Origin of the sequence: Mesorhizobium loti, from assembly GCF_013170705.1 — a bacterium.
Lineage (GTDB): Bacteria > Pseudomonadota > Alphaproteobacteria > Rhizobiales > Rhizobiaceae > Mesorhizobium > Mesorhizobium loti_D.
In genome coordinates this window covers 4,605,790-4,661,911 of sequence record NZ_CP033334.1, presented here as the reverse complement: position 1 = coordinate 4,661,911, position 56,122 = coordinate 4,605,790, and the positions used below count along the sequence as shown (strand labels likewise).

56 protein-coding genes and 2 tRNA genes (1 of these 58 cut by a window edge) are annotated in these 56,122 nt (G+C 62.1%); 29 read left to right on the top strand and 29 right to left on the bottom strand.

Annotated features, from left to right (window positions below; genetic code table 11):
- Positions 1-603 carry the 5' portion of an agmatinase gene (locus EB815_RS22700; RefSeq protein ID WP_065005133.1) on the bottom strand. Its footprint begins 303 nt before the window's first position, so only the first 603 of its 906 coding nucleotides appear in the window; its start codon is at positions 601-603; its stop codon lies beyond the left edge, outside the window.
- Positions 604-1,003: 400 nt separating this feature from the next.
- On the opposite strand from EB815_RS22700, the gene EB815_RS22695 reads away from it, so the two are divergent.
- Complete coding sequence (locus EB815_RS22695) at positions 1,004-1,285, top strand: hypothetical protein (protein ID WP_056577341.1); 282 nt, start codon at positions 1,004-1,006, stop codon at positions 1,283-1,285.
- Between the two features lie 116 nt (positions 1,286-1,401).
- Here EB815_RS22695 and EB815_RS22690 read toward each other — a convergent pair whose 3' ends face one another.
- From EB815_RS22690 to EB815_RS22680, 3 genes are read right to left on the bottom strand one after another with little or no spacing between them, the layout of a single operon-like run.
- The gene (locus EB815_RS22690) at positions 1,402-2,088 is read right to left on the bottom strand and encodes a Crp/Fnr family transcriptional regulator (protein ID WP_056577338.1); all 687 of its coding nucleotides are present in this window, start codon (positions 2,086-2,088) and stop codon (positions 1,402-1,404) included.
- A 24-nt stretch (positions 2,089-2,112) separates the two neighbouring features.
- Complete coding sequence (locus EB815_RS22685) at positions 2,113-2,802, bottom strand: iron-containing redox enzyme family protein (RefSeq protein ID WP_056577335.1); 690 nt, start codon at positions 2,800-2,802, stop codon at positions 2,113-2,115.
- Between the two features lie 47 nt (positions 2,803-2,849).
- A complete protein-coding gene (locus EB815_RS22680) occupies positions 2,850-3,035 on the bottom strand; it encodes a hypothetical protein (RefSeq protein ID WP_056577332.1) in 186 nt (61 codons plus the stop codon).
- 172 nt (positions 3,036-3,207) lie between these two features.
- Here EB815_RS22680 and EB815_RS22675 point away from each other — a divergent pair, with 172 nt between their 5' ends.
- Positions 3,208-6,360: an ATP-binding protein gene (locus tag EB815_RS22675; RefSeq protein ID WP_162258945.1), complete on the top strand. Its 3,153-nt coding sequence runs from the start codon at positions 3,208-3,210 to the stop codon at positions 6,358-6,360.
- A gap of 509 nt (positions 6,361-6,869) precedes the next feature.
- On the opposite strand, the gene EB815_RS22670 is transcribed toward EB815_RS22675, so the two are convergent.
- The 7 genes from EB815_RS22670 to EB815_RS22640 all read right to left on the bottom strand — a co-directional run bounded on the left by EB815_RS22670 (position 6,870) and on the right by EB815_RS22640 (position 14,538).
- Positions 6,870-7,691: an MBL fold metallo-hydrolase gene (locus EB815_RS22670; RefSeq protein ID WP_056577326.1), complete on the bottom strand. Its 822-nt coding sequence runs from the start codon at positions 7,689-7,691 to the stop codon at positions 6,870-6,872.
- Positions 7,692-7,694: 3 nt separating this feature from the next.
- Positions 7,695-8,489 carry a TatD family hydrolase gene (locus EB815_RS22665; protein WP_056577323.1) on the bottom strand — a complete coding sequence of 265 codons (795 nt, stop codon included), beginning with the start codon at positions 8,487-8,489 and terminating at the stop codon, positions 7,695-7,697.
- A complete protein-coding gene (gene metG, locus EB815_RS22660; RefSeq protein ID WP_056577320.1) occupies positions 8,489-10,042 on the bottom strand; it encodes a methionine--tRNA ligase in 1,554 nt (517 codons plus the stop codon). The genes EB815_RS22665 and metG overlap by 1 nt, the downstream gene beginning before the upstream one ends.
- A gap of 138 nt (positions 10,043-10,180) precedes the next feature.
- Positions 10,181-11,236: a DNA polymerase III subunit delta' gene (locus EB815_RS22655; protein ID WP_056577317.1), complete on the bottom strand. Its 1,056-nt coding sequence runs from the start codon at positions 11,234-11,236 to the stop codon at positions 10,181-10,183.
- Positions 11,233-11,907: a dTMP kinase gene (gene tmk, locus EB815_RS22650; RefSeq protein ID WP_056577315.1), complete on the bottom strand. Its 675-nt coding sequence runs from the start codon at positions 11,905-11,907 to the stop codon at positions 11,233-11,235. The genes EB815_RS22655 and tmk overlap by 4 nt, the downstream gene beginning before the upstream one ends.
- Positions 11,908-12,046: 139 nt before the next feature.
- Entirely contained in the window at positions 12,047-13,210 is a 1,164-nt protein-coding gene (locus tag EB815_RS22645; protein ID WP_056577312.1) for a D-alanyl-D-alanine carboxypeptidase family protein, read from the bottom strand.
- A 98-nt stretch (positions 13,211-13,308) separates the two neighbouring features.
- On the bottom strand, positions 13,309-14,538 hold the full coding sequence (locus tag EB815_RS22640; protein ID WP_056577309.1) for a septal ring lytic transglycosylase RlpA family protein: 1,230 nt from the start codon (positions 14,536-14,538) through the stop codon (positions 13,309-13,311).
- Between the two features lie 427 nt (positions 14,539-14,965).
- Between EB815_RS22640 and EB815_RS22635 the strand changes: the two genes are divergently transcribed.
- Positions 14,966-15,256 carry a hypothetical protein gene (locus EB815_RS22635; protein WP_056577306.1) on the top strand — a complete coding sequence of 97 codons (291 nt, stop codon included), beginning with the start codon at positions 14,966-14,968 and terminating at the stop codon, positions 15,254-15,256.
- Positions 15,257-15,513: 257 nt separating this feature from the next.
- Here EB815_RS22635 and EB815_RS22630 read toward each other — a convergent pair whose 3' ends face one another.
- Entirely contained in the window at positions 15,514-15,756 is a 243-nt protein-coding gene (locus EB815_RS22630) for a hypothetical protein (RefSeq protein ID WP_056577303.1), read from the bottom strand.
- Positions 15,757-16,132: 376 nt separating this feature from the next.
- On the opposite strand from EB815_RS22630, the gene EB815_RS22625 reads away from it, so the two are divergent.
- The 7 genes from EB815_RS22625 to rimO all read left to right on the top strand — a co-directional run bounded on the left by EB815_RS22625 (position 16,133) and on the right by rimO (position 22,142).
- Positions 16,133-16,222, top strand: a tRNA-Ser gene (locus tag EB815_RS22625).
- A 557-nt stretch (positions 16,223-16,779) separates the two neighbouring features.
- On the top strand, positions 16,780-17,613 hold the full coding sequence (locus tag EB815_RS22620) for a sterol desaturase family protein (RefSeq protein ID WP_244494143.1): 834 nt from the start codon (positions 16,780-16,782) through the stop codon (positions 17,611-17,613).
- Between the two features lie 140 nt (positions 17,614-17,753).
- Positions 17,754-18,560, top strand: a complete 807-nt coding sequence (locus EB815_RS22615) for an alpha/beta fold hydrolase (protein WP_056577297.1) — start codon at positions 17,754-17,756, stop codon at positions 18,558-18,560.
- A 67-nt stretch (positions 18,561-18,627) separates the two neighbouring features.
- Complete coding sequence (locus EB815_RS22610) at positions 18,628-19,326, top strand: DUF2161 domain-containing phosphodiesterase (protein WP_056577296.1); 699 nt, start codon at positions 18,628-18,630, stop codon at positions 19,324-19,326.
- 56 nt (positions 19,327-19,382) lie between these two features.
- Entirely contained in the window at positions 19,383-19,790 is a 408-nt protein-coding gene (locus EB815_RS22605; protein ID WP_056577293.1) for a DUF930 domain-containing protein, read from the top strand.
- 187 nt (positions 19,791-19,977) lie between these two features.
- On the top strand, positions 19,978-20,664 hold the full coding sequence (locus EB815_RS22600; RefSeq protein WP_056577290.1) for a TerC family protein: 687 nt from the start codon (positions 19,978-19,980) through the stop codon (positions 20,662-20,664).
- A gap of 164 nt (positions 20,665-20,828) precedes the next feature.
- Positions 20,829-22,142 (top strand): 30S ribosomal protein S12 methylthiotransferase RimO, encoded by a 1,314-nt coding sequence (rimO, locus tag EB815_RS22595; protein WP_056577286.1) that lies wholly within the window; start codon positions 20,829-20,831, stop codon positions 22,140-22,142.
- Between the two features lie 80 nt (positions 22,143-22,222).
- Here the strand turns inward: rimO and EB815_RS22590 are convergent, their stop codons facing one another.
- The 8 genes from EB815_RS22590 to EB815_RS22555 all read right to left on the bottom strand — a co-directional run bounded on the left by EB815_RS22590 (position 22,223) and on the right by EB815_RS22555 (position 30,472).
- Positions 22,223-23,290, bottom strand: coding sequence for a BMP family ABC transporter substrate-binding protein (locus EB815_RS22590; RefSeq protein ID WP_056577282.1), 1,068 nt, complete (start codon positions 23,288-23,290; stop codon positions 22,223-22,225).
- Positions 23,291-23,340: 50 nt separating this feature from the next.
- Positions 23,341-24,261: an ABC transporter permease gene (locus EB815_RS22585; protein WP_056577279.1), complete on the bottom strand. Its 921-nt coding sequence runs from the start codon at positions 24,259-24,261 to the stop codon at positions 23,341-23,343.
- Complete coding sequence (locus EB815_RS22580) at positions 24,261-25,391, bottom strand: ABC transporter permease (protein ID WP_056577276.1); 1,131 nt, start codon at positions 25,389-25,391, stop codon at positions 24,261-24,263. The genes EB815_RS22585 and EB815_RS22580 overlap by 1 nt, the downstream gene beginning before the upstream one ends.
- Positions 25,388-26,965: an ABC transporter ATP-binding protein gene (locus EB815_RS22575; RefSeq protein ID WP_056577274.1), complete on the bottom strand. Its 1,578-nt coding sequence runs from the start codon at positions 26,963-26,965 to the stop codon at positions 25,388-25,390. The genes EB815_RS22580 and EB815_RS22575 overlap by 4 nt, the downstream gene beginning before the upstream one ends.
- A 133-nt stretch (positions 26,966-27,098) precedes the next feature.
- Complete coding sequence (locus tag EB815_RS22570) at positions 27,099-28,076, bottom strand: quinone oxidoreductase family protein (RefSeq protein ID WP_056577271.1); 978 nt, start codon at positions 28,074-28,076, stop codon at positions 27,099-27,101.
- Positions 28,077-28,098: 22 nt separating this feature from the next.
- Positions 28,099-28,917 (bottom strand): phosphatidylcholine synthase, encoded by an 819-nt coding sequence (gene pcsA / locus EB815_RS22565; protein ID WP_056577267.1) that lies wholly within the window; start codon positions 28,915-28,917, stop codon positions 28,099-28,101.
- A complete protein-coding gene (locus EB815_RS22560) occupies positions 28,914-29,528 on the bottom strand; it encodes a DUF1326 domain-containing protein (RefSeq protein ID WP_056577265.1) in 615 nt (204 codons plus the stop codon). The genes pcsA and EB815_RS22560 overlap by 4 nt, the downstream gene beginning before the upstream one ends.
- Positions 29,525-30,472 carry a DUF2182 domain-containing protein gene (locus EB815_RS22555; protein ID WP_081294736.1) on the bottom strand — a complete coding sequence of 316 codons (948 nt, stop codon included), beginning with the start codon at positions 30,470-30,472 and terminating at the stop codon, positions 29,525-29,527. The genes EB815_RS22560 and EB815_RS22555 overlap by 4 nt, the downstream gene beginning before the upstream one ends.
- A 70-nt stretch (positions 30,473-30,542) precedes the next feature.
- Between EB815_RS22555 and EB815_RS22550 the strand changes: the two genes are divergently transcribed.
- Together EB815_RS22550 and hspQ are read left to right on the top strand one after the other, a co-directional pair.
- Complete coding sequence (locus EB815_RS22550; protein ID WP_056577262.1) at positions 30,543-31,757, top strand: UbiH/UbiF family hydroxylase; 1,215 nt, start codon at positions 30,543-30,545, stop codon at positions 31,755-31,757.
- A 148-nt stretch (positions 31,758-31,905) separates the two neighbouring features.
- Entirely contained in the window at positions 31,906-32,229 is a 324-nt protein-coding gene (gene hspQ, locus EB815_RS22545; RefSeq protein WP_056577259.1) for a heat shock protein HspQ, read from the top strand.
- 108 nt (positions 32,230-32,337) lie between these two features.
- Here the strand turns inward: hspQ and EB815_RS22540 are convergent, their stop codons facing one another.
- On the bottom strand, positions 32,338-32,967 hold the full coding sequence (locus EB815_RS22540) for an invasion associated locus B family protein (RefSeq protein ID WP_056577459.1): 630 nt from the start codon (positions 32,965-32,967) through the stop codon (positions 32,338-32,340).
- Positions 32,968-33,200: 233 nt separating this feature from the next.
- Between EB815_RS22540 and EB815_RS22535 the strand changes: the two genes are divergently transcribed.
- The 4 genes from EB815_RS22535 (at position 33,201) to mgtE (ending at position 39,737) form a co-directional block, all read left to right on the top strand.
- A complete protein-coding gene (locus EB815_RS22535; protein ID WP_056577256.1) occupies positions 33,201-35,018 on the top strand; it encodes an extracellular solute-binding protein in 1,818 nt (605 codons plus the stop codon).
- Between the two features lie 16 nt (positions 35,019-35,034).
- Complete coding sequence (locus EB815_RS22530) at positions 35,035-35,715, top strand: DsbA family oxidoreductase (protein WP_056577253.1); 681 nt, start codon at positions 35,035-35,037, stop codon at positions 35,713-35,715.
- Between the two features lie 493 nt (positions 35,716-36,208).
- The gene (locus tag EB815_RS22525) at positions 36,209-38,101 is read left to right on the top strand and encodes an ABC transporter ATP-binding protein/permease (RefSeq protein WP_056577250.1); all 1,893 of its coding nucleotides are present in this window, start codon (positions 36,209-36,211) and stop codon (positions 38,099-38,101) included.
- Positions 38,102-38,372: 271 nt separating this feature from the next.
- Complete coding sequence (mgtE, locus tag EB815_RS22520) at positions 38,373-39,737, top strand: magnesium transporter (protein ID WP_056577247.1); 1,365 nt, start codon at positions 38,373-38,375, stop codon at positions 39,735-39,737.
- Positions 39,738-39,853: 116 nt separating this feature from the next.
- On the opposite strand, the gene gor is transcribed toward mgtE, so the two are convergent.
- From gor to rpiA, 3 genes are all read right to left on the bottom strand, one after another.
- The gene (gene gor, locus EB815_RS22515; protein WP_056577244.1) at positions 39,854-41,242 is read right to left on the bottom strand and encodes a glutathione-disulfide reductase; all 1,389 of its coding nucleotides are present in this window, start codon (positions 41,240-41,242) and stop codon (positions 39,854-39,856) included.
- Positions 41,243-41,362: 120 nt separating this feature from the next.
- Positions 41,363-41,965: a DUF2059 domain-containing protein gene (locus EB815_RS22510; RefSeq protein WP_065005079.1), complete on the bottom strand. Its 603-nt coding sequence runs from the start codon at positions 41,963-41,965 to the stop codon at positions 41,363-41,365.
- Complete coding sequence (gene rpiA, locus EB815_RS22505) at positions 41,952-42,683, bottom strand: ribose-5-phosphate isomerase RpiA (protein ID WP_056577240.1); 732 nt, start codon at positions 42,681-42,683, stop codon at positions 41,952-41,954. The genes EB815_RS22510 and rpiA overlap by 14 nt, the downstream gene beginning before the upstream one ends.
- 210 nt (positions 42,684-42,893) lie before the next feature.
- Between rpiA and EB815_RS22500 the strand changes: the two genes are divergently transcribed.
- From EB815_RS22500 to EB815_RS22485, 4 genes are all read left to right on the top strand, one after another.
- Positions 42,894-43,577: a phosphoglycolate phosphatase gene (locus EB815_RS22500; RefSeq protein WP_056577237.1), complete on the top strand. Its 684-nt coding sequence runs from the start codon at positions 42,894-42,896 to the stop codon at positions 43,575-43,577.
- Between the two features lie 139 nt (positions 43,578-43,716).
- Positions 43,717-43,791 (top strand) — tRNA-Val (locus tag EB815_RS22495).
- 150 nt (positions 43,792-43,941) lie between these two features.
- Positions 43,942-44,199 carry a PepSY domain-containing protein gene (locus tag EB815_RS22490; protein WP_056577234.1) on the top strand — a complete coding sequence of 86 codons (258 nt, stop codon included), beginning with the start codon at positions 43,942-43,944 and terminating at the stop codon, positions 44,197-44,199.
- Positions 44,200-44,422: 223 nt separating this feature from the next.
- Positions 44,423-44,905 carry a hypothetical protein gene (locus EB815_RS22485; protein WP_056577231.1) on the top strand — a complete coding sequence of 161 codons (483 nt, stop codon included), beginning with the start codon at positions 44,423-44,425 and terminating at the stop codon, positions 44,903-44,905.
- Positions 44,906-44,909: 4 nt separating this feature from the next.
- On the opposite strand, the gene EB815_RS22480 is transcribed toward EB815_RS22485, so the two are convergent.
- Positions 44,910-46,790: a L,D-transpeptidase family protein gene (locus EB815_RS22480; protein ID WP_056577228.1), complete on the bottom strand. Its 1,881-nt coding sequence runs from the start codon at positions 46,788-46,790 to the stop codon at positions 44,910-44,912.
- A 210-nt stretch (positions 46,791-47,000) separates the two neighbouring features.
- A complete protein-coding gene (locus EB815_RS22475; RefSeq protein ID WP_056577456.1) occupies positions 47,001-47,747 on the bottom strand; it encodes a 3-oxoacyl-ACP reductase family protein in 747 nt (248 codons plus the stop codon).
- A 99-nt stretch (positions 47,748-47,846) separates the two neighbouring features.
- Between EB815_RS22475 and EB815_RS22470 the strand changes: the two genes are divergently transcribed.
- Positions 47,847-48,461 (top strand): TetR/AcrR family transcriptional regulator, encoded by a 615-nt coding sequence (locus tag EB815_RS22470; protein WP_056577225.1) that lies wholly within the window; start codon positions 47,847-47,849, stop codon positions 48,459-48,461.
- A gap of 61 nt (positions 48,462-48,522) precedes the next feature.
- Positions 48,523-48,918, top strand: coding sequence for a rhodanese-like domain-containing protein (locus EB815_RS22465; protein ID WP_056577222.1), 396 nt, complete (start codon positions 48,523-48,525; stop codon positions 48,916-48,918).
- A gap of 69 nt (positions 48,919-48,987) precedes the next feature.
- Here the strand turns inward: EB815_RS22465 and EB815_RS22460 are convergent, their stop codons facing one another.
- Positions 48,988-49,899: an alpha/beta hydrolase gene (locus EB815_RS22460; RefSeq protein WP_056577219.1), complete on the bottom strand. Its 912-nt coding sequence runs from the start codon at positions 49,897-49,899 to the stop codon at positions 48,988-48,990.
- Positions 49,900-49,946: 47 nt separating this feature from the next.
- Here EB815_RS22460 and EB815_RS22455 point away from each other — a divergent pair, with 47 nt between their 5' ends.
- Positions 49,947-50,399 carry a MarR family winged helix-turn-helix transcriptional regulator gene (locus tag EB815_RS22455; RefSeq protein ID WP_027028975.1) on the top strand — a complete coding sequence of 151 codons (453 nt, stop codon included), beginning with the start codon at positions 49,947-49,949 and terminating at the stop codon, positions 50,397-50,399.
- Between the two features lie 147 nt (positions 50,400-50,546).
- On the opposite strand, the gene EB815_RS22450 is transcribed toward EB815_RS22455, so the two are convergent.
- Positions 50,547-51,158 carry a pyridoxamine 5'-phosphate oxidase family protein gene (locus EB815_RS22450; protein ID WP_056577216.1) on the bottom strand — a complete coding sequence of 204 codons (612 nt, stop codon included), beginning with the start codon at positions 51,156-51,158 and terminating at the stop codon, positions 50,547-50,549.
- Positions 51,159-51,221: 63 nt separating this feature from the next.
- On the bottom strand, positions 51,222-51,575 hold the full coding sequence (locus tag EB815_RS22445; protein ID WP_056577214.1) for a gamma-butyrobetaine hydroxylase-like domain-containing protein: 354 nt from the start codon (positions 51,573-51,575) through the stop codon (positions 51,222-51,224).
- Between the two features lie 195 nt (positions 51,576-51,770).
- Here EB815_RS22445 and moaA point away from each other — a divergent pair, with 195 nt between their 5' ends.
- From moaA to mobB, 6 genes are all read left to right on the top strand, one after another.
- The gene (gene moaA / locus EB815_RS22440; protein WP_056577212.1) at positions 51,771-52,766 is read left to right on the top strand and encodes a GTP 3',8-cyclase MoaA; all 996 of its coding nucleotides are present in this window, start codon (positions 51,771-51,773) and stop codon (positions 52,764-52,766) included.
- A 55-nt stretch (positions 52,767-52,821) separates the two neighbouring features.
- Entirely contained in the window at positions 52,822-53,295 is a 474-nt protein-coding gene (locus tag EB815_RS22435; RefSeq protein ID WP_065005080.1) for a hypothetical protein, read from the top strand.
- A gap of 136 nt (positions 53,296-53,431) precedes the next feature.
- The gene (locus EB815_RS22430) at positions 53,432-53,791 is read left to right on the top strand and encodes a hypothetical protein (protein WP_056577206.1); all 360 of its coding nucleotides are present in this window, start codon (positions 53,432-53,434) and stop codon (positions 53,789-53,791) included.
- A gap of 181 nt (positions 53,792-53,972) precedes the next feature.
- Positions 53,973-54,893: a DMT family transporter gene (locus EB815_RS22425; protein WP_056577203.1), complete on the top strand. Its 921-nt coding sequence runs from the start codon at positions 53,973-53,975 to the stop codon at positions 54,891-54,893.
- A gap of 50 nt (positions 54,894-54,943) precedes the next feature.
- Positions 54,944-55,570 carry a molybdenum cofactor guanylyltransferase MobA gene (gene mobA, locus EB815_RS22420; protein WP_056577201.1) on the top strand — a complete coding sequence of 209 codons (627 nt, stop codon included), beginning with the start codon at positions 54,944-54,946 and terminating at the stop codon, positions 55,568-55,570.
- Complete coding sequence (gene mobB, locus EB815_RS22415; RefSeq protein ID WP_065005081.1) at positions 55,567-56,070, top strand: molybdopterin-guanine dinucleotide biosynthesis protein B; 504 nt, start codon at positions 55,567-55,569, stop codon at positions 56,068-56,070. The genes mobA and mobB overlap by 4 nt, the downstream gene beginning before the upstream one ends.
- Positions 56,071-56,122: the final 52 nt, after the last annotated feature.

Below are 56,122 nucleotides of genomic sequence, written 5' to 3'. Positions count from 1 at the left end.
GCGGGCGGTGACGAAACGGCTGCCATAGTGCCGCGCCGCTTCGATTTCAGCGAGGCGTGCACTGCCGACGCTGCGCAAGCCGACCTGCACCATGCCCGCGACATGTGCCATCTCGCTCGCCCGCCGCATCGGGCTCGAATAGCCGTAGCGTTCGCCATGCACCTCGTCGCGCCAGTCGATATGGGCATCGATCTGCAGGATCCAGACCGGTCCGTGATCGGCAAAGCCGGCAAGGAACGGCGTGACGACGGAATCGTCACCGCCAAGCAGGATTGGCGCAGCCGGCAAGGCCAGGACCTCACGCGTCTTGGCTTCGATCCGGACCCTGTTTTCGGCATTGTCGTGCAGGATGGTCGAGATGTCGCCGGCGTCGACGCAGCAGACCGGCTTGCCGTCGAACAACGGACCGCCGAGATCGAAATCCCAGTGCTCGACGAGCGGAGCATCACCCTGGCTGGCTGCGCGTATGGCGTCGGCGGCCAAGGCATGGCCGCTGCTGTCCTTGCCGGGATAGGTGCTGCCATGACCGGCTCCGAAGATCACCGCACGGGGCGTGCGGCCGTCGGCGAGGCGATCGGGAAGGCCGAGAAAGGATGGCGACATTTTCTTGATGGTCCTGATGGCACGGACTGTGAGGGTATCGCGGAACAGCGGTTGCGGCAAAGTAGGCCGTCTTTGTGGATCGGGAGGCTCGACGCCTTCGATCACCCCCATGAGATTTTGCGATTGCGGTCGATTGTCGTGTCGTCGATCTCGCGACGGATCTGCTCCAGACGCCTCTCGAAAGGCGACCTACGTCATATTGTCGGCCTGTTGTGAACTCCTTCACATACAAATTCGTGCGCGGCGTACAGGATATGCCAGAACAGAAATTTATCCGCCTTTGCAAATAGAACTCAGAACAAAAAGATTAGATCAAACGAGAGATATGGTCTTTTGCAAATAGGATGAGTTTTCGTTCTAGTAACAATAATTGTGGTGGAACCAAACAAAGGAGATCAAAATGTACAAGATCATTACAGCTGCATCAGCGTTGCTTATGCTCACGGCGCCTTCATTCGCGATCGACTCGACCTTCGTCCACAGCCTTCGTGCCGACAATGGCGACTTCGAGGCCCCGGGAGAGGTCAAGGGCCAACATCCATTGGCTTCGGAAGAGGCGGTGTATGGGTTCCAGACAGGATCGACCGGATCGATCGGGTTGGCTGGTGGCGTTTCGAACTCCAGTTGCATGGGGGTCAGCCCGCACCAGTATGACCCTGTCGGCCCCAATTGCCGCAACTGAGATACAAGTGGAGAGCGGTGGTCAGCGCCACCGCTCTCCCGCCTCAGGCGGCATTTCCACGGACTGTCAGGATCCGATTTGGCGGCACTCATTACAACCCTTGTGAACTGGCGGCTTCAGTTGTCGTTCTGTGTCTCGGCCAGATGACGAAGAGCGCCAAAATTGGTTACTCGCAGGCCACCACGCTTGATTGCGATGATCGAGCGGGCGCGCCAATTGTTGAGCGTCTTGTTGACGGACTCGCGCGTGGCGCCGAGGAATTCCGCCAGTTCGGACTGGGAAATCGGTATCCAGCCTGCCCCATCCGCCATTACGCCAGCCAGGAAGACCAATCGCTTTGCCAGCCTCGCCTCAATGCCGAAGAAGGCATGATCCCCAAGTTCGCTGCTGATCCAACGCAGCCGTGCGCACAACAGCTCAATCATGGCACGAGCCAGCGATGGGTTTCTTTCAATGCGATCGAAGAGTTGCGTCCGACCGAGCGAGGCCAGATCGCAAGCGGTGAGGCAGATGGCGGTTGCGGTGCGCGGGCGCCCGTCGAGCGCGCCAACCTCTCCGACCAAGCTGTGCGCAAGCTCGATATTGGCCACCAGCCTCTGGCCTCCCTGCGAATAGATCGAGATCTCCACCGTCCCGCTCATCACCCCGTAAATGCGATCGGATGGATCTTCCTGAACGAAGAGATGCTGGCCGGCCGCGTAGCGTTCGACTTTGCAGCCGCTGAAGAGAAGATCGAACAGGCGTGGGTCAATCCGTGCAAGGCGCGGCAGATCATTTCCATCGTTCGCGCTGCCGGAGGCCATGTTGATTTCCCGATTACCGCCTCGCTACCCCTGTTCGAGGATCTCCTCGATCGTGGGTGGAAGAAGCGTGGCGCCATGCATTGCGGAGATGCCCATGAGGGTTTCGTGCTCGGCTGTCAGGGGCAGGGCGTCGATCGTGCGGTAGAGCCGGTCGCGGTGTCCGGGATCAAGCTCGCCGTGCTCGGCGAGCGTCTGGAAAGCCGCATGCGGAAACCCCGTCGCGGAGATCAGCGTCTGGATCAACGTCGGTGTCGGCGGGTGTCCCTCCATCAACGCGACGAAACCAAGGAACGCGACAGGGTGATGGTGATGGATCCAGTAATACTGCGCTCCCACCAGGCTCGCGACCGAGGGAGATGGCATGCGGCTCAGCGCCGTCGCCCGCTTCACACCCAGCAGTTCAAGGTCGTCGAGCAGCAAGTCATCATGCCCCAACTCCTCCTTGATGTGCTCCTCCAGATATCGGGCCAGACCGGGCGCGATAGGGTCAACAGCCACCATTTTCTCGGCTCGCTCCGCTGCTGCTTCCGTCAAGGGCACCGTTGCACGGATGATTTGGTGCTGGGTGAGCAGGAACTGCGGCCAGAAGTCAGCAAGCCTCGGGTGCGTCACAAGGGTGCGACATGACTTTGCGTATGGTTGGACCACAAGATCGATCTTCCGCCGGAGACGAACGCTCGGCGTGGCAACGGCCCCAACCTCGATCCCGTTCATGCGGTATCCCGGTGGTTAAGAAGTAGCCCGGTGATTAAGAAGCTTGGCTAGTGAACCTTGATGACGATGCCGGTATCTGCTTTCTCCAGGTCCTTCCCCAGCTTCCTCAGAAGGGCTATCTCGCCCCCTGAGAGACTGGCAAACGTCTCCCACGCGTCCTCTGGGAGGGCATCCGCCGAGACCTCCATGTCGTCGAGATACTTTTTGACGTGTGCTGGCAATTCTACTGCCATAGCCCACCCTCCAGTTATCTTAGGCCACCCTAAACTATCTTAGACTAATATGGGCCTGTCAAGAGGGCGGACTTGCCCTCCGCAAGGCCTGGCCGTACAGTCCATGAGCACAATGAGATATGCTCCTGGGAGCTCGATCTGTTCGACATGCGGATCTGCCAATGCAGCCGAATTGCAGTTCTGTGCGTCCTGTGAATCGCCGCTGACCCAACGAGCTTCCGGTGCCGCCGATACGCGCAAGGTGGTCACGGTCCTCTTTGCTGATATTGTCGGCTCGACAGCGTTGGGAGATGAGCTCGATCCCGAGTCGCTTCGTAATCTCATGACCCAGTACTTTCGGGAGATGGCCGCAGTAATTCGTGGCCACGGGGGGACAACCGAGAAGTTCATCGGGGATGCGATCATGGCGGTGTTTGGCATCCCGCTCCTCCATGAGGACGACGCGGTGCGTGCGGTTCGAGCCGCGGTTGCAATGCTTCATGCGCTTCATCGGCTGAACGATGAGTTCGAGGCGCGTTGGGGCACCAGGATCGTGATCCGGATAGGTATAACCACGGGTGAGGTGCTCGCCGGGGATCCGGGCCAGGGCGAAACTTTCGCGGTCGGAGACGCGGTCAACATTGCTGCCCGGCTCGAACAGGCTGCCGAGCCAGGGCAGGTCCTGATTGGGGACGCGACGTATCGGCTGGTCCGCGATGTCGCGATGACGTCGCCGATAGAGCCGCTTCGCGTGAAGGGGAAGTCAGAGCTCGTCGCCGCGTGGAACCTCATGGATGTCGCACCCGCGTCCCCCGCTGCCCGTGGTCTTGAATCCCCTCTGATCGGTCGCGACAAGGAAGTCGCCGCAATCGGAGAGATGTTCGAAAGGACGGTCAAGTCTCGATCATGCGAGATCGTAACGGTGATGGGCCCGGCGGGAATCGGCAAGTCCCGGCTGACGCGTGAATTTCTTCCCCGACTTGAAAGGATAACGACGGTCTTGGCGGGGCGATGCCTGCCATACGGCGAGGGGATTACGTTTTGGCCCATCATCGAGGTGCTCAAGGCCGCGGCGGGCATAACGGACAGTCACTCGCCCGACGATGCTCGCGCAAAGATTGGCATGTTGCTGGAAGGCCCCGATGCCGCGCTGGTCGTCGAACGCCTGTCCGCACTCATGGGCCTCACCCGCGCGACACCCGGCGTTCAAGAGACGTTCTGGGCCGTGCGCAAGCTGTTCGGCAAGCTGGCAACGCATCAGCCATTGGTCGTCGTGTTCGACGACATCCACTGGGCCGAGCCGACGTTCCTCGATCTCCTCGAGTATCTCGTCGATTCGCTGGACGGCGTCCCGGCCTTGTTCCTCTGCCTGGCTCGCCCTGAGCTGCTCGAGGTCCGCGCCGGCTGGATGACGTCGAAGGCGAACGCGTCCGTCATCACCCTGCGCTCGCTGAGCGACGCTCATACAGATGGCTTGATCCGGAACTTGCTCGGAGGCGCGGAGCTCGCGAACGAGGCCCGCGCGCGGATCGCCGATGCCGCCGAGGGAAACCCTCTCTTCGTGGAGGAGACGCTGCGGATGCTGATCGACGACGGTTTGCTTATAGCCGTCGACGGCACGTGGACGGCGGCTGACCACCTGTCGAGGCTCACGATTCCACCCACGATCAACGCCCTTATCAACGCACGTCTGGATCGGCTCGGCGGTGAGGAGCGCTCTGTGATCGAGCGAGCATCCGTGATCGGGCGCATTTTCTGGTGGGGGGCCGTCGAGGAGATGTCGCCGGAAGAGCAGCGGCCCCGCGTGGGCGGCCAGCTTCAGTCGCTGGCGAGAAAGCAGCTGATCCGCCCGGATCGTTCGGACCTGGAGGAGGAGGATGCTTTTCGCTTCACTCACAGCCTCGTCGGGGACGCGGCCTACAATGGCATCCCGAAGGGCGTGCGAGCACACATGCATGAGCGCTTCGCCTCATGGCTGGAGGCAAGGATGCGTGAGCGGGCCCGGGAGTACGAAGAGATCGTCGGCTACCACCTCGAGCGGGCCTACAAGTCTCTCGCGGAGCTCGGTCTATCGAACGAGCGCGTCGAGTCGCTGGCGCGACGTGCGAGCGTGCCGCTGGCTTCTGCCGGGCAGCGCGCCTTCGCGCGGGGCGACATGCCCGCCGCGGTCAACATGCTGTCGCGCGCCATCTCGCTCGGCCCTCGCGACGATCCTGGGCGACTGGCACTCTTGCCAGAGCTCGCATTTGCACTGCTGGAGACCGGCGACCTCGAGCGCACGCGTGGCGCGATCGCCCAGATGCGTGAGGCAGCGACCGCCTCCGCCGATCGTCGACTGCAAGCGCATGCGCTCATTCTCGATCTGTGGGTGCGCTTCCTGTCGGAGCCGGAGGGGTGGGCGGACGAGGCGTACCGAGAGGCACGGCAGGCCATATCGATGTTCGAGCAGGAGAACGACGAGCACGGCTTGGCCAAGGGTTGGTCCTTGCTTGGCCTGTTTCACCTGACAAAGTGTAATTTCGGCGCCTCTGAAGAGGCGTGGGAGAGCGCGGCGGCGCATGCGTTTGCAGCGGGCAACGACAGAGAATGGCTAGAGTCGCTCTCATGGGTGCCGCTTGTCGTGTGGGCTGGCCGTATGCCGGTCAAGGCGGCGATCGGCCGGTGCAAGGACGTGCTCGCCAGGGCGCAGGGTGATCGCAAGGCGATGTCGGCGGCGCTCTTCAGCTGGGGGAATCTCGAGGCGATGCGCGGCCGATTTGGCGAGGCGCGGCAGTTGATAGCGCAGGCCAGGTCAACGGTCGAGGAAGTCGCACTGACCGTGTGGAGCGCGGGACCTCTTACAGAAATGAGCGCCTTGGCCGAGCTCTGGGCGGGCGACGCGGCAGCCGCCGAGCGGGAGCTTCGCTGGGGTGTAAAGACACTTCAACGCACGGGCGAGTTCGCATGGTTGCCTACGATTGCCGGCATCCTCGCCCAAGCCATCTATGTCCAAGGCCGGTACGAGGAGGCCGAAGCGTTCGTTCGGTTGGGCGAGGGGATCGCCGGCAGTGACGACACGTATTCGCAAGGCCTGCTGCGATGTGTTCGGTCAAAGATCTCGGTCCGTCTGGGCGATGTGGAGGGAGCTCTCCGCATGGCACGGAAGGCTGTCGCGATCGCGGAGCCGACGGACTTTCTGTTCCTCCAGTCCTTCGTTCTCGACGGTCTTGGAGAGGTTCTCCACATCGCCGGCCTCCCGGAAGAAGCGGATGCGGCGCTTGCGGCAGCAGTTCGCCTGTGCGCGCAAAAGGGCTTCGTCGTCGGTGTACGACAGGCTCGGGGGCGACAAAGGAAGCCCGCACTATAGCGGCCGCAATTTTCTCGCTTCGTCTCCGCCGCAACAGACTCCATATTCGGCTGAAACTTACACGCTGTCCGAGGCCGCTCAGGGGCGAAGCGTGCGCGTACAAAAGTCGCATAAGATAGATTATGGAACTTACGGACGTGAGCAGCGCGACAATGAGGACCGCAGGCCGGAATCCGGCTGGATACGACGCTGATGGCGCCAGGTCGGTTTGCCGCAGGAAATCAGCGCGATGTTGCTCCACGGTGCACGGCATACGGTGCGCTTACCGACAAATGAGGCAGCCCAGATGCCACCGCCATCCGACCTGGATTTCCTCACCAGATCGTCGTGGCCATGGGCCAGTCAGTCACGTTCGCTCATGGCTGCGACCTTCCAGCTGAAAAAGCCTCAGCATGCATCAGCCTTGCCGCACCGATTGCCACGGAACCTCCATGCCCGAAAGGTCCAGGCTTTCCGGCTTCTACCCAGCTTGAACGATTTCATGACTTGCGGTTCGCGAGAGAATCGATCTATCGTGCTGATTCGTAAGGGATTTCGATCATCATGCCGTCATAGGCAGGCGCTACGTTGGCCGGCGTCTCGGCCATTACGGTGGCATAGTCGAGAGGCACGTGCATGTGGGTCAGCACGGCATTCCTCGGCGCCAGCTTCTCGATCCAGCCGAGCGCCTGGCCGAGTGACAGATGGCTGGGGTGGGTTTTGTACTGCAACGCGTCGATGACCAGCATCTCCAGGCCGCACAGCCGCTCGGCGGTGGCGTCGGGAAAGTCGCTGATGTCAGGGCAATAGGCCAGGGCTCCAATGCGAAACCCGAGCGAGATGATGTCGCCATGGACCTGCGGCAATGGTTCAAGGGTGAGGGCACCCCCCTCTCCTTCGATCACCACAGGCTTTGCGTGGTCGATGATATGGGCATTGACGATCGGCGGATAGGAACTGCCGGGTGGTGTCTCGAAGCAGTAGCCGAACGCCTGGCGCAGCCGCAGCATTGTCGGCTCGTCGGCGTGAATATCGATCCGCTGGCGCTGATCGAGGACGAAGCCGCGCAGGTCGTCGATGCCGTGGATGTGATCGGCGTGCGGATGCGTGTAGACGGCCGCGTTAATGCGCCTGACAGAGGCCATCAGCATCTGCTGGCGGAAGTCGGGCCCAGTGTCGATGACGACGGTCGTGCGGTTGCCATTCGATGCGATCCGTTCAACCAGAACGGCCGTACGCATGCGCCGGTTCTTCGGGTTGTCCGGGTCGCAATTGCCCCAGTCGCCGGTGATGCGCGGCGTACCTGGCGACGAGCCGCAGCCAAGGATGGTCAGGCGCAGCCGGTCAGTCATCGATCAGGCGCTCAGATCGGCAGGTCGCGGCATCTTGCCGAACAGCCGGAAGAAATTGTTCGTCGTCAGATCGGCGATTTCAGCTTCGCTGACACCAATCGTCTCCGCCAGCACCTTGGCGGTGTGCGCGACATAGGCCGGCTCATTACGCTTGCCGCGGAATGGGATCGGCGCCAGGTATGGCGCGTCGGTTTCGACGAGCAGCCGGTCATGCGGCACGTCGGCGGCGACGGCGCGCAATTCGGCAGAGTTCTTGAAGGTCAGGATGCCCGAGAACGACACATAGCCGCCGAGCGAGACGCCCACCTCGGCCAGCCGGCGTCCGGAGGAAAAACAGTGCAGGATGAAAGGGAAGACGCCCTTCCCTGTTTCGTCCTCGAGAATGGCCGCCATGTCGTCATCGGCATCGCGCGAATGGATGACCAGCGGCAGCCCGGTCTCGCGAGCCGCCGCGATGTGATTGCGAAAGCCCTGCGCCTGCGCATCGCGCGGCGCCTTGTCGTAGAAGTAATCGAGCCCCGCCTCGCCGACCGCCACCACCTTCGGGTGATCGGCAAGACGAACAAGGTCCGATGCGGTGACATCGAGTTCTTCGGCGGCATTATGCGGATGGGTGCCGACCGAGCAGTAAACCTCATCAAAAGTTTCAGCGATTTCAAGGATTTGCTGAAACCGCTTTACGCGCGTCGAGATCGTCACCATGCGGCCGATACCGGCCGCTTTGGCGCGGGCGACAATGGCCGCCCGCTCCTCGGCGAAATCTGGAAAGTCCAGGTGGCAATGGCTGTCAACGAGCATCAGGCGTTCGCGCCTGGCTGTTCGACGTAACGCGGAAACACGCCTTCCGGCATGGGTAGTGCCGTGCTGGGCACAAGCGCATAGTCGGCGTGGACATGCTCGAAGTTACGCTGGTCCGCCGGCACCGCCAGCAGGTCGAGCAGCTTCGTCGCCGAACCTGGAATGTAGGGCTGGCACATCACCGCCACGCGCCGCACCACTTCGGCTGTCGTCCACAGCACCGTTTCCATACGTTCCGGATTGGTCTTCTTCAGGGCCCATGGCTCCTGCCCGGCGAAATAGCGATCAGCTTCCGACACCACGGCGAAGATCGCCGCCAGCGCCAGATGGATGCCTTGCTCGGCCATGGCCTTGCGCGCGGTGGCCAGAGCGGCCACCGCCTGATCCAGGATCGTGCTATCGGCATCGGTCAGGTCTCCGCGCTTCGGCACCACGCCGCCACAGTTCTTGGCGATCATCGACAGCGAGCGCTGCGCCAGATTGCCGAGGCCGTTGGCGAGGTCGGCGTTGGTGCGGTTGACGATCGCTTCATGGCTGTAGCTGCCGTCCTGGCCGAACGGCACTTCGCGCAGGAAGAAATAGCGCACCTGGTCGAGACCGTAATGCTCGACCATGGTGAACGGGTCGATGACGTTGCCGACTGATTTCGACATCTTCTCGCCGCGGTTGAACAGGAAGCCATGGCCGAAGACGCGCTTCGGCAGCGGGATGCCGGCCGACATCAGAAAGGCCGGCCAGTAAACCGCATGGAAGCGCACAATGTCCTTGCCGATGATGTGGGCGTCGGCCGGCCAGAAACGCCATTTCCCATCATTTTCATCGGGATAACCGACGCCGGTGATGTAGTTTGTCAGGGCGTCGACCCAGACATACATGACGTGTTTCTCGTCGCCCGGAACCGGCACGCCCCAGTCAAAGGTGGTGCGCGAGATCGACAGGTCCTTCAGCCCCGACTTGACGAAGCTCATCACCTCGTTACGTCGCTCCGCCGGGCCGATGAAATCGGGCTGAGTTTCGTAAAGGGCAATGAGCTTGTCCTGGTAGGCAGAGAGACGGAAGAAGTAACTCTCTTCCTCGACCCATTCGACCGGCGTTCCCTGCGGCCCGTACCGGACATTGTCGGGACGGACCTCCGTCTCTTCCTCGCCGTAATAGGCTTCGTCGCGCACCGAGTACCAGCCGGCATAGCCGCCCTTGTAGATATCGCCATTGGCATCCATCGCCTTCCAGATCGCCTGCGAGGACGCGTAGTGCCGTTCTTCCGTGGTGCGGATGAAATCGTCATTGGAGGCGTTGAGCGCGATCGCCATGCGCTTGAAATCGGCCGCGTTGCGATCGGCCAGTTCGCGCGCCGAAATGCCTTCGCGCTTCGCCGTCTGCAGCATCTTGATGCCGTGCTCGTCAGTCCCGGTGAGGAAGAAGACCTGCTTGCCGTCGAGCCGCTGGAAGCGCGCCAGCGCGTCGGTGGCGATCAGTTCGTAGGCATGGCCGATATGCGGCTTGCCGTTCGGATAGGAAATCGCGGTCGTGATGTAGAATGTGTCGCGTGACATGAATGAACCGTCATGAATGTCTGAATGGAAGCCGTGGCGGTGGATATCGCATCGGAATGGCGATTGCCATCCCGGTGCCGATGCATGCCGCCCAAAAGTGGCCCCGGTTTTGGGCCAACGGCATGCACCAAAAGGCCGTCACATTCGCATCGCAGAATTCAGGCGGTCGATCATGGTCAAGGCGTGCTGCTTCTTGTCGAGATTGTAGGTGTCGGTCTCAGATATCGCGTCCAGCGCCTCATGCCAAGTGTCCGACAGCGTTTTCGCTCGTGCGAGGTCGCCTGACAGCGCTGCCTGGCTTGCGGCATCCGACAACAGGTCGAGCGCGCGGCGGTTGAAGATATCGAACTGAATCGCTTGGTCGCGGCCGGCGACGGCTTCCGCTAACCTGTAGGCTCCGCCGATATCGGTCCTTCCCGCCGCCACCAGCGCATCGAGTGTCTGGGCGATTTCCAACCCGCCATATTGCGTCAGCAGGATTGCATTGCGCACACTGCCCCCTGCCCGTTCGACCAGCGCTGCCCGGGCGGCCGGATCGTCCGGTGGCGGCGGCTCCGCGGTCTCCAGCACCGCCAGCAACTCGTCGGCGCCGAGCGGTGTCAGGCGCACCACTTGGCAGCGCGAGCGGATCGTCGGCAGCAGGCTGCCCGGCGCATGAACGATGAGAATGAACAGCGTTCGGGCCGGCGGCTCCTCAAGATTTTTGAGCAAGGCATTGGCGGCGTTGGCATTCATGTCGTCGGCTGGATCGACGATTACCACCCGGTAGCTGCCGTCATGCGAGGTCATCGACAGGAAGCGGCTGACCCGGCGGATTTCGTCGACCGTGACGACGGTCTTGAAGCTCTTGGTCTTGTCGTTCAGCGGCCGGGTCAGATGCAGTACGCCCGGATGCGCTCCGGTCGCGATCTGGCGAAACAGCGACGAGGCCGGATCGGGAACGGCAAGGCTTTCCGGCGCCTGTGCGAAGTCTGGGTGCTTCAACAGGTGATGCGCAAGATGGAAGGCCAGCGTCGCCTTGCCGATGCCGACCGGCCCCGCGAAGATCAGCGCATGTGGCAGCTTTCCGGATCGATAGGCGGCGGCAAGCATCTCGGCGGCCTGTCCGTGCCCGACCAGGCGAGGCGTTTCGGCCGGCTCGGGCACGCCGTCCAGCGTATCATGCTGTTCCGGCGCGATGCGTTCGAAGATCATACCGGTGCGGCCTGCCTGTTGCGCGCGGGCGCCCTCGCCTCCAGTGCCGCGAACACGGCGGCGGTGACGACATGCTCCACCGTATCGGGATCGGCGGATGCGTCGACGACGATGCAGCGCTCCGGCTCGGCCGCGGCGATCGCCAGGAAGGCTTCGCGCCGGGCCTGATGGATGGCCAGCGTCTCCTTTTCGAAGCGGTCGGCGCCGGCGTCGCTGCCGCGCCGCAGGGTCGCGCGCCGGAGGCCCTCGGCCGGATCGATATCGAAGACCAGCGTGATGTCGGGCATCATGCCGTTGATGGCGACCTGTTCGAGCGTAGCCATGAATGCCGGGTCGATTCCGCCGGTGACGCCCTGGTAGACGCGCGAAGAATCCAGGAAGCGGTCGCAAAGAACGATGGAGCCATGCTCGACCGCGGGCCTGATGACCTGTTCGACATGGTCGGAACGGGCGGCTGCGAAGAGCAGTGCTTCCATCTTCGGCCCGAATGGCTCCGCGGCGCCCGAAAGCAGCACATGCCTGACCGCTTCCGCGCCTGGCGAACCGCCCGGTTCGCGGGTGACGAGGACATCATACTTCTTGGCGCGCATCTTCCTTGCCAGCCGCTCGATCTGCGTCGACTTGCCTGCGCCCTCGCCGCCTTCGAAGGTGATGAAAAATCCGCGCGCCAATCGAAACGGCCTTTGTCCATGTTGGAGTGGATTGTTGCGCTCTAGATAGTCCGCGTTCGGCGAAACGTCCATGCCGTCAGATTTTTGCTTTCATGCATGTCTTTGTCTCAAAACCGTGGCCACTTTTGAGCGACATGCATCAGCGCAGCCAGCCGATCGCCAGTTCCTTGACGGCATCGAGCGCGCGCTGTGGCAGCGTGCCGACGCCGATCGATTCGGCGGCGAAAAGCGGTGTCTCCTGGCTCAGCGTGTCGCCGATCCAGACGCGCAGCGCACCCACCGGCTGGCCCTCCTCCACCGGTGCGGCGACCGGGCCATTATAGACGATCCTGGCCGTCAGCTTGTCGCGGTTGGTGATCGGCAGGAAGATGGCGATCGGCCCTTTTGCCTTCAACGTCACGCCGGATTTCGCGCCGCCAAAAACCTGGGCCTCGCCAACCACCTCGTCCTTGGCGAAGATCTCGGTCTTCTCGAAGGAGCGCGCGCCCCAGTCGAGCAGCTTTCGCGCCTCCTCGGCGCGTTCCTTGTCATTGGCGAACCCGCTCATCGCCGCGACCACCCGGGCGCCATTGTGGCTAGCCGAAGCGACGATGCCGAAGCCGGACGCCTCGCTCGCACCGACCGCCAGGCCATCGGCACCGATATCCATGGCCAGCAGCGGATTGCGGTTCCTCTGCGAGATCTTGTTCCAGGTGAAATCCTTCAGGCCATAGTAGCGATAGAAATCCGGGTAATCGCGCCACAAATGCAGGGCCAGCTGCGCCAGTTCGCGCACGGTCGTCTGCTGGCCGTCGGCCGGCAGGCCGGTCGAATTGACGAAGGTCGATGTCTTGAGACCGATCTGGCGGGCGCGCTCGGTCATCTGCGCGGCAAAATTATCCTCTGACCCGGCCATGCCTTCGGCGATGACGATGCAGCCGTCATTGGCGGCCTGCACGGTCACGCCCTGGATCAGGTCCTCGAGCCGGATCGCCGATTTGAGCTTGGCAAACATCGTCGATGTTCCCGACGGCGCGCCGCCCTTGCGCCAGGCGTTTTCGCTCACCACGAACGTGTCGTCGAGCTTGAGCCGCCCGGATTTGATGGCGTTGAAAACCACTTCCATGGTCATCAGCTTGGCCATCGAGGCCGGTGGGATGGGCGTGTCGGCGTTTTTGGAGAACAGCACCGTGCCGGTATCGGCATCGATCATGAAGGCCTGTGTGGCCTTGGTCTCGAACAGCTGCGCGTGGGCCGGGGCAAGGGAAATCAGGAGACCGAGAAGAAAAAACCCGGCAAAAGGCTGAAGCAAGCGAAACTGCATGAAATTCGACCCGTTGGCCGGTCCCTCCGGCAAGCCCGCGAAACTATCGGGCTTTTTCCGGGACGGATCAACTGTTCAGCGGAAAACCGGCTCGTGAATCAGTTGCGCACGGCCAGTGCATCGGGCGCGCCATGCGACCATGCCGCCTCCAGCAACTCGTCCAGGCCGCCATGGCCGTTCGGATAGAGATTGACCGCATACCAATCATTGCCGTCGAGATCGGAACGCTGGATCTCCGTTCTGCCGAAGGGTTGAAGTGCCGCTGCCACGCGCTTGGCTTCGGCGGCATCGTCAAACGTGCCGGCGGCGACATAGTCGGCGCTGGACGGCGTTGCTTGCGGATTGGACTTGTTCCACGACCGCAGAATGTCTGCGGGCGACATGCCGTTGTCGTCGAGTACGGCAAAGACATCCGCGCGCCGCACGCGTTCATCCGCGTAGGACAGCGAGGCAATCGCGAATGGCGACTGCGGCGGCAGGCCGATCTCCGGGCGCTCGGGAACGATCGGTCCGAAATCGGGCAGCGCCAGGTCGCCCAGGGCCGGCGCCTGCGCAGACAGAGCCTGCTGCGTGGCGAACGCCCCGCCGGAAGTCGTCAACTGACCCGGAAACGGTACGGCTGCCGCACCCACGGGCAGGCTTGGCGACGGTCCGTTCATGGCCACCATGACGCCGGTTGGCAGGCCATCCGACGGATCCGGAATCCGGTTGCCTGGATGGTAGGATGCCATCAGATACTGGTCGTCGTTGCCATCAAGCGGCGCGCGGCCGACATACTCCACCTTCACCTCGGCGGTGCCGACATTGGCGTAATCGAGCATTTGCGCCGCGCGCTCCGAGACATCGATGATGCGGCCCTCGTGATACGGCCCACGGTCGTTGACGCGCACGATGACGGAGCTGCCGGTCTTGAGATTGGTGACGCGGGCATAGCTTGGCAGCGGCATGGTCGGATGCGCGGCCGTCAGATGCGTCATGTCGTAGACTTCGCCATTGGCGGTCAGCCGGCCATGGAAGGCGTCGCCGTACCACGAAGCCAGGCCGACCTTGGCGTAATGCCGATCTTCCTTGGGATAGTACCACTTGCCACGAACCTGGTAGGGCTTGCCGAGCTGGTCGCGACCGCCTCCGCGCCGCATGAAATTGGCGCGCGGGCTCGCCTTCACGCCATATTCGGTCTCGGCGAAATATTCCTTGGAACGAGGCTTGGGATTCACCATCGCTTTCGGCTCGGGCTGCGACGCGCAGGCTGCCAGCAAGGCAGCCGACGCAGCAAGCAGCGTAAGCGTTGAAGCGCGACGAAGACGCGGGCGCGTCGTAGCCTGCATTTTCCTGAAATCCCCTACAGTCTCAATCAAGACGCCGTTGTTCGAACAACAGAGGAGCCAAAGCACTCACTCGACGATATCAACGACGCCCTGAACCCCGATCCTTTGTGCACAGGAATTGCTTATTACGGTATTAACCGATTGTGGCCGGAACCGGGCAAGATTGTGGCAGTACTTGCTGCGTGAGCAACCGCTTCTTTCCGGGCTCAAAACGTCCCCAATCCAACTGCGCGAACGGGGCAGTGATGAGCGGGCTTGCGTGTGTGGACTTCTTAGCCGTCGCATCGGGGAGCAACTACGGCCCGGATTGTAGGGTGGCACCAGACAAAACCGCCGCCATCGGCAGTTCTGCAAAGTCGTCAAATGACGACTGTGCAGATTAATGCGCCTATTCTAGCCTTTGTGTGGGTTTGTTGGGGGGCGTACGATGCCAGTCTACGATGTCGCGGAAATGCGCTACGACCGGGTAATGAGATCCAAGGCCGTCGAAGCAAGCAATCCAGCCGCGGCTGCCGAGGCAATGACTGGCCGGGGATCCGCCTCCCAGAAATGGGGCAAGGAATGGATCCGCGTGATCGACGCGGACGGCGGGCGAGTGTTCGCCTACACAATCGCCCGGCGCAGCATGATGGCCGACGATAAGAATCGGGAGCCTCTGATGGTGATGGGATCAGCCCGTTGCCAAGCTTGGGGGGCAGGCAAAGGCAACGGGCTGTAGGGTGGTCTGTGCACACCCCGTGGAGCATCGATGGGCATCGCCGCTCCGACCATGCAGCCTACGAGACAATGCCCATATGCGCGACTTACGGATTCGTAAGGGTGCGCGTGAGGGACGTACGGCTTGAACCGTTTCGTCCAGCCGCCCGCCCCGGTCCTGGAGTGCTCCACTGGATGAGCGCGACTTCCCTCCCGGCGATATCCTGGACGGCCCTCAAAGGTAAGGGCCGCTACTCTGCTGTTCGCCTGAACCCGGCTTTAAAAGCCAGTCATGACCCACGGATTGGCGTCGTATCCCAGACGCGGCCTTCCCGGTGTCGTTCCATCAGGCAATTTAGTTGTTCCGGTCAAGTTGCAGTCCAGCTCCGGCTTCGGCTTCTTGCTCGAATGTTTCGTGGAGCACAGGGCCGCGGCATCGCTGACCGCGACCTTCTTCTCCTTGGCAACGGCGACACCGGTCGCAGCGATCACGAGTGCCGCGCAAAATATGACCACTCTCATCGTACTTCCCCACGGTTGCGCATCCCCAAGATGCTGGGGAGTGACGTTACGTCACTTTTATATTAGCGCAAGAGAATATTTAATCCTCAGCCCGCCGCTGCCACGCTTCCACGCCCTTCGACGCCCCCACGCACACAGATGTTTTCAGCCTACGGTCCCCTAGGCGAACGAGCGGGCCATCCGAACATCGGGATGACTCCAGACCTTTGCTCCCACGATATGCCAGGCATGCAGGCTGATGGAGCGGAGCAAGTTGACGTTGCGCTTCAGGCCGCTATAAGCAGCGAGCGAAAAGGCAAAACAGCTGCAAACTGCGTATCAACGGGCAATCCATGACCCCACGCAAATTGTCAAAGGGCAATGATTGCAGCTGCTTGGAGGGATGGCCGAGCGGTTTAAGGCACCGGTCTTGAAAACCGGCGTGGGCGCAAGTTCACCGTGGGTTCGAATCCCACTCCCTCCGCCAGATGCCCATCTTTTTGATTGAAATTGATACCATAAGGCACTGAAAACGCTACCATTCGTCCTATTCCAGAGTCCAAATTCGGTCGATTTCAATACCAGTTGATCGCATTGAAAGCCGGGCACAAAACCGGGTATCGTCCTTCCGAAAACCGGGTATTTTCCGAAGGAAGAGCCTCAATGCCTAAGCTCAACTGCCTGGCGTGACACGACGCAGATTCAAATCCAGGGCACCAGTCTCCGATCCTCATGAGGGTGTCGCCGATCGCACCCATTTCATGATAGAGGTCCTGTGCTGACCGTGGGGTCGCAATAGCAAGGACGACGCCAAGACTTGAAATAGAAAACCCCGCCGGCAGGGAACCGGAGGGGTTAGTCCTGGGAGGACGCGCGACGCGCTGCGTTCGCCACCGCGCGCTACACAGATATCGCCCGGTTGCGACACAGGTGTGACATGCCGGCGGGCGCCTCCGTCACCTGCCCGGCCGCAAAGACGAAAGTCGGCATCAAGCCTTTGGAAAGGAGAAATATGGTTCTGTCCAGAAGCTGAAGTGCGAGCGGGTGCTGGCCAAAGGCCGGGGCCATAGAGGCGGGCGAATGGATATTTTTGGCATCAAGGCGCTGTTGATCTCCGCGTTGATATTCATTCCGTTCGAACATCTGTTCCACGAGCGGCCCCAGAAGACCTTCCGCAAGGGCTTGGGTGTGGATCTGATCTATGTGCTGTTTAACGGCTTCATCATAAAAGTGGCCGTCGTCCTGATAGCGGCCTACACGCTTGACGCCGCCGCAATCGTGGTCCCGCAATCGATGATGCGCGCCGTCGGCGGTCAGCCCGTCTGGTTGCAGGTCGCCGAAATCATCTTGATCACCGACATCGGCGTCTATTGGGCGCACCGGGCCTTCCACAAAATCCCTGCGCTTTGGAGGTTCCACGCGGTACACCACGGCATTGAGGAACTGGACTGGCTCGGGGCTTTCCACTCCCATCCGGTCGACGCGATTGCCACAAAGGCGATATCGCTGGCGCCGATCTTTTTCCTCGGATTCTCCGATGCCTCGATCGCCGCCTTCTCGGTCATATATTTTTGGCACACGCTGCTTGTGCATTCGAACCTGCGGATTCCGTTTGGTCCCTTGAAGTGGCTGATCGCCAGCCCGCAATTCCATCGCTGGCACCATGCCAACCAGCGCGAGGCTTATGACAAGAACTTCGCCGGCCAACTCCCCCTCCTCGACATGGTGTTCGGCACCTACAATGCCACCGGCAACAAGGTGCCGGAAAAATACGGTGTCGATGATCCGATCCCGTCCAGCTACTTCGGTCAGGTCGGCTATCCGCTTATGCCTCGCGGCAAGCTATCGAAACCGGCAGTGCCGAGCACGGAAACCTGACGGCTCACATCAATGGGAACCGCCATCTGCTGCTCGAAATGGCGGTGTCGCCCGGCAGAGGAGATTGCGTCGTGGGTTGGTTTTGGCGGGCACCAGCAATAATTATAGGTGCTGCGCGTTGGCCTCGGAGCGTTCTCGGCATGGATTATCAAGACGACGACCTCAGCAGATTCGAAGCGCATGGCGCCGCGCCCCTGCCGGCCGCCAGGCACGAAGGCCGGGTGGAAAACGAGGGCGCGAAAATCTGGTACGCCACGTTTGGGGCCGGCCTTCCCGTAATCTTGTTGCATGGCGGCCTTGGTCACAGCGGAAATTGGGGATTTCAGGTTCCCGAGCTGGTCAAGGCCGGCTATCGGGTCGTGGTGATCGACAGCCGTGGCCACGGGCGCAGCACCCGTGACGGGCGACCGTACAAATACGAGCTGATGGCGTCCGACGTCCTGGCCGTGATGGACACGCTGCAATTGGAAAAGGCGGCTGTGGTGGGTTGGAGCGATGGCGCGTGCGTTGCGCTCATCCTTGGCATGAAGGCCGCCGATCGGATCACTGGTGTGTTCTTCTTCGGCTGCAACATGGACCCGAGCGGCACCAGGGAATTCGAGCCCGGCCCGGTCATCGATCGATGTTTGGGCCGGCACGCCAAGGACTATGCCGAACTATCGGCAACGCCGGGCCAGTTCGATGCATTCGTCAAAGCCGTCGGCCTGATGATGAAGACTGAACCCAATTATTCCGCCGCCGACCTGGCACGGACGAGCGTGCCCGTGGCGATCGTTCAAAGTGAACATGACGAATTCATCAAGCGGGAGCACGCGAACTATCTGTCCCAAAACGTCCCGGCATCGGAATTGATCATCCTGCCTGACGTCAGCCATTTCGCACCGCTGCAACGCCCAGGGCAGTTCAACAGCGTGCTCTTGGCTTTCCTGGGCAATATCCATTCCTGAGCATCCGGCGCACTGCGCTCCCTGAAGCCGGAAGGCTTTTTGCCTCGAATCGGCTAAGCCTTGGGACATGAACGAAACCTCCCTTTATGCGCCGGTGAAGCGGTTCCTCGAAAGTCTCGACTTCTTGGTGAAGGGGGAGATTGGCGGCTGCGACATCGTCGCGTTGCGCGAGGGCGAGCCGCCGATTGTCGTCATCTGCGAACTGAAACTGCAGTTCAACCTCGAACTGGTGCTGCAGGGTGTCGACCGCGCGGCCGCTTGCGACGAAGTGTGGCTGGCGGCGCGTATGTCGGCACGGGGCAAGGGACGCGAAAGCGACGCCCGGTTCCGCAACCTCTGCCGCCGGCTCGGTTTCGGTTTGCTTGGTGTGACCGCGAATGACAAGGTCGAAGTGCTTGTCAGCCCGGCCGCGCCTGAGCCACGCAGGAATGCCCGGCGACGCTCTCGCCTTGTCGACGAACACCAGCGCCGCCGCGGCGATCCTGTCGCGGGCGGAGGATCGCGCAATCCGATCATGACCGCCTACCGCCAGAGCGCCCTCACCTGTGCCGCCGCGCTTGTCCACGGCCCCAAACGGCCGCGCGATCTGAAGGCGCTGACGCCGATCGCCCCGAAAATCCTGCAGCACAACGTCTATGGCTGGTTCGCGCGCGTGGACCGCGGCCTTTATGATCTCACGGATGCCGGCCGCGCCTCGCTGGTGCGTTGGCCGCAGGCCTCGCACGAGGATGTCCGACACGAGATTTTGATTGCGTCGACCCCCTGAATGCGGCCGCTTGCCCGGCATGAAGCGCCCCTCTTGGTTGATTTTTCAGACAAAACATGCTGCTTGTCCCGCCCATGAAGACACTCTGCATGATGGCCATGGCGTCCTTGACGCTAGCTTTCCCGGCCAGCGCGATGGACAACGCCTTGCGTGCCGGGCTGATGAAACTTGATCCGCAAACACGCCTCGAGCAGCGGTGCGATGCTGAAGTCCTGGACCGGATCACCCACGACGATCGCAAGTTCAAGGCCGACCGTGTTGTCGCCTACGCCTTCGCCACGCCTGAGATGAGCGCCGATGCGATCAGGAGCCCCGGTGCGGCGTTCCGCAGCAAGGGGCAATGGTACCGGCTGAAGTTCAAATGCCAGACGGGGCCGGACCATATGGAAGTTCTCCAGCTTCGCTACCGGATCGGCGATGAGATTCCGGAAGCCGACTGGGCAAAATACAATCTCTACGACTAGTTTTTTTCGCGGGCTTGTATCGGCCTCGGTTCACGAGCCGGCGGCGGCTGAAAATCTCCTGTAATGCCACTGCCACGAAAGTGGTTTTCCAGCGTTGTCCAATGCGGCGCCTTGACGGCAGCGGACCATGCCTTTAGGCCCGTCGGAATAGTCGACGACGAACACTCGGCGAAGGGCTTCCAGGTCGATGGAAATATTTACCGCCGCGGGCCTATCGGCCCTTCTTCAGGTCATCGCCATCGATCTTGCGCTTGCGGGCGACAATGCCATCGTCATCGGCCTCGCCGCGGCCGGACTGCCGGCCAGCCAGCGCAAACGGGCCATTCTCGTCGGCATCGCAGCGGCCACCGTCCTTCGCATTTTCTTCGCCTTGATCACGCAATGGCTTCTCACCATCGGGCCGATGTTGCTTATCGGCGGCGGCCTGCTCTTGCTGTGGGTCTGCTGGAAGATGTGGCGCGAATTGCGCGTCAGCCACGAGCAGGAGCGTGACGCTACGGAAGCGCTGTCGAACGGCGACTTCAACAAGGATGGGGTCATCGGCGGCAAGGGGCAAAGCAAGACTTTCTCGCAGGCGGCCTGGCAGATTGTCATTGCCGACGTTTCGATGTCGCTCGACAATGTTCTGGCGGTAGCCGGCGCGGCCATGAACCATCCGACGGTGCTGATTGTCGGGCTCGCGCTGTCGATCGCCCTGATGGGGTTTGCCGCCTCGTTCGTTGCGCGCCTGCTGCACAAGTACCGCTGGATTGCCTATCTCGGCCTGGTGATCATCCTCTATGTCGCGGTCAAAATGCTGCTTGACGGGGCCGTGCAGCAATTCCCCGAACACTTCGCTTTCCTGGCACCCTGGTTCGGGTCCGGAGGCCACTGAGGCAGCCTTATGGCCCGGACCGGCCTGTCGGCCGGTTTGCTTGATTGCGGAAGCCATGCTATTGCGCCGCGCGTATTGGCTTCAGCCACGCGCCACAGACCGACATTTACAGCGACTTGAGGCCGGATCAGCGTTCGGCCCGTACCCCCATTGGAAACCAGCCTATGTCCGCCCCTCGCGTCAGTTTTGTCAGCCTTGGATGCCCGAAGGCGCTCGTGGATTCCGAGCGTATCATCACGCGGCTGCGCGCCGAAGGCTATGAGATCGCCCGCAAGCATGATGGCGCCGATCTCGTTGTGGTCAACACTTGCGGTTTCCTGGATTCCGCCCGTGACGAGTCGCTCAATGCCATCGGTTCCGCGCTTTCGGAAAACGGCAGGGTCATCGTCACCGGCTGCCTCGGTGCCGAGCCGGACGTGATCCGCGAGAAGCACCCCAACGTGCTGGCGATCACCGGACCGCAGGCTTACGAGAGCGTGATGGCCGCCGTGCATGAGGCAGCTCCGCCTTCGCACGATCCCTATATCGACCTGCTGCCGCCGCAAGGGGTCAAGCTGACGCCGCGCCACTATGCGTATCTGAAGATCTCGGAAGGCTGCAACAACCGCTGCACCTTCTGCATCATTCCCGCCCTGCGTGGCGATCTCGTTTCGCGCCCAGCCGCCGATGTGCTGCGCGAAGCTGAAAAACTGGCCAAGGCCGGCGTCAAGGAACTCCTCGTAATCTCGCAGGACACAAGTGCCTACGGCATCGACATCAAGTATCAGACGTCGATGTTCGGCGATCGCGAAGTGCGCGCGAAATTCCTCGATCTCTCGGAAGAACTGGGCAAGCTCGGCATCTGGGTGCGCATGCACTATGTCTACCCCTACCCGCATGTCGCCGACGTCATCCCGCTGATGGCCGACGGCAAGATCCTTCCCTATCTCGACATTCCGTTCCAGCATGCCTCGCCGCAGGTGCTGAAGAACATGCGTCGTCCGGCGCATGGCGAAAAGACGCTCGAACGCATCAGCGGCTGGCGCGACGTATGCCCCGATCTCGCCATCCGCTCGACCTTCATCGTCGGCTTTCCCGGCGAGACGGACGAGGATTTCGAGATGCTGCTGGACTGGCTGGACGAGGCCAAGATCGACCGTGCCGGCTGCTTCAAATACGAGCCGGTCAAGGGCGCCCGTTCCAACGACCTCGGCCTCGAACAGGTTCCGCAGGAAGTCAAGGAAGCACGCTGGCACCGCTTCATGCAGCGCCAGCAGAAGATTTCGGCGACGCAGCTGGCCAGGAAGGTCGGCAAGCGCCTGCCGGTGCTGATCGACGAGGCGCACGGCACCTCGGCGAAGGGCCGCACCAAATACGACGCGCCCGAGATCGACGGCTCGGTCCACATCCAGTCGCGCCGCCCTATGCGTGCCGGCGACATCGTCACGGTGAAGATTGAGCGTGCCGACGCTTATGACCTTTACGGTTCGGCTGTCTGAGCCTCCCTACCGTTTCTCCGGGCACATAAAAAGGGCGCCTCGCGGCGCCCTTTCCTATTTTGAAACGTGGTGCGCCGCGCTTACTGCGGTAGCTTGTCGTCGACGCCCTTCACGTAGAAATTCATGCCGAGCAGCGTGCCGTCGTCGGCGACCTCGCCGTCCTTCAGCCACGCCGAGCCGTCCTGCTTGGCGATCGGTCCGGTGAAGGGGTTCCAGCCACCGGCGATCTTCTTCTCGGTCGTCTCGGCCATCGCCTTCACATCGTCGGGCATGTTGGTGTAGGGCGCGAGCTTCACCGCGCCGTCCTTGATGCCGAGCCAGACATTGTCCGGCTTCCAGGTGCCGTCGATGGCTGCCTGCACGCGGCTGATGTAATACGGCCCCCATTCGTCGGTCAGCGAGGTCAGCTGCGCATTCGGCGCGAACTTGATCATGTCGGACGACTGGCCGAAGCCGTGCAGCTTGCGCTCCTCGGCCACCTGCAGGGCAGCGGTCGAATCGGTATGCTGGACGATGATGTCGGCACCCTGGTCGAACAGCGCCTTGGCGGCGTCGGCTTCCTTGCCCGGGTCGAACCACGAGTTCACCCAGACGATCTTGGCCTTGAAGTTCGGGTTGATCGACTGCGCGCCCAGCATGAAGGAGTTGATGCCCATCACCACTTCCGGGATCGGGAAGGAAACAATGTAGCCGGCGACGCCCGACTTCGATTCCTTGGCGGCGATCTGGCCGAGTACGTAGCGGCCTTCGTAGAAGCGGGCATTGTAGATGCCGAGATTGTCGCCGGTCTTGTAGCCGGTGGCGTGCTCGAACATCACCTTGGGAAACTTCTTGGCGACCTTCACTTCCGCGTCCATGAAGCCAAACGACGTGCCGAAGATGATCTTGCAGCCTTCGCGTGCCAGGCGCTCGAAGGCGCGGTCGGCATCGGGCCCTTCGGAGACGTTCTCCAGATAGGCGGTCTCGACCTTGTCGCCGAGCGCTTTCTCGACCTCAAGGCGGCCTTGGTCATGCTGGTAGGAGTAGCCGAAATCGCCGATCGGACCGGTATAGACCCAGCAGGCCTTCAACTTGTCGGCAGCCTCCGCGGACGCGGCCAGCGACAATGCCGCTGTCGTCGTCATCAGGGCAATAAGCAGTTTTTTCATCGTGTTACCTCTCTGTGTTAAGCCTTGGAGCTTCCCGTTTGTTATTATTGTCAACGATCCGGAACGAATGGCTGCCCCAGGGATGCCGGCGTGTTCATCATCGTCAGACGCTTGTTGCGCGAGATTAGAACGAGAACCACGACGGTTGCCAGATAGGGCAGAGAAGAAAGCATCTGCGAGGGCACGGGAATGCCAAAAGCCTGTGCATGAAGCTGGCCGATCCACACCGCGCCGAAGATGTAGGCGCCGGCCAGCACCCGCCACGGCCGCCACGAGGCGAACACCACGAGCGCCAGAGCGATCCAGCCGCGACCCGCGGTCATGTTCTCGACCCATTGCGGCGTGTAGACCAGCGACAGATGGCCGCCGGCCAGACCGGCGCAGGCGCCGCCGAAGATGACCGAGAGATAGCGGTAGCGGATGACCTTGATGCCAAGCGCGTGCGCCGAAACGTGGCTGTCGCCGATTGAGCGGAGCGTCAGGCCAGTACGCGTCTTGAACAGGAACCACATGACGGCGGCGGTCAGCGCGATCGAGATGTAGAAGATCGGATCCTGGCCGAACAGCAGCCTGCCCACGACCGGGATCGAGCTGAGGCCGGGAATGTCGAGATTGGGCAGCCTGACGCCAGGCTGGCCGACGAAGCTCGTTCCGATCATGCCGGAGAGGCCGAGGCCAAGCAGCGTCAGCGACAGGCCGGTCGCCACCTGATTGGTGGCCAGCGACAGCGTCATGACGGCGAACAGCAGCGAGAACAGCGCGCCCATGGCGATTGCCGCCAGAAGGCCGATCCAGGGCGATCCGGTTAGGTAGCCGGCCCCGAAGCCGCCGACCGCGCCCATGATCATCATGCCTTCGACGCCGAGATTGAGCACGCCGGAGCGTTCGACCACCAGTTCGCCGATCGCCGCGATCAAGAGCGGCGTCGCCGCCGTGGCGATGGTCAGGAGGATGTTGACGGTGATGTCCATCAGCGGGCTTCCTTCAACTTCGGCGCGGCTTCGAGCGGTGCCGCGCCCTGCGGCTTGGTCAACGCCAGGCCGATCAGGCGGATGCGGTAGTGGATGAGCGTGTCGCAGCCAAGCACGAAGAACAGCAGCATGCCCTGGAACACCCTCGCCACCTTGTCTGAAATGCCAAGCGCGCTTTGCACCGCTTCACCGCCGAGATAGGTCAGCGCCAGAACCAGGCCCGCGGCGACGATACCGAGCGGGTTGAGGCGGCCGAGGAACGCCACGATGATGGCCGTGAAGCCATAGCCGGGAGAAATCACCGGCTGCAATTGCCCGATGGCGCCGGAGACTTCCGAAATGCCGGCAAGGCCGGCCAGTGCGCCCGAAAGCAGGAAGGCGAAGAACACCATGCGGCTGAGACCGAAGCCGGCGAAGCGCCCTGCCCTCGGGCTGGAGCCCAGCACGCGGACCTCGAAGCCCTTGAGCATGCGGCCCATCAGGATCCAGATCAGCACCGCCGCAACCAGCGCGAACACAAAACCCCAGTTGGCGCGTCCGGCATCCGGCATCAGTTCCGGCAGGACTGCTGAATCGCCGAACTGGATCGTCTGCGGGAAACCATGGCCCTGCGGATCACGCCATGGGCCGCGCACCAGCCAGTCGAGGAAGAGTTGGGCGACATAGACCAGCATCAGGCTGGTCAGGATCTCGTTGGTATTGAACCGGGTCTTGAGCAAGGCCGGGATCGCCGCGTAGGCGGCACCGCCGACCATGCCGAGCAGGAGCATCAGCGGCAGCACCAGCGGGCCTTCGAACTGAGGAAACAGGACCGGGATGGCCGAGCCGAAGATGGCGCCGAAAATGAACTGGCCTTCGGCGCCGATGTTCCAGATGTTGGCCTTGTAGCAGACCGACAGGCCGACCGCGATCAGGATCAGCGGCGCCGCCTTGATCGCCAGCTCATGCAATTGCCAGACCTGACTGATCGGCTCGATGAAGTAGATCCGGAACGCGGTCAGTGGATTGACGCCGAGCAGAGCGAACATGATGGCGCCGGCGATAATGGTGAGCGCGAAGGCGATGAAGGGTGACAGCATCGAAAACAGCGCCGAGCGCTGCGGGCGTTTGACGAGTTCAAGGCGCATCATGCCGTCTCCAGCGTATGTTCGGCGTGGCCGGGCTCGGCGCCGCCCATCAGCAGGCCGACCTTCTCGAAGGTCGCCTCGGCGATCGGCATCGGCTTGGACAATTCGCCATTGTGCATGACCGCGATCGCGTCCGATATCTCGAACAATTCGTCGAGATCCTGGCTGATCACCAGAACCGCCGAGCCGCTGCGCGACAGCTCGATCAAGGCCTGTCGGATATGGGCGGCAGCACCGGCGTCGACGCCCCAGGTCGGCTGGTTGACCACCATGACGCTAGGGCGGCGGTCGAGTTCGCGGCCGACGATGAATTTTTGCAGATTGCCGCCCGAAAGTGCGGCCGCTTCCGGATCCGGCGCGCTCTTGCGCACATCCATCGCCACGATGATGCGTTGCGCGGCAGCGTAGACGGCGCCGCTTTTGACCATTCCGCCAGCGCCGACAAACGCTGTGCCGTCGGTCGCGTGGCGCGAGAGCAAAAGGTTTTCCGAGAGTTTCATGCGCGGCGCGGCACCATGGCCGAGGCGCTCCTCCGGTACGAAGGCGGCACCGAGCAGGCGCCGTCCGGTGATGGTGAGACCACCTGCATCCTTGCCCCGGATACGCACCGAGGCGGCATCCTGCTGCAACACCTCGCCGGAAACGGATTCGAAAAACTCGCCCTGGCCGTTGCCGGCAACACCGGCAATGCCGATCACCTCGCCAGCGCGGACATTCAGGCTGATGTTCTTGAGCGGAATCGAAAACGGCGTCGCCGGTTTGCGGCTGAGGCGGCGGATTTCGAGCAGCGGATCTGCGGTTTCGATCCCCTCGACCGGCGCGCGCACCACCGCCTGCACCTCGTTGCCGACCATCATGCGGGCGAGCGAGGCTGCTGTCTCCTCGCGCGGATTGCAGTGACCGACCACCTTGCCGTGCCGCAACACCGTGGCGCGGTCGCAGATGCGTTTGACCTCTTCCAGCCGGTGCGAAATGTAGAGGATCGATTTGCCTTCCGCGCGCAGCCGCTCCAGCGTCTCGAACAGCTTGTCGGCTTCCTGCGGCGTCAGCACAGAGGTTGGCTCGTCAAGGATGATGAGCTGCGGCGTCTGCAGGAGGCAGCGGATGATTTCGATACGCTGGCGTTCGCCGACCGACAGGTCGCCGACCAGCGAGTCCGGATCGAGCGGCAGGCCGTAGCTGTAGGAAAGCGCCCTCGCCTTCGCGGCAATGCTGCTGATCGGCGAGCCGTCATCGAGCGACAGCGCGATGTTCTCGGCCGCGGTCAGCGCCTCGAACAGCGAAAAATGCTGGAACACCATGCCGATGCCGAGCTTCTTGGCGGCACCCGGGCTGGTGATGCGCACCGCCTGGCCGTTCCAGAAAATCTCACCGGAATTGGGCTCCAGCGAGCCGAACAGCATCTTGACCAGCGTCGACTTGCCGGCGCCGTTCTCGCCAAGCAGCGCGTGGATTTCACCCTTGGCGATGTTGAGATCGACATGATCGCACGCGGTCAGCGTGCCGAATATCTTGGTCAGGCCACGAACCTCAAGCAGGTTCGCCCCATCATGATCTGCACTCACAGTGCCTCCCATCTGGTTCGCCAGATATGTTCTGTGTTCCCGCAAGCATGGTAGGCGCCGCCGGCTCTCAACGCAAAGCGGCACGCGTCTTGAAAGAGCTTCAAGAATTTCAGCGGAAATTCAAGAGATAACAAGGCAGGCGTGACTAAGGAACGAGAATAGTCGTCCCCGTTGTCCTGCGGCCTTCGAGATCCGAATGTGCTTTGCCGGCATCCTTCAGCGCATAGCGCTGGTTGATCTTGATCTCGACGGCGCCGCTGAGAACCACGTCGAACAGCGCGGCTGCGGAGGCATCGAGGTCCTCGCGTTTTGCGTTATAGACGAACAGCGTCGGCCTTGTGGCGAACAACGAGCCCTTCTGCGCCAAGAGCGACATGGAAAATGGCGGGATCGGTCCCGACGACTGGCCAAAACTGACGAACATGCCGAGCGGCCTCAGGCAGTCGAGCGAAGCCGGGAATGTGTCGTTGCCCACCGAATCGTAGACGACGTCGCATTTCCTGCCGCCGGTGATGGCGGCGACGCCGGCGACGAAATCCTGCTCCTTGTAGTTGATGACATGGTCGAAGCCGTGCGCCTTGGCGAGCTCGATCTTGTCGGTCGAGCTTGCCGTGCCGATCACGGTCGCGCCGAGATGTTTCGCCCATTGGCCGAGAATGAGCCCGACGCCGCCGGCCGCGGCATGGAACAGGATCGTGTCACCCGCTTTCACGTTGAAGGTCCGGCGCAGCAAATATTCGGCAGTCATGCCCTTCAGCATCATCGCGGCGGCCTGTTCGTCGCTGATACCATCCGGAATCCTGACGACCCGGCTGGCATCGATGACGCGTTCTTCGGCATAAGCTCCTGTCGTCACGGCATAGGCGATCCGGTCGCCGGGCTTCAGCCAATCGACGTCCTGCCCTACCTCCAGCACCACGCCGGCGGCCTCGCTGCCCGGAACAAGCGGAAAACCTCCGGGCGGCGGATAAAGACCGGAGCGATGATAGACGTCGATGAAGTTGAGCCCGATGGCCGTATGCCTGACCAGGATCTGCCCGGAACCCGGCTGGCCGGGATCGACGTCCTCATAGGTCAGAACTTCCGGACCGCCGTGGGCGTGGATACGGATCGCTTTGGACATGGATTGGGATTCCTCTGGCGGGTCAGGCCTTCTTGGCACCGAGATTTGGAAAGAACTGCATGATGCCGCCGATGCAGGCCAGATAAAGCCCGGTAACGGTAATGCCGATCTTGGTGAAAGTACCGACCTGTTCGCCCAGCACGCCGATCTGATCGTAGAAAGCTGCGAGAGCCGCCTGCGCAAGCGCGAGCGCGCCGAAGGCGCACCACAAAAGGGTCATTGTGAGATTGATGCGCCGCAGCCGCACCACCCGCACCGGATGGATGAAATTGATCGGGATGAAGGTCAGGATGCCAGCCACCACCACGACAGCGAACGACACCCATTGTCCCGGTTCGATGACGAACAGCGTGAACACCACCATGTTCCAGACCACGGGGAAGCCCTTGAAGAAATTCTCCTTCGTCTTCATGCCGGTGTCGGCATAATAGATCGCGCTGGAAACGACGATGATCGCAGCCGAAAGGAACGACAAGCCCTCGCCCATGAAGCCGCGCTGGTAGAGCGCGAAGGCCGGGATCAGCACATAGGTCACATAGTCGATGATGTTGTCGAGGAGTTCGCCCGACCAGGTCGGCAGGATTTCCTTGACCTCGAGCTTCCTGGCGATCGGCCCGTCGATGCCGTCGACGAACAGCGCCAGTCCCAGCCACCAGAACATTGCCGTCCAGCGCTCCTCGCTCGCCGCCACCAGCGACAGGAATGCAAGGAACGAGCCTGACGCGGTCAGCAGGTGGACGGAGAACGCCCTTGCCTGCGGCCAGGTGACCTTCTTCTTCGGTCGAGGAATCCGGTCCGCGATCTTCTTGGCGGCCTTTCTGGCCGTTGTGTTCTTGCTCACGGGCCCCGCCAATCCAGCTTGCAGATTTCGGCCGAGCGGCCAGCAAAATTCCAGTTGCGGCCAAAGGCCCGCATCTTGCTCTTGTCGGACCTCGCTACGATGATCTCCGGCGCGATCCAGTATTCGGAATTCGTGATCACCGTATCCTTCTCGCGATCCTTGCCGGCGATTGGCGTCACCGCGCCATCGATGATCTTCGGTATCTGGAAGATACGCGTCTTGTCCCGGGTCTCATAGGTGATCGGCGCCTGTTCCACACCCAGGAATTTTCCAACGAGGATCGACAGCAGCGACGTGGTCCCGCCCGCCTTGCCGGTGAAGATCTTCGTCAAGGCCTTGACCGCGTAAATCGAGGCGCGCTTGTCGATGAACAGGCCGGCGGTCCAGTTGCCTCGGCTCATATAGCCGGGGATTTCCATGATCAGCCCAAGGTTGAGGCCTGACAGGTCGACCTCGCCGAAATGACCGGCATCGATACGGAAACCCGCCCAGGTCTGGCAATAACCCTCGGTCGGAGGGTGACTGCCGAGCGACAGCACGCAAGGGCAAAAAACCGTGCAATTGCAGGAGAGTACGAGCTCTCCTTTCATTGCCCAGCCCTGATCTGTCATCGAATTTCCCCCACTGAAAGCGAGACTACTAGCAGCGCGGCTGCCCAGACAAGCAGTATCGCACCGGCCAGTCGGGTTGGAAGACTGCCCGTCATCTGTTTTTCAATCAGGGTGAATACGCCGATCAGCGCCATCCAGAAGATGTTCATCACGCCGACGGCGAACATCACCAGCATGAGCGCCCAGCAGCAGCCGAAACACCAGATGCCTTGCACGACACCGAGCCGGAAGACGCTGCCGGCTTTGGCGCTCCAGTTCGAAAACAGGATCGAGAACGGGTTGCGGCATTTCTTCAGGCAGGCCTCCTTGAGGCCGCTGAACTGATAGAGGCCAGCAACCAGCAATGCGAGCGCGCCGGCAATCCCAAGCACTGGATCGTAGATCTCGCTGGATGCGGCGACTGTGTGCACGCTGAGCGTCAGCGCCGAAAACAGCATCGAGGCAGCGAGCCAGACGCCGAGATAGCCGGCTACCAGCACCAGAGGATGAACGACCAGCTCGCCCTTGATCCGGGCTGTATCGGCGATCTCGCAATAGGTCCGGATCATCGGGGCCGCGGACGGCAGCATGGCGGCGATCGCCATCAGGAACCACATGACGACGAGCGCAACGGCACGCAAGCCGATGCTTGCGTCCAGCGGCGCCGGCGATAGGCAAAGCGCGAAGAACCGCTCCAGGAAATCGGGCAGCGGCAGTTGTGGCAAGTCGTGCAGGAGGGTGTCGCCGGGCGCTCTGCCTCGGACCTCGGCGCCGCGAATCGCCATCGCCCCGAGTAACAGCCAGGCGAATACGATGCCGGCGACGACGACGATGTTGACCGTCAAGCGCGGGTCGCGCGCGACATTTGCCATGGCGCGGCCGGCGCGGTCGAGATGGCTGAAATCGTCCTGGTGGCCGGTCATGACACCCGAATGGGCCGAATCGCCGCGTTGATCAAGCGGCATGATCTGACCTATATGCCTATCGACTGGCAGGTCTGGTGGCCCGCCTCGCATCGTAAGCCGGAAGCCGACCTTGGAGCATCAGGAAACAGCGCGCATACTGATTGCCGGCACCGGGCCTGCAGGGCTGATCGCGGCGCTCGCTTTCGCCGATGCCGGCTTTCCGGTGACGCTTGTCGGGCCCGAGGCGTCGGCCCCCGATGGTCGCACCACGGCGCTGATGAACCCTGCCCTGAAAGTGCTTGAGCGGCTTGATCTCCTCGAAGACATCAAACCCAAGGCCGCGCCTTTGAAAATCATGCGCATCGTCGACGCGACCAGCCGGCTGATCCGCAGTCCCGTCGTCACCTTCCGCGCCGCCGAGATCGACGAGGAGCAGTTTGGACTGAACCTGCCCAACAGCGTCCTTGGTCCGGCGCTTGCCGCCAAGGCAGCCGCGCATCCCGGGATCGAATGGCGCAGGTCGATGGTCGAGGCCTGGCATCTCGGCGCCGACAAGGCCCGCGCCGATCTCGCCGACGGCAGTGAGGTTGGCGCGTCGCTGGCGGTCGCCGCCGATGGGCGCCAATCGCCCGCCCGCGAGGCAGCGGACATCTCGACCGCCGCACGCTCCTACCCGCAAGCCGCGCTCGTGCTCAATTTCAGCCATGGCCGGGACCATGCCTTCACCTCGACGGAGTTCCACACCGAGACAGGCCCGTTCACCCAGGTTCCGCTGCCGGGCAATCGCTCAAGTCTCGTCTGGGTGGTCAAGCCCGAGACAGCCAAGGCGCTTGCCGCCCTGGATGACGCAACGCTTTCAATGCGGGTCGAGCAGCAGATGCAGTCAATGCTGGGTCGGGTCACCGTGGAACCGGGCAGGCAGATCTATCCGCTTTCGACCGTGACGCCCCTGCGCTTCGCGCGAGAGAGGGTCGCACTTGTCGGCGAAGCCGCGCATGTGTTTCCGCCAATCGGTGCGCAAGGCCTCAATCTTGGCATCAGGGATATTGACGACCTGGTTGGTATTGCGAGCGAAAATCGTGAGGATCCCGGCGGGGCCAAGGCCCTCGCCGCCTACGATTTCAAGCGTCGCCCCGATATTCTGGCGCGCAGCGGTGCAGTCAATCTCCTCAACATGTCGCTGCTTTCCGACATGTTGCCGGCGCAGATCGCGCGGGGCGCTGGTCTGGGCGTGCTCGGCGGTTTTGCGCCGCTGCGCGCCTTCTTCATGCGCGAAGGGCTTCGTCCAGGCAGCGGCTTTGCAGCACTTGTGGGTGGCCTGCGAAAGCCGGCGCGGCAGCGGTAGCGATCTTGCGGACTTTATCGCGACATCGCGACATCAATCAAAACCTTTGCGCCGAATTCTGCGTAGCTTGAAGACGCTCAAACGCTTCGGGATTGAATTGACTCGGAGTCTGCGCCAAATAAAGTCAAGGAATTCAGTGGTGAGTACGATGAAAACGGCCAAATTCGCGATCGGACAGGTGGTTCGCCACCGGCTGTTTCCGTTTCGAGGCATCATTTTCGACGTCGATCCGCAATTCGCCAACACCGACGAATGGTACGAAGCCATCCCCGCCGACGTGCGGCCTCGCAAGGATCAGCCATTCTACCATCTGCTCGCCGAGAATTCGGAAACCGAATACATAGCCTATGTGTCCGAGCAGAATCTGCTCGAGGACCGGTCGGGCGAGCCCGTTCGCCACCCGCAGATCAAGGAGATGTTCGACAAGAAGCCGGATGGACGCTACGAGCCGAAACGGCAGTCCAGGCACTGACCTTCCGGCACTCCAGCCGTCCGCCGGGAAATCCAGGGGCGGGAACGAAAAAAAGCGGGGCATGGCCCCGCTTTTTCTTTGGCGCCGGTCTTGGCCGGATGCCGGTGATCAGTTGGCGGTCTTCGCCTTGTCCTGCTCGTCCTTGAGCTTCTTGGCGAAGTCCTGGTTGTTCTTGGCCACGAAGTCCTGGAGCTTCTTCTGCCGGTCCTCGATGTCCGACTGCTGCAGCGGCGGGCCGTCATAGGCACCGCTGAAGCCCTGCAGCGCGATCTTGATCGGGTTGGCCTGGTTCTGGAAATTGATCGAGGTCAGCGTGATACCCTGGCCTTTCTTGAACGAGGCGACGAGCTGGTCGGTCAGCGGCACTTCCGCCACGCAACGATCCGGGAAGCAGATGACATAGTCGAGCTTCTGCGTCTTGCCGGTGTCGATCTGCAGGCCGATGCCGGGAGGCACGAGGCGGCCGGTCGGCACCGTGACCTGGAATACCTTGCGGTTAACCTTGCCCTTGAGTTCGATCAGGCTGACACCGGTGACGAGCTGGCCGTTGCCGGCGGTGACGATGTTCTGGACGTTGCAGATATCGACGTCTTCCTGCTTGGTGCAGGCCTTGAACCAGCCCTGAGGTATCTGCTGCTGTTGCTGCGCGGAAGCCGCGGGAAGTCCTGCGCCCAGAAAGCCGATCACGCCAGCGGCCATGACCGACAGGCGGTACGCGTTGCTGTTCAGGCTCGTCATGTCGTGCATTTCCTCTCAAATGATCCCGGAACCGGCTTCTCTGCGCCGCGTGGTCCAGCTACCTGTTGCCGAAATGAGGCAACAGAATGACTTCGGACGGCGTGTTACACTGCAAGCGGTGCCGAATCCAGCCCGCTCACTTGTAATTCTTGATGACACCATTGGCCGGCACGCAGCTGCCTCATGCTAGGGTGCTCACCGAATCATCAAGCCGACCTGTTAAGGAGACGGTCATGGGCCGCGTTCTTGTTTGGCTGATCACCGCGATATCGTTTCTCACCCTGTCGCTGCCGGCGCTGTCGGAGCCAAGATACGCGATTGCCATGCAGGGCGAACCGGCCCTGCCGCCGGACTACGCGCATTTCAGCTACGTCAATCCCGACGCGCCGAAGGGCGGCAGCATCACCTATTGCGTCGTCGGCAGCTTCGACAACCTCAACCCTTTCATTCTGAAAAGCCTGCGTACGACCGCGCGCGGCATGATGGACACGATCTTCGGCAATCTGGTCTTCGAGCCGCTGATGCAGCGCAGCGCGGATGAGGCTTTCACGCTCTATGGGCTGCTCGCCGATACCGCCGACATGGACCCGGAGCGCAAGAGCATCGAATTCCATCTCAACCCAAAGGCCAAATGGTCGGACGGACAGCCGGTGACACCGGAAGACGTGCTGTTCACCTATGATGCCTTTACGCAAAAGGGCCGCCCACCCTACAGCGACCGCATGGCAAGGATCGCCAAGCTCGAAAAGACCGGCGACCACAGCGTGCGCTTCACTTTCAACGACAAGGCCGATCGCGAATTTCCCCTGATCATCGCGCTGACGCCGATCATCCCCAAGCATGCCTTTGACATGGACACATTCGACAGGACGACGCTGAAGCCGTTGATCGGCAGCGGACCCTACACGATCGCGCAGGTGACGCCCGGCCAGCGCATCGTCTTCAAGCGCAATCCGGACTACTGGGGCAAGGACGTACCCGCCAAGCGCGGCTTCGACAATTACGACCAGATCACCATCGAATATTTCCTCAATGCCAACGCCAAGCTCGAAGCCTTCAAGAAGGGCCTTTGCGCCATCGACGACGACGGTGATCCGGTGAAGCGCGAGCGCGATCTCGACTTTCCCGCCTTCCACAGGGGTGAGGTGGTTTCCGAAACTTTCGACACTGGCATCCCGCCTGTCGTGACCGGTTTCCTGTTCAACACCAGGCTGCCGAAATTCTCCAACCCGGTGGTTCGGCGCGCGCTCGGCATGCTTTACGATTTCGAATGGGCCAACAAGAACCTGTTCGGCGGCAAATACACGCGCACGATGAGCTACTGGCAGAATTCCGAGCTCTCCGCGCTTGGCCACCCGGCCGACGACAGGGAAAGGGCGTTGCTGGCCCCCTACCCCGGCCGCGTGCCGGCCGAAATCATGGACGGTACATGGAAACCGCCGGTCACCGACGGTTCAGGCCAGGACCGCAAGGTGCTTAAGGCCGCTTTCGATCTCCTGAAAAGCATCGGTTACCGCGTGCAGGACGGCATAATGCTCGATTCTGACGGCAAACCTTTCGGATTCGAGATCCTGACCGCTTCGCAGGACGAAGAACGCTTGGCCGGCATCTACCAGCGCACACTGGAAAAGATCGGCATCAACGTCAGCATCCGCAGCCTGGACGGCGACCAGATCCAGTCGCGCAAGCAACGTTTCGACTTCGAGGTGCTGGTCGGCTCGAGCGGCTTCAACAATTCCTTGTCCCCGGGCATCGAGCAGATCGGGCGTTGGTCGTCCACTGCGGCCAGGACCGAAGGATCGTTCAATCTTGCCGGTGTCGCCGACCCGGCAATCGATGCCGCGATCGACGCCATGCTGAACGCACACACCAAGGAGGACTATGTCGCCGCCGTTCGCGTTCTCGACCGGTTGCTGATCTCGGGCAACTATATGGTGCCGATGCAGTACAACACGCAGCAGTGGCTGGCGTACTGGAATTATCTGGAACATCCGCGGAAGACGCCCATATTCGGTTATCAGCTGCCGACATGGTGGCGCAAACCGAACTGAAAATCCGGAGATCGAGATGAGCGAAGCGAACGCCATAACCGTTGATGTGGTGTCGGACGTCGTCTGTCCGTGGTGCTTCATCGGTCAGAAGCGGCTGGACAAGGCGGTTACCGCGGCCGGTGATGTAGATGTGCACATACGCTGGCGGCCGTTCCAGCTCGATCCGACCATTCCGCCGCAGGGCAAGGACCGCCGGGAGTATATGCTGGCCAAGTTCGGCAGCGACGAGCGCATTCGCGAGATCCATGCCCGCATCGAACCGCTTGGCGACGCCGAGGGCATTTCCTTTGCCTTCGATGCCATCAAGGTGGCGCCCAACACGCTGGATGCGCACCGCCTGATCCGCTGGGCTGGCGCCGCCAGTGAAGCGGTGCAGAACAGACTGGTCCGCCGCCTGTTCCAGCTGAATTTCGAGGAGGGCGTCAACATTGGCGACCATGCCGTGTTGGTCGAAGCCGCCCGCGAGGCCGGCATGGACGCATCCGTGGTGGCGACGCTCTTGCCGACCGACGCCGATGTCGAAGAGGTGCGCACCGAGATCGCCACGGCTTCGCGCATGGGCATATCAGGCGTGCCGTGTTTTCTGCTTGAAGGCAAATATGCCGTGATGGGCGCGCAGGACGTCGACACGCTGGCCGATGCCATCCGTGAGGTGGCGGCGGCCAAGGCCCGCGGCGAGCTGGACACAGTCGGCTGACCTGTCATTCCCTTCGCCTGCCGCGGAGACTTTTTCAGGTCATTGTTCGGCCTTTGGGACAGGGCCGTTGACACATTGTGACGGGCTGTTTTCCGGAATCTGGTTAGCCTGCAATGAAAAATCGGCAAATCCAACAAGCCAAAACAAGGTCACGAAATCGTGTGAATACCTTCCCCTGGGGAAGGTGTGTGTGCCACGTCATCGCACCCGGTAAACAAATGATATCATTATATTAAATCGCTTTTCAGCAGGCTTGCGCGCGACGTCCTGGAAACCCGCTCTGTTGCCTTGCCGACACGGCCGGCGCCCTTTATCCGGCCGCCCCTCTACAAAAATTAATGGAAAATGATCAATTGGTGTTACCATCCGTAACAAAACAAAAAAAGGTTTGGGCGGGATCGTGATTCGGATCGGCAGACGATCGCAGGAGTCAGTACCGGATGGACTACACAGCGGCGCCACAGGGCCGTCGCATTTGACGCCGGTATCCTCGATGCGCAGTTTCTGGGGGCTGATGCGGGCCTACTGGCTGTCGGATCGGTGGAAAGAAGCCTGGACGCTGACCATCGTCATCGCGCTGTTGACCGCCCTATCCAGCAAGGCCAGCGTTTGGTTTGCCATGGCTTCCGGCGAATTGGTCAATTCGATTGCCTTTCTCCACGATGCCGCCAATACCCGCCCGCTTGAGACCATCCTGACCAATGCCGGCATATTGGTGTTGCTGGTCGTTCTCAAGGACGTCGGCTTTACCGGCGTGCGCAATCTCGTCTCCGCGACCTTGCACCGCAAATGGCGTGGCTGGCTGAACGGCAAGTTCAACCAGGCCTTGCTCGACGGCAATCATACCCATTTCCATGCACAGCATGGGTCCGTGGCCGGCGGCGCCGTCACGCCCGACAACATCGACCAGCGCATCCAGGAATCGATCAAGGACATGACCGGCGGCGCTATAGGTCTCGCTATGGGCGTGCTGGGCCTGGCAACTTCGCTCTATTTTATCGGTCAGAACCTGATCCAGTCGTCGGTGGAGGTCAAAGGCCTGGAGTTCCTGGGTAGCTATGGCAGCGCTGTCCTCGCGCTTCTGGCTGTTGCCACTTACGTGCCGCTCAACACCTGGATCGCCGTCAAGCTCGGCAGCCTGCTGGAACGACTTAATATCCGCATGCAGAAAGCCGAGGGCAGCTATCGCGGCGAGCTGACGACATTCCTGCGCCGCAGCTTCCATGTCGCCGCGTCGCACGGTGAGGACGTGCAGAAGATGATGCACGACCGTCTCTACATCGATATCGATCGCACGTGGGGCCGGCTGAATGTCGTCAACACCAGTTATATGTCGTTCGAACTGATCTACAATTTCGTCGGCGCCCGTATCGTGGCCTATGCGCCGGGGCTCGTGCCCTTCATCCACAGCCGCTTGGACTACAAGGGCTACATCACGGGCTCGGAAATGGTCGCCCAACTTATCAGCCAGTGTTCGTGGTTCATCCATGTCATGCCTGCCATCGCCACGCTGCGTGCCAACAGCCAGCGTGTCACCGAATTGGCGAGAGCCATCGAGAACGTCCAGCACCCGCAGGAATTCTACAGCCAGACCGGCCGCTCGGACTTCCACTATGCCAGCCAGAATCCGGTTTTCGGCCTGACCATCCAGAAACTCGAATTGGCGCATCAGGGCGAGGATGCGACGCCGTTCCTCAGCGCCGCGAACCTGCGCTTCCGGCGCGGCGAGTGGACGTTCCTGAAAGGTGAATCCGGCTGCGGCAAGACCTCGTTGATAAAGGCGATCAACGGCCTCTGGCCCTATGGCCGCGGCACCATCGTCTTCCCCGACGGAGTGAAGAGTTTCTATGCCGCCCAGGAGGTCAAGCTGCAGCAGGTGTCGCTGAAACAGCTGGTCTGCCTGCCGGGCTCCGAACACGACCACGGCGATGCTCAAGTCGCGTCGGCGCTGCACAAGGCTGGCCTTGGTGACTTCATCGAACACATGGCCAATGAAAACCGCGAGGGCAAAAGCTGGGATCAGGTCCTGTCGGGCGGCCAGAAACAGAAGCTGGTGGTGGCCCGCATCATCCTGCAGCAGCCGGGCCTCCTGTTCCTCGACGAGGCGACCGGTGCGCTCGACCCGGAGGGCAAGATTGCCTTCCACCAGGCGATCAAGGACAATTGCCCCGATGTCACGGTGATCAGCGTCATGCATGAGGCGGTAGCGCCCAGATCGGCTGCCGGCACCGAGTTCTACCACTCGCTCGTCATGATCGCCGACGGTGTCGCCACCAAGAAGCCGCTGGTTCCGACCCTGCCCGTCGAACTCACCACGATCCTGGCCCAGCCACGGGCGGTCGAAGACAAATGGTTGCGTTTCTCGCGTCGGCTGAAACAGAAATAACGATGCATTCACTTCGACTTGCCGGACAAAACGGCAGTCGGCGATCACAGTGTCGCGATCGGAGCGATCAGGCACCGTTTTCCATCGTCACCGCGATTGACTCGGCAAGGCGCGCTCCTATGTTGCGCCGGCTTGCTGATAGTCAAACGCGAACCCGCAAGCAGAAAGGTCACCGCGCCATGCCTGGCGACAGTATTAGTCGAACGCAACCGCCGTCCGCCTAGACGTGACCTGAATGGTTCATGTCCTGCCGGACGGCAAGGAGTGAGCCATGAACGATTTCTTCCCTGTAGCGGACGACGAGGCCGTCGCCATCGCCCGCATCCTTGCAAACGACCATGTCGCCGACGTGGTCGAGGCTCTCAACCATGAATCGCGTGAAACCGCGACGGAACTGCTTTGCGCCGTACCCTTCGAGCGGCTGGTCGAGATTTTCGATCAGCCCGAACTCGAGAGTGCGCCTGAACTCGCGGAGGCCCTGCCCCGCTCCAAGGCAAGCAAGCTGCTCACCGCCATGTCTGTCGACCGGGCGGCCGACATCCTGCGCGAGCTCGACGAGCCGGCACGCTCCGAACTGCTCGGCGCGCTGGCGCCGCCGTTGCGCGCGACGTTGCTTTCCATTCTGGGCTATCCCGAAGGCAGCGCCGCATCGATCATGACGACGGAGTTCGTCAGCGTTCCCTCGGACTGGACCGTCGGGCGCACGCTCGACTATATCCGCAAGGTCGAGCGGACGCGCGAAACCGTCTACGCGATCTACATCGTCGATCCGCAGACGCACCTTCTGGTGCGGTCGACCGGCTTGCGCCGGCTCATCACCGGTGAGCCGGACGATCCGATCCTGTCGGTGGCGCCGGACCGCATGCCGGTCACGGTCACACCGCTGACCGATCGCGAAAACCTGGCGCAGACGATCTCCAAATACGACCTGCTCGCCGTCCCGGTCGTCGACCATGGCAAGATTCTCGGCATCGTCACCATCGACGACATCATCGATACGATGATCGAGGAAACGACGGAGGACGTGCACCGCTTCGGCGGCATGGAGGCGCTCGACGAGCCCTACATGAAGATGAGCTTCCTCGCCATGATCCAGAAGCGGGCCGGCTGGCTCTGCGCCTTGTTCCTCAGCGAAATGCTCACCGCCAACGCCATGCAGAGCTACGAGAGCGAGTTGGAGAAGGCGATCGTGCTCACCCTTTTCATCCCGCTGATCATGAGTTCCGGCGGCAATTCCGGCTCGCAAGCGACCTCGCTGGTTATCCGCGCGCTAGCACTGCGCGAGATCGGCCTCGGCGACTGGTGGCGGGTTGCGCTGCGAGAATTGCCGACCGGCCTCGTGCTGGGATCGATCCTTGGCGTTGTCGGTGTCTGCCGTATCACGCTGTGGCAGTATTTCGGTTTCTACGATTACGGCCCGCACTGGCCGCTGATTGCAGCGACGGTTGGCACAGCGCTGGTCGGCATCGTCACCTTTGGCTCCCTCTCGGGGTCGATGCTGCCGTTCGCCCTGAAACGGATCGGGTTTGATCCCGCCAGCGCATCGGCGCCATTTGTCGCGACGCTGGTCGATGTCACCGGGCTGGTGATCTACTTCTCGGTGGCGCTCGTCATCCTGCGCGGCACCCTGCTCTAGCACTCCCTCCGCCGCTGGCCGTGGCCGCGTTGGTCGGAACCCCACCGTCAGATCCAATGCCTGGCGGTCACTGGGGTTGATTGCTCCCTCGACGGCCGCGCTTCCGGCGGGCGAAATCAGACGCGCTGGCCGTCCTTCACGCGGTAGGTTGGCTTGTACATGGTGACAAGCTCTTCCGCCGCGGTCGGGTGCACGGCCATTGTGCGATCGAAATCATCCTTGGTCAGACCGGCCTTCAGCGGGATGCCGAGCAGTTGCGCCATCTCGCCCGCATCCGGCCCAAGAATGTGGGCGCCAAGCACTTTGCGGGAAGTGCCGTCGACCACCAGCTTCATCAGCATCTTTTCGTCGCGGCCCGACAGCGTATGCCGCATCGGGCGGAAGCTGGCGCGGTAGATCTCGATATCCGCGAAACGCTTGACCGCCTCGTCTTCCGACAAGCCCACCGTACCGATTTCCGGTTGTGAGAAGACGGCGGTCGCGATCGTTTCGTGGTCGGGCGCGGTCGGGTTGTTCTTGAACGCCGTCTCCACGAAGCACATCGCTTCGTGGATCGCCACCGGCGTCAGCTGCACGCGGTTAGTGACGTCGCCGATCGCCCAGATATTGTCGACATTGGTGCGGGAATAATCGTCGACCTTGATCGCGCCGGTCGAGGTCATCTCGATGCCGACGCCTTCCAGGCCCATGTTCTCGGTGTTGGGGATGCGCCCGATAGCCAGCATGACCTGGTCCACCGTCAGTGTCTTGCCACTGGTCAGGAGGGCGTCGAGCCGGCCATCCGGCCGCTTGCGCACCTGTTCGGTCACCGAATGGCAGAGTATCTTTATCCCCTTCTTTTCCATCGTCTCGTGCAGGGTGTGACGCAGATCCATGTCGAAGCGGCTGAGTATCTCCTTGCCGCGATAGACCAGGGTTGTGTCGACGCCGAGGCCGTGGAAGATGTTGGCGAATTCGACAGCGATGTAGCCGCCGCCTTCGATCATGATCGCCTTCGGCAACGCCTTGAGATCGAAAGCCTCATTGGAGAAGATGCAGTGTTCGTGGCCGGGCAGCGCCGGATGCGCCGCAGGACGGCCACCGGTGGCGATCAGGATCTGGTCGGCGGTCACGGTGCGGTCCTCGCCCAGAAGATGGACCACGTGCGGATCGACGATCATCGCCCGCGAATGAAAGGTCTCGCCGCCGGCGCCCTCGACATTCCTCTTGTAGATCGCCTCCAGCCGGCTGATCTCGCGATCCTTGTTGGCGACCAGTGTCTGCCAGTTGAAACTGGCCTCTGGCACCGTCCAGCCATAGCCGGCCGCGTCGGCGAAATGCTCCGGAAATTGCGAGGCGTAGACATAGAGCTTCTTCGGCACGCACCCCCTGATGACGCAGGTGCCGCCGAAGCGGTATTCCTCGGCGATGCCGACGCGCTTGCCGAGTGCCGCCGCAACGCGTGCCGCCCTTACCCCGCCGGAGCCGCCGCCGATGACGAAGAGATCGTAATCATAACCGGCCATGAGGCAGCTCCTTGAACGTCGGAAAATGTGGGTGACAGGTAGGCCGCCAAAGGCCAAAAGAAAAGCCCGGACAAGCCGGGCTTCACAGATGGCCGCAAGGCCACATTTGAAAACGCGGGATCAGTTCTGCGTGCCGTCGGCAGGAGCCGAACCATCGGCGGGTGCGGCGCCATCCGCCGGAGCAGCCCCATCAGCGGGCGCCGGTGCAGCCGGCGCCTTGGCCTTGGCGGCCGCGGCCAGCGTTTCGCCGACCTGCTGGGCGAGATCGCGGGCCAGGCCGTTCTGCCAGATGTCGGCTGCCTTGACCAAATCACGCGTCACGGCCGGACCATTGTCGAGCAGCTTCTTGCCGGCCTCGGAGCCGTAGAAGGCCGCGATGTCGTTGAGATCTTTTTCGGAAAACACCTTCGCATAGGCAAGGGCCGCTTCCTTCTCGAGATCGGCGCGGCGCGAGGCCATCGCCACTGCCTTCTCGTTGATGGTCTTGCCGATCAGCTCCTGCATGTCCGGGTTCTTCTGGATGAGCTGCGATTCGAGCGCGGCTGCCGCCTGCGGCAGGATATTGTCGAACGGATCGGTCGCATGGATCGCCGAGACCGCCGCCCGGGCCGCCTTCAGGTGCGATTCCGTGACGTCCTGCGAGAACGCCGGCGAGGAGAAGGCGAAAACGGCCGAGGCCGCCAGAACGACGCAAAGGCCGCGAACCCGGTTATGCAACATCATGATCGGTAGAACTCCCTGGTTTTCGGGCGGCATGGACGGTTTGGATGCCGTCGCCACCGGCGATGATGGCCGCTGACGCCAGCCCGATGAAAAGACCATGCTCGACCACGCCCGGAATGGCGTGGAGAGCATTCGAAAGCGCTCTTGTATCCGGAATGCGGCCAAAAGATGCATCGAGGATAAAATGGCCGCCGTCTGTAACAAAAGCCTGGCCTCCCGTCATCCTCAATGTAATCGGACCGGAAAGGCCGAGATTTGCAGCCGCCGCCGCTACCGCGATCTCGGTGGCGCGCAGGCCGAATTGGTTGACTTCGATCGGCAGCGGAAACCGGCCGAGCGTCTCGACCATCTTCGACCGGTCGGCGATGACGATCATGCGCTGCGAGGCCGCGGCCACGATCTTCTCGCGCAGCAGCGCGCCGCCCCCGCCCTTGATCAGGGTCAGCTCCGGGTCGACCTCGTCGGCGCCGTCGATGGTGAGGTCGAGCTCGGGCGTTTCCTCCAATGTCGACAGCGGCACGCCAAGCTCGCGGCACAATGCAGCGGTGCGCTCCGACGTCGGGACACCGATGACAGTCATGCCCGTCGCGACCTTGTCGGCGAGCAATCGTACGAACTCTTCGGCAGTGGTGCCGGTGCCGATGCCCAGACGCATGCCATCGCCGACATGGGCAAGAGCCGCCCGCGCGGCCTCGACCTTCAATTGCCTCGCATCCATGCTGCCTTGCCGTCCCGAAATGTGATGCATGTCGCCCAAAAGTAACCGTGGTTTTGGGAACCACATGCGACCCGCTTTAGTGTTTTGGGCTCCTAGCATTTTTGCCGGTCCGGTCAAAGCCCCTGGTGGCCATACCACCACCGCCCTGCTTGCCTTGACGCGCGCCAGCCTTTATCGCCTGCCAGTTGTACAAACCTGCGTGGACAGACAATGATTCGCCCGACAATCGTGTTCGACCTCGACGGCACGCTGATCGATACAGCACCGGACCTGCTCGACAGCCTCAACCACAGCCTGGCCGCCAGTGAGCTCGCGGCCGTCGACGAAGCCGGCTTCAAGCGCTTCGTCGGCCATGGCGGTCGCGTGATGATAGAGCGGGCGCACGCCGCGCAGCACCGCTCGCTCGATGTCACCGAGCATGACCGGCTGCTAAAACTGTTCCTCGATCATTATACCGACAACATTCCCGGCAAGTCCCGCCCCTACCCTGGTGTCATCGAGGCGATCGCACGCTTCGAGAAGGCGGGCTACCTCCTGGCTATCTGCACCAACAAATACCAGGCCAACTCGCTGGCGTTGATCGAAGCGCTCGGCCTGACCAGGCATTTCGCGGCCATCGCCGGGCAGGACACGTTCGCCTTCCGCAAGCCCGATCCGCGCCACCTGACCGAAACCATCCGGCTGGCCGGCGGCGATCCCCACCGCGCCTTGATGGTCGGCGATTCGCAGACCGACATCGACACCGCCAAGGCCGCCGGCATTCCTGTGGTGGCTGTCGATTTCGGCTACACCGACCGCCACGTCCGCGAATTCGAGCCCTCGGCGATAATTTCGCATTTCGATGCGCTGACCGCGGATCTGGCGGAAAGGCTGATCAGCGCCGCTGGACATTGAGCGGGCAGCGACCGGCATCCTGTCGGAACAGACCAGAAAGAGTGAAGAATCCGATCGCTGTGAGAATGCCAGACACCGCCTTGACTTAACCGGTTGGCCTCCCTTATATCGCGGCTCGCTTGGCCTTCGGGCAACGAGCGGGCGATTAGCTCAGCGGGAGAGCACACCCTTCACACGGGTGGGGTCGCAGGTTCAATCCCTGCATCGCCCACCATTTTCCCCGGAATGGTTTTTCAGTCTCAGCCCCCTGCTTCGACGCTCCGGCGAATTGCAGTCCGCAAGCGCGACCTGCCAAGCATCGCGGCCATCTGGAACCAACCACCACGCCAGCGAGTTTCCTTGCGTCGAAACTTGAGGGAAAACCATGTCCAGATTTATCGTGGCAACCAGCGTTGCCGTTCTTCTTGCTGCCGGTCCGGCTCTGGCCGCGGATGACAAGCCGCTGCCGCCACCCAATGCCAAGAAGCTTTCGGAGATCATCGCCAAGGTCGAGCAACGCGACGGCTTCCGCTATGTGAAGGAAGTCGATTGGGACAATGGCGCCTACACCGTCACCTACTACACGTCGGATAAGGCGAAGGTCGAAATCACCTACGATCCGGTGTCGGCCGAGCCTAAGTAGGAGTCGCGCCGGACACTCTCCATTCGACGGGCCTGCCGTTTTCTCCACGCGCCTTGATCGACGATCGGAGTGCCGCAAATTGTCTATCCTTGGAGTGCGTGTGGCGGCGCCTGATCGTCGTGCTTGGTGTTTGAGGAAAGCCTTGCATGCCGGCAAGGGCGCCTGCCCTTGCGCCGGATCGTCTTTGATGGCTGACTGAACCGGTTGACTGCGCCTTAGGGGGATGGGCATGGCGACGGCGAAGCACGTGATGAAGCGCATCCTGATGATGCTGGCCGGCTATCTCGTCGCGATACTGGTCGGCCTCGTCGCCGTGGTGGCTATCTATGCCGCGCTCAGTTCCTTGCCCAACGCGCCGGCGTATTTCGACGTCATGGGGGTTACACCGATCGCCGCCCTGGTGGTGCCGCCGCTTGGCATGTTCATCTATTTCCTGACGATTGTCGTGACCGCGCTGCAGACGCTGATCTTCGCGCTGATCGCGGAGTTCTTCTCGTTGCGCAATGTCCTGATGCACATGGTCTTCGGCGCCGCTGCCGCCGCGGGCGGCTTCTTCCTGATCTGGCCGAGTTCGGCGGAGGACATGGACCCGGAGCGATGGGCCGACATCGGCATCATCGCCGCCGCCGGCCTTGTCGCTGGCCTGATCTACTGGCTGATCGCCGGGCGGGAAGCGGGCTTCCGCCGCCCATTGTCGCAACTCTGAACGATCAGCTGGACGGCGAACGCACCGCCTCGGTCGCGTCCAGGGCCTGTTTCAGCCGCGAGTCGCGATCGTAGACATCGTCGAAATACTCGACCTTGCCGGACATGTCGGGCCACGCGGTGAAATAGGCGACGTAGACCGGGATCTTGCGCGTGACATCCTCGGTCGAATGTCCGTGCTTAAGCTTCTCGGCGACATAGTCGACCGAGGTGCCTAGCACAGCGGCTGCCATGCCGCGCGGGTCCTGCAGGCGCACGCAGCCATGGCTGAGCGCGCGCATGTCCTGCTTGAAGAATGATTTCTGCGGCGTGTCGTGCATGTAGATCGCGTGCTTGTTGGGGAACAGGATCTTCAGTTCGCCCAGGGCATTGGCCTCGCTCGGCTGCTGGCGCACGCTGTAGGGAATGTTGGCGCCATAGGCGCCCCAATTGACCGCGGACGACGGAATGCGCTTCCCGCGCGAGTCCGTCACCTCGTAGCCCGCCCGGTCGAGATAGCCGGGGTCACTGCGCAATCTGGGCAGCATCTCGTTGACGATGATCGACTGCGGCACGCCCCAATAGGGATGGAAATCGACCTGCTTGATCTGGTCGTAGAAGAACGCCGTCTGGTTGGTGACCCGGCCGACGACGGCGCGCGTCTTCAGCTTTTCCTCGCCATTGTCGATGTAGCTGGCGGTGAACGCGGGCTGGTTGATGAAGACACGCGGGCTGCCGAGATCGGAAGGCAGCCAGCGCAGCTCCTCCAGCGCCACCTGTACCTTGAGCAGCCTGTCGGCCTTCGAGGTACCGGCCAGCAAGGCGACGGTGCGCGGACCGATGACGCCGTCGCCCTTCATGCCTTCCTTGACCTGCACCGCCTTGATCAGCGGCACCAGTTCGGGGACGTAGACCTCGCTGGTCGCCAGCCGCGACAGGAGCTCGCCATAGGTGCCGCCCATGTCGTCATCGAGATTGCGCGCGATCAGCGACAGCAGCTTCGGCAGTTCGGGGCTGGTCTGCCCCGGCTTCAGCAGCAGCTTGGGGTCGACGACGATCTCGTTCTCGGCACTTGCCTGCAGGGATTCCAGCTCGACGCGCAGCGCCTGATATTCCGCATTCTGCGGATGCCGCGATTCGAGGTAAGTGCGCACTTCCTGCGTATGCGCCAAGGTCTTCAGTACGCCGACCATGTCGAGCGGCTTGGCCGGGAAATCATAATAGCCGGTCATCCGGTTGGGCTCGACACGGCCGCTCTGGGCATCATGGGCGTAGCGCAAGACGCGCGCCGAAAGCGCCATTTCGAAGCGCACCAGTTCCTTCAGCTTGGCTGCGTCGTCCACGGAAGCCGAATTCACGGCCGGTACGTCGACCGTATAGTCGGCTGGCGTCAAGCCATAGCTCGCGGCCTCGCCGAGCACCCGAACCGCATCCTGGGCTCGGTTGTTGAGGCTGGTTCCGCTCACCCAGATGAAGTCCGGATTGGCCGAATAGTATGCGATCAGCGCCTTGGCGATATCGGGCTCGGCATAGAGTTCGTAGTCGCTGAGACCTGCAATGGCATCGTGGAAAGCAGCTCCAGTGGCTGACGGAACGAACGCCGCGTCCTGCGGCGTTGCGGGCTGGGGTGCCGCCGACAGCGTCGAGAAGTCGACGCGCACCAGTCTATCGGCCTTGTAGGTGTAATAGGACGGGCTGCTGATCTTTACGCCGCCGCCAGCAGGAACTTTGGGCTTGGGTTTGTGCTTGGGCGGAGGCGGAAATTCCCCTTGCGGCTCATGCTTGACACCACCGCCGAACAGCATGTCGAAAAGCCCTTGCGCACCGGCTTGAGGCGCGCCCAGGGCGAGCGTTGCCGCGATCGCCATCAGCGGCATCGCGGTTGCTTTGTTTCCGAGGAATTTCATCAATCACCCGCTCCGGTCGCAACCGGTTCCCGTTCCGCACGCTAGACCGTCTCGCTCACCGCATGGCGGATGTAAGGCGCGACTATACTGATTCATACCGATTTCGTTAAGCTTTCATAAATTTCGGAAAGCCTGTTGCAGAACGGTTTCACAACATCGTGACGGCGGGAGCGAGGGTGTTTCAGCTCCCGCCTGGGAACTCCGCAAAACTCAGGCGTTGGCGCCGCCATCGATGGTCAATGCGGCGCCGGTCACGAAACGTCCTTCAGGGCCGGCAAGCCACGCGACCATGCCGGCGATGTCGTCGGCCTTGCCGAATCGCGGCATGGCCATCTTCTGGCGCTGGTGCTCGGCATGCGGTCCGTCCGCCGGGTTCATGTCGGTGTCGGTCGAGCCAGGGTGGACGACATTGGCGGTGATGCCGCGCGGACCGAGGTCGCGCGCCAGGGCCTTGGTCAACCCGACCAGCGCCGCCTTGCTGGCGGAATAGGCGCCGAGGCTGGTGTCGGTGACGCGTTCGGCGAGATTGCTGCCGATCGAGATGATCCGGCCGCCCTCGCCCATATGAGCCGCCGCGGCCTTCGAGGCGATGAACGGAGCTCTCAGGTTGACCGACATGGTCTCATCGAAATCGGCAAGCGACAGCGTATCGATGGGTGCCGCGCGCCAGATGCCGGCACTGTTGACCAGGATGTCGAGCCGGCCGAAGGCACCAACGGCCTGATCGACGGCTCTGTCTATCGCCACGGCATCCCGGTTGTCGGCCCTGATCGCAATGGCACGGCCGCCCTTGGCCTCTATATCGGCAACAACGGAGAGAGCCTGCTCCTCGCCGTTCACATAAGTCAGTGCGACGGCCGCGCCATCGGTGGCCAGGCGCCGTGCAATCGCCGCCCCGATGCCGCGGCTGCCACCCGTGACGAGGGCGGCCTTGTCGTTCAAATTGCTGGAAGACATGCGTTTCTCCATTTATGTATCGATCAATACATAAATGTCTGGCAGTCTTGCCCGGTTGCGTCAACTGATTTATGTATCGGTCAACACAGAAAAAGCGCCATGCCGGAAAGAGGCCGTCCCCGTACATTCGATCGAACCGCGGCCCTGCGGCGCGCGATGGAACTCTTTTGGGCCAAAGGCTACGAGGGCACTTCGATTGCCGAGCTGACCGCGACGATGGGCATCAATTCGCCCAGCCTCTATGCCGCCTTTGGCAGCAAGGAGGCGCTGTTCCTCGAAGCGACCGAATATTACACGCAAGCCGAAGGAACGGAAATCTGGGCCGCATTGGACCAGGCATCGACGGCATGCAAGGCGATCGAGAACTTCCTGCGGCAGACAGCCAAGGCTTATTCGCGGACCGATCGCCCGCAGGGCTGCCTGATTGCACTGGGTGCACTGCACGAGGACTCAAGCAGCGGCGCCATCTGCGCGGATTTGCGCCGGCGTCGCGCCGGAAACCTCACAGCCCTGCGCAAGCGCCTCGAGCGCGGCGTGGCCGAGGGCGAATTGCCGGCGAAATTCGATTGTCGTGCCGTGGCGACCTTCTTCGCCACGGTTCAGCATGGCATGTCGATCCAGGCGCGGGATGGTGCCTCGCGCGCCGCCCTGCTGGCGACCGTGGCCGGGGCGATGGCGGCGTGGAAGACGATGGCCGCAACCGAGGCGGCGTGACAAACGCAAGCTGGTGTGCTCGAAATTCGGACCTGCCACCAAGGGCCGGGAGGGGACGACGGTGAAAAAGGGTTATCGCGAACTGCTCGACGAGGCCAATGCCGAGATCGAAGTGGTTTCGCCTGAAGAAGCGGCGGGATTGCTCGAAGATGAGGGCACGATCTTCGTCGACTTGCGCGACCCTCGCGAGGTCGAACGTGATGGGAGAATACCCGGCGCCAAACATGTCACTCGTGGCATGCTGGAATTCTGGATCGATCCCGAGAGCCCTTATCACAAGCCGTTTTTCGCCTCGGGAAAGAGCTTTGTCTTCTTTTGTGCCGGCGGCTGGCGCTCGGCGCTCGCCACCAAGACCGCGCAGGACATGGGACTGACGCCGGTCAAGCACATCCTTGGCGGCTACACAGCCTGGAAGGCGGCCGGACTGCCGATCGAGCCCGGCGAGAAGAAGAAGTAGCCCAATGCATGTCGCTCAAAAGTGGTCCCGGGTTTGAGACAACGATATGCATGGAACGAGGACCGCGGCTCAATGCAGCAATGACGGCTCGTGGTTCCCCGCGACGAAGGCAACGGCGCGTTCGACAACACCCTTGTCCGCAAGAATGCGGCGGTGGCCGAGCCCGTCGGCCCAGTGCAGCCGCACATGACCGCCGGCGCCGGCATAGCGTCTCGCATGCTCAGCCGGTACCTCGCGGTCATCAGGCGCGTGGATGATAAGCGTCGGCACCGGCGCCTGTGCGAGCTGGCGGTCGCCGGTGAATTCATGCAGGGGCCGGCCGGACAAGTGTTCGACACGGTCCGCCATGGCAAGCTGCGAGCGGGGACCGACATTGAGCATGCGGCTGAAGTCGGCAAAGATCGCCGGCAAGGAACTTGGCGCCGCGATCAGCACAAGACGCCCGGCCGCCAGCGGCGGAATGTTCTTGACCGAACCTGCGATGGCGTTGGCGGCAACGGCGCCGCCGAAGGAATGGCCCACCGCCGCAACGAACGGACCGAACCATTCGCCGGCGACCCGCACCGCGTCAACCGCGTTGACCATGTTGAGATGCCGGCCCTGCGAATGTCCGTGGCCCGGCAGGTCCAGCGAAACGACCCTGTAGCCGGCGGCGCGATAGCCTTCGATCAATGCACGCATGTATTCGGTGCGCGAACGCCAGCCATGGACGACGAGCACGGTGCCGGGAGCCGCCCTTCCCGGCTCCGGCCGGAATTCGTGCACCGCCACGCAGCCGGTCGCCGTCTTCAGCCGATGATGGCGCGCCTCGGTCATGAATTCAGCGGCACGGCCGATGGCACGACGCTCAGCGTCGGTCAGCGCCCTGGCGCTCGGCGTACGGCAGAACAGTTCGAAGGCCGCCCGCCCGGTGATGCGCGGCGCAATATGTTCGGCCGCACCAAACACACCTCGGATGACCTTCAGCCCGAATGATGCCATAGTGGGAATCCATCCATACGTTCAAGCATGAACATAATAGTTCAAAGATGAACAATAAACAAGAGCTGCCCTGGGACAACCCGCGTTTTCGCAACTGGGTCGCGGTGGCGCGCGCCTGCCATGTGCTGGAGCGCACGCTGGCGGTGAAGCTCGCGCCGCTGGATCTCAAGCCTGCGCAGCTCGACGTGCTGATGAACCTCTACCGCCATCCCGGCATGTCGCAGCACGACCTTGCACGCAAGCTGCTCGTCGGCCGCTCCAACATCACAATGCTGTTGCCGCAGCTGGAGACGCGCGGCCTGCTGCGCCGCGAGGGCGACGAGAAGGACAAGCGCATCCTGCGGCTGGCCCTGACCGAGGCCGGCGAGGCGCTGCTGATGCAGGCGCTGAAAGTGCATATGGCGCTGATCGAAAAAGCGATGAGCCAGTCGACACCGGAACAGTGCGACATGATCGGCGAACAGATGCGCAAGATTTACGATGTGCTGAAGGAAGCCTAGCACCAAGGTGGGCCGGGATTCAGGTCAGGATGCGCCGAAAATGGTGGCTTCGAGAGCCGGAGCGGAGCGTACTCAAAGTACGTGAGCACCGGAAGCGCAGGAGGCCGCCATTTGCAGGCCAGCCTGACCTGAATGTCGGTGCACCGGTCACCACATCGTTTTCTTCGCCCGCTCCGGCCATTCCTTGTCATAGGTTTCGCCGTCGATGTTCTTGCGGCTGGTGATTTCCAGGATTTTTCCGGGCGTCGGCAGCGACTTCGGGTCGACATGTTTCGCCGGGTTCCACAACTCGGACCGCACAATGGCGCGAGCGCATTGGAAATAGACCGAATCGACGTCGATGACGGTCACCGAACGCGCCGCCTTGCCGTCGACCATGAACGATGCGCAAAGGGCGGCATCCGTGGTGAGGTGCGCGCGGCCGTTGATGCGCAGCGTCGTACCGGAGCCCGGCACCAGGAACAGCAGCCCGACGCGCTGATCCCTGATGATGTTTTTCAGCGAATCGGCGCGGTTGTTGCCGCGCCGGTCCGGCATCATCAACGTCTTCGGATCAACGATGCGCACGAAGCCGGCGAGATCGCCGCGCGGTGAACAGTCCAGCCCCTCCGGGCCGCTGGTGGCCAGTGCAACAAAGGGCGAGGCCTCGATAAAAGCGGCATATTCGGGAATGACGTGGTCGAGTTCCTTGACCAGCGAGGCTTCGCCGGGAAAGCCATAGAGCGCTTCAAGCTGTTCGACAGTGGTGATGAGCGACATCTTTTTCGTCTCCGGATCTTTGCCGGCGCTACTCCAGATGTGTGACGCCTTTACGACGCCAGCTTAGCGGTCACGGCTCAGCCCCTTTTCCGCAAGCTCGGCAAGGTAGGCATTCCAGCGCTCATCCTTCTCATGGCCGAGCGTATGGAGGTAGTTCCAGGTGAAAATCCCGGTGTCGTGGAAATCATCGAAGGTGATACGCACCGCGTAGTTGCCGACCGGGTCGATCTTCAGGATGGCCACGTTGCGCTTGCCGGGAACCGTCACCCGTTGCTCCGGAGAATGCCCCTGCACCTCGGCCGATGGCGAGGCAACCCGCAACAGCTCCGCCGGCAATTCGAATGGCTGGTGATTGGGAAAGGTGACCGACAGCAGTTTGCGGTCCTTGGAGACCCTGAGTTCTTTTGGCGCGGTCATGCAGTTTCATCCCGTATCGATTGCCCTTCCCTACGCCGCTTCGCGAAAGGGGAAAAGTCCTGATAGACGACCGACACACCGTGTCGGCTCCGGGATGTTACCAAAGATCGAGAAGCGGTATCTTGAATGGCGGGCTGGATCGTATCACATAGCTGTATATAACGACGCCGATAACGGCCACGGAAACGCTCGAACATGAACATGATCGACCCCTTTGGTCGCACGATCAGCTATCTCAGAGTGTCGGTCACCGACCGCTGCGATTTCCGTTGCACCTATTGCATGGCCGAAGACATGGCCTTCCTGCCGAAGAAGGACCTGTTGTCGCTGGAAGAGCTGGACCGGCTCTGCACCGTCTTCATCCAAAAGGGCGTCAGGCGGCTGCGCCTCACCGGCGGCGAGCCGCTGGTGCGCAAGAACATCATGCATCTGGTGCGCCAGCTCTCGCGCCACCTCGACAGCGGCGCGCTCGAAGAACTGACGCTGACCACCAACGGCTCGCAGCTGTCGCGCTTCGCCGCCGAACTCGCCGATTGCGGCGTCAAGCGCATCAACGTCTCGCTCGACACGCTCGACGCCGACAAATTCCACCAGATCACCCGCTGGGGCCATCTCGACAAGGTCATGCAAGGCATCGACGCCGCTCAGGCGGCCGGGCTGAAAGTCAAGCTCAACGCCGTGGCGCTGAAGGACTTCAACGACGCCGAACTGCCCGACATGATGCGCTGGGCGCACGGCCGGGGCATGGACCTGACCGTCATCGAAACCATGCCGATGGGCGAGATCGACGCCGACCGCACCGACCAGTACCTGCCGCTGTCGCTGCTGCGCGCTTCGCTGGAGCGCCAGTTCACGCTGACCGACATTCCCTTCAAGACCGGCGGCCCGGCCCGCTACGTCCACGTCGCCGAGACCGGCGGAAAGCTCGGCTTCATCACGCCGATGACGCATAATTTCTGCGAAAGCTGCAACCGGGTCAGGCTGACCTGCACCGGCACGCTCTACATGTGCCTCGGCCAGGAGGATGCCGCCGACCTGCGCGCGCCCTTGCGCGCATCCGAAGGTGACGAACTTGTCGCCGATGCTATCGATGAGGCTATCGGCCGCAAGCCGAAAGGCCACGATTTCATCATCGACCGTCGCACCAGCCGCCCGTCGGTGTCCCGGCATATGAGCGTGACGGGCGGCTGACCTTCCTGTCGATCTGTGCAAGGATTGCTCCCGGTCATTGGCTTTGGGGCAGCAGATGCGGCGGCTTTTTTCGGTGATTGTGGCTTTCGCGACTATTGCAGCAAGCAGCGCAATCGCGGCACCCTTCACCTATGTGAATGAGCGCTTCGGCACCGTCTGCACCTTTCCCGACGAGATCTTCACCGATCGTCAGCCCGAGCCCGAAAATGGCGACGGACAGGTATGGTTGAGCGCGGACGGCGCCGGCCTGACCTGCTCCGGCATCCTCAATGTCGACGACGATACGCCGAGAGGCTTTGTCGCGGAAGAAAAGGCAAGCAAGGAACCCGGCTATACCGTCACCTATAGCAAGACCGGCAGGAACTGGGCGGTGCTGTCGGGGACGAAGGATGGGCAGATCTTCTACGAGCGGCGCCTGTTCGGCCGCGATGGTGTTATCCGCACGGTCTGGATCGATTACCCGCCGGCTCTCAGGTCGAAATATGATCCACTGGTCGGCGCCATCGCCGGCAGCCTCAAGGGGCCATGAAAACTGCGGCGCGCCCAAGAGCATTTTAGCCACACCGCGAACAAATCTCTGCCTGCAATGTCCATCTGATTTACTGGTGACGGTTTCCCGCCTAGCGTTCGTTTCGTAGCGGCTGTCGCTTTTTGGGGAATACATCATGCACAAATTTCTGCTTTCGCTGGCTCTGCTTGGGCTTGCCGCCCTGCCCGCGGCAGCGCAGTCGATCGGCGGCACTTACACTGTCGCCGGCACCAACTTCGATGGCTCGGCCTATGGCGGCGAAGCCACCATCACGCTGACCAGCGGGACGACCTGCACGATCCATTGGGAGACGGGCGGCTCCTCCTCGGACGGTATCTGCATGCGCAATGACGACGCATTCTCCGCCGGCTATGTCATGGACAAGGATATCGGCCTCGTTGTCTACAAGGTCGAGGAGGACGGCTCGCTGCATGGCCTGTGGACGATCGCGGGCAAGGAAGGCAACGGCACCGAAGTGCTGACGCCGAAGAAATAGCATCGCCCAGGCTGGTTGGTTCCGGGAGGCGGAGCGGCCTCCCGGAACGATCCGTGACGAAGCCGGAATGTGATTTCAACCCGGGCCACGGCGATTCTCCCTGTTCTGGCACAGCCCTTTGCCATTGCTGTTTCGCGGTGGGCTGGTACAGGCTTGCTTGCTCAGGCAATCGGTAGATGTCTTGCCCTTATCTCCAAATCTTCGCGGCGCGTTGTTCATGATGGTGGCGATGGTTGGCTTCACGCTCAACGACGCCATCACCAAATACTCTTCGCAATCGATGAACATGGCGCAGGTCATGCTGATCAGGGGGGCTTTTGCCTCACTCTTCGTTGGCTTGCTGGCCTGGCAACGTGGCGCGCTTTTGCAGCCGCGCCTGATGCTGCAGCCATTGGTGGCGATCCGAGTCTTGGGCGAAGCGGGTGCCACCGTGTCGTTCCTCGTGGCGCTGGCCCATTTGCCGATCGGCAGCGTCTCGGCGGTTCTTCAGGCGCTGCCGCTGGCGGTGACGATGGGTGCCGCGCTGTTTTTCGGCGAACCAGTCGGCTGGCGACGCTGGATGGCGATCGCCATCGGTTTTGCCGGCGTGCTGATCATCGTGCGGCCGGGCTTCGACGGCTTCAGCGTCTATTCCCTCGTGGCGCTGGTCAGCGTTGCATGTTGCACCGTGCGGGATCTCGCCACCAAGCGTATCCCCCAAGCCATACCGACGATGCTGGTCTCGACCGCCACCGCGCTGGCAATGACCGTCGTCGGCGCGGCGCTGTTGTCGCCGATGGGTGGCTGGACGCCGATGACCGTCAAGAGCACGACGCTGCTGGCGCTGGCCGCGGTGCTCGTGCTTGTCGGCTATCAGTTCATCATCATGGCGATGCGCTCGGGCGAGATCTCCTTCGTCGCGCCATTCCGTTACACCGCGCTCCTCTGGTCCATACTGCTTGGCTTGATCGTCTTCGGCGATTTCCCGGACATGCCGATGATCGTCGGCGCGGCGATAGTCGTCGGCTCGGGTCTTTATACGCTTTACCGCGAACGGCTGGTCGGCCGGCGAAGGATCGTCGCCGAAAGCACCGGGCCGGCCATGGCGCCGGACGGAATCTAACCCTTGAAGCTGCTTGCGATTTCCGGCGGCTGGCGTAGAGGCTGGGCGGCATGAAACGGGATGTCGCGGGGATCATTCTGGCCGGCGGCCAGTCACGGCGCATGGGAGGCGGCGACAAGAGCCTGTTGCCGCTTGGTGCCGGCTGCGTGCTTGACCAGGTCCTGTCGCGCCTTGGCCCGCAGATTGAAACCCTGGCGCTCAGTGCCAATGGCGATCCGGCACGCTTTTCCCGTTTCGGACTGGCCGTGCTTGCCGACACCGTCGAAGGCTTTGCCGGCCCGCTTGCCGGAATCCTGACCGGCCTCGAATGGGCCGCTGCCAGCACACCTTGCAAGGCGGTCGTCACCGCTGCCGGCGACACACCCTTCCTGCCGCTTGATCTCGTCGATCGCCTGGCGTCAGCGGCCGACGAACATCCCGGCTCTATTGCCGTCGCGTCCTCGGCCGGCAGGCTCCACCCGACCTTCGCGCTATGGCCCACCGATTGTCGCGACGCCTTGCGGCATTTCCTGGTCGATGAGCATAGCCGGCGGGTACTGGCCTTCATCGAGCGCCACGGCCATGTCGAGGTGGAATTCCCGATCCTGCAATCCACAGGGCTCGATCCTTTCTTCAACATCAACATGCCCGACGATCTTGCCGAGGCCGGACGCCTGTTGCAGAGCATGACTTCATGAACATCTTCGGCATCACCGGCTGGAAAAACTCCGGCAAGACCACATTGACCGAAAAGCTGGTCGCCGAGCTTGTGCGGCGCGGCTGGAAGGTCTCGACGGTCAAACATGCCCATCATGACTTCGACATCGACAAGCCTGGCGCCGACAGCTTTCGCCACCGGCAGGCCGGCGCCACGGAGGTCGCGATCGTGTCCGGCAACCGTTGGGCGCTGATGCACGAATTGCGCGGCGAGGACGAGCCACCGCTGGAGGGCATCCTTTCGCGGCTCGCCCCATGCGACATCGTGCTGATCGAAGGCTACAAGCGCGAGTCCCACCGCAAGATCGAAACACGGCGGCTGGCGGCAAAGGACCGGACGCCGCTTTCGGCCGACGATCCCAATATTGTCGCCGTCGCCGCGGATTTCACCGTCACGGACAAGAGCCTGCCGGTATTCGACCTCGACGACGTAAAATCGATAGTCGACTTCATCGAGCGCACCACCGGCCTCGTTGCTTGAGATGTAACGTAACGGCAGAACCCCGTTACCGATTTTGGTGGTTTTGCAGTTG

Bases quoted from the DNA above. Each gene is read 5' to 3' on its own strand.
- EB815_RS22570 (WP_056577271.1), bottom strand. From the start codon at position 28,076: ATGTCCAAAGCGATCCGTATCCACGCCCACGGCGGTCCGGAAGTTCTG.
- EB815_RS22555 (WP_081294736.1), bottom strand. From the start codon at position 30,472: ATGCCGCTTGATCAACGCGGCGATTCGGCCCATTCGGGTGTCATGACC.
- EB815_RS22605 (WP_056577293.1), top strand. From the start codon at position 19,383: ATGCTGCTTGTCCCGCCCATGAAGACACTCTGCATGATGGCCATGGCG.
- EB815_RS22680 (WP_056577332.1), bottom strand. From the start codon at position 3,035: ATGGCAGTAGAATTGCCAGCACACGTCAAAAAGTATCTCGACGACATG.
- EB815_RS22670 (WP_056577326.1), bottom strand. From the start codon at position 7,691: ATGACTGACCGGCTGCGCCTGACCATCCTTGGCTGCGGCTCGTCGCCA.
- EB815_RS22640 (WP_056577309.1), bottom strand. From the start codon at position 14,538: ATGCAGGCTACGACGCGCCCGCGTCTTCGTCGCGCTTCAACGCTTACG.
- EB815_RS22480 (WP_056577228.1), bottom strand. From the start codon at position 46,790: ATGAAATTCCTCGGAAACAAAGCAACCGCGATGCCGCTGATGGCGATC.
- hspQ (WP_056577259.1), top strand. From the start codon at position 31,906: ATGAAAACGGCCAAATTCGCGATCGGACAGGTGGTTCGCCACCGGCTG.
- EB815_RS22435 (WP_065005080.1), top strand. From the start codon at position 52,822: ATGCGGCGGCTTTTTTCGGTGATTGTGGCTTTCGCGACTATTGCAGCA.
- EB815_RS22485 (WP_056577231.1), top strand. From the start codon at position 44,423: ATGGGCATGGCGACGGCGAAGCACGTGATGAAGCGCATCCTGATGATG.
- EB815_RS22685 (WP_056577335.1), bottom strand. From the start codon at position 2,802: ATGAACGGGATCGAGGTTGGGGCCGTTGCCACGCCGAGCGTTCGTCTC.
- EB815_RS22475 (WP_056577456.1), bottom strand. From the start codon at position 47,747: ATGTCTTCCAGCAATTTGAACGACAAGGCCGCCCTCGTCACGGGTGGC.
- EB815_RS22615 (WP_056577297.1), top strand. From the start codon at position 17,754: ATGGATTATCAAGACGACGACCTCAGCAGATTCGAAGCGCATGGCGCC.
- EB815_RS22455 (WP_027028975.1), top strand. From the start codon at position 49,947: ATGAACAATAAACAAGAGCTGCCCTGGGACAACCCGCGTTTTCGCAAC.
- EB815_RS22460 (WP_056577219.1), bottom strand. From the start codon at position 49,899: ATGGCATCATTCGGGCTGAAGGTCATCCGAGGTGTGTTTGGTGCGGCC.
- EB815_RS22470 (WP_056577225.1), top strand. From the start codon at position 47,847: ATGCCGGAAAGAGGCCGTCCCCGTACATTCGATCGAACCGCGGCCCTG.
- gor (WP_056577244.1), bottom strand. From the start codon at position 41,242: ATGGCCGGTTATGATTACGATCTCTTCGTCATCGGCGGCGGCTCCGGC.
- EB815_RS22630 (WP_056577303.1), bottom strand. From the start codon at position 15,756: ATGAGAGTGGTCATATTTTGCGCGGCACTCGTGATCGCTGCGACCGGT.
- EB815_RS22540 (WP_056577459.1), bottom strand. From the start codon at position 32,967: ATGACGAGCCTGAACAGCAACGCGTACCGCCTGTCGGTCATGGCCGCT.
- EB815_RS22450 (WP_056577216.1), bottom strand. From the start codon at position 51,158: ATGTCGCTCATCACCACTGTCGAACAGCTTGAAGCGCTCTATGGCTTT.
- EB815_RS22635 (WP_056577306.1), top strand. From the start codon at position 14,966: ATGCCAGTCTACGATGTCGCGGAAATGCGCTACGACCGGGTAATGAGA.
- mobB (WP_065005081.1), top strand. From the start codon at position 55,567: ATGAACATCTTCGGCATCACCGGCTGGAAAAACTCCGGCAAGACCACA.
- EB815_RS22430 (WP_056577206.1), top strand. From the start codon at position 53,432: ATGCACAAATTTCTGCTTTCGCTGGCTCTGCTTGGGCTTGCCGCCCTG.
- EB815_RS22535 (WP_056577256.1), top strand. From the start codon at position 33,201: ATGGGCCGCGTTCTTGTTTGGCTGATCACCGCGATATCGTTTCTCACC.
- EB815_RS22600 (WP_056577290.1), top strand. From the start codon at position 19,978: ATGGAAATATTTACCGCCGCGGGCCTATCGGCCCTTCTTCAGGTCATC.
- EB815_RS22665 (WP_056577323.1), bottom strand. From the start codon at position 8,489: ATGCTCGTTGACAGCCATTGCCACCTGGACTTTCCAGATTTCGCCGAG.
- EB815_RS22610 (WP_056577296.1), top strand. From the start codon at position 18,628: ATGAACGAAACCTCCCTTTATGCGCCGGTGAAGCGGTTCCTCGAAAGT.
- EB815_RS22590 (WP_056577282.1), bottom strand. From the start codon at position 23,290: ATGAAAAAACTGCTTATTGCCCTGATGACGACGACAGCGGCATTGTCG.
- EB815_RS22510 (WP_065005079.1), bottom strand. From the start codon at position 41,965: ATGATGTTGCATAACCGGGTTCGCGGCCTTTGCGTCGTTCTGGCGGCC.
- mgtE (WP_056577247.1), top strand. From the start codon at position 38,373: ATGAACGATTTCTTCCCTGTAGCGGACGACGAGGCCGTCGCCATCGCC.
- EB815_RS22490 (WP_056577234.1), top strand. From the start codon at position 43,942: ATGTCCAGATTTATCGTGGCAACCAGCGTTGCCGTTCTTCTTGCTGCC.
- EB815_RS22445 (WP_056577214.1), bottom strand. From the start codon at position 51,575: ATGACCGCGCCAAAAGAACTCAGGGTCTCCAAGGACCGCAAACTGCTG.
- EB815_RS22560 (WP_056577265.1), bottom strand. From the start codon at position 29,528: ATGACAGATCAGGGCTGGGCAATGAAAGGAGAGCTCGTACTCTCCTGC.
- EB815_RS22530 (WP_056577253.1), top strand. From the start codon at position 35,035: ATGAGCGAAGCGAACGCCATAACCGTTGATGTGGTGTCGGACGTCGTC.
- moaA (WP_056577212.1), top strand. From the start codon at position 51,771: ATGAACATGATCGACCCCTTTGGTCGCACGATCAGCTATCTCAGAGTG.
- EB815_RS22690 (WP_056577338.1), bottom strand. From the start codon at position 2,088: ATGGCCTCCGGCAGCGCGAACGATGGAAATGATCTGCCGCGCCTTGCA.
- EB815_RS22655 (WP_056577317.1), bottom strand. From the start codon at position 11,236: ATGATCTTCGAACGCATCGCGCCGGAACAGCATGATACGCTGGACGGC.
- EB815_RS22695 (WP_056577341.1), top strand. From the start codon at position 1,004: ATGTACAAGATCATTACAGCTGCATCAGCGTTGCTTATGCTCACGGCG.
- EB815_RS22645 (WP_056577312.1), bottom strand. From the start codon at position 13,210: ATGCAGTTTCGCTTGCTTCAGCCTTTTGCCGGGTTTTTTCTTCTCGGT.
- EB815_RS22500 (WP_056577237.1), top strand. From the start codon at position 42,894: ATGATTCGCCCGACAATCGTGTTCGACCTCGACGGCACGCTGATCGAT.
- mobA (WP_056577201.1), top strand. From the start codon at position 54,944: ATGAAACGGGATGTCGCGGGGATCATTCTGGCCGGCGGCCAGTCACGG.
- metG (WP_056577320.1), bottom strand. From the start codon at position 10,042: ATGTCACGCGACACATTCTACATCACGACCGCGATTTCCTATCCGAAC.
- rimO (WP_056577286.1), top strand. From the start codon at position 20,829: ATGTCCGCCCCTCGCGTCAGTTTTGTCAGCCTTGGATGCCCGAAGGCG.
- EB815_RS22525 (WP_056577250.1), top strand. From the start codon at position 36,209: ATGCGCAGTTTCTGGGGGCTGATGCGGGCCTACTGGCTGTCGGATCGG.
- EB815_RS22580 (WP_056577276.1), bottom strand. From the start codon at position 25,391: ATGATGCGCCTTGAACTCGTCAAACGCCCGCAGCGCTCGGCGCTGTTT.
- EB815_RS22585 (WP_056577279.1), bottom strand. From the start codon at position 24,261: ATGGACATCACCGTCAACATCCTCCTGACCATCGCCACGGCGGCGACG.
- rpiA (WP_056577240.1), bottom strand. From the start codon at position 42,683: ATGGATGCGAGGCAATTGAAGGTCGAGGCCGCGCGGGCGGCTCTTGCC.
- EB815_RS22575 (WP_056577274.1), bottom strand. From the start codon at position 26,965: ATGGGAGGCACTGTGAGTGCAGATCATGATGGGGCGAACCTGCTTGAG.